The organism is Methylobacterium sp. BI1, from assembly GCF_056680125.1.
This window is the reverse complement of record NZ_CM155267.1, coordinates 110,668-166,535: the sequence shown is the minus strand read 5'-3', so window position 1 is coordinate 166,535 and position 55,868 is coordinate 110,668. Positions and strand designations below refer to the sequence as shown.

Here is a 55,868-nt window from a genome sequence, read left to right as displayed (position 1 = left end):
ATAGTGTGGGGCTGGTGAAGCCAAGCGCCGAGTGACGGCGTCGGGGATTGTAGAAGCCATCGATGTAACGGGCCAGCGCGTCGATGGCCTCGGCTCGCGTCTGGAACGCGGTGCGCCAGACCCGTTCGCTTTTCAGCGTCTTGAAGAACGTCTCGACCATCGCGTTGTCATAGCAATTTCCCTTGCCGGACATCGAAGTCACGATGCCATGTCTGCGTAGCTCCGCCTGATACTCGTTCGCACAGTACTGACTGCCGCGGTCGGAATGATGCAATAAACCTGGTCCGGGCTGTCGGACGACAAGGGCACGTCGCAGCGCAGTCAATGCCAGTTCCTTGTGAAGACGGTCGCCCGCCGCCCAACCCACGACGCGTCGGGAGTACAGGTCGAGAACCACCGCCAGATACAGCCAGCCCTCCCGCGTCCAGATGTAGGAAATGTCCGCGCCCCACTTCCGATCCGGTCCGGGTGCCGTGAAGTCCTGGTCGAGGTGGTTGGGCGCGATCGGGAAGGCGTGGCCGCTGTCCGTCGTGCGTTGGAAGCGGCGCGGCTGGCGGGCCTTGAGCCCGTTCTCCCGCATCAGCCGGGCCACGCGCCGCCGGCCGGCCGCCAAGCCCTGCTCGCGCAGTTCGTGGGTCATGCGCGGGCTTCCGTAGGTCTCGTGCGAGAGCATGAAGGCGGACCGGACATGGGTGAGCAGCACGAGATCCTCGCGCTGGCGCGTCGAGGCTGGACGACTCTTCCAGGCAAAATAGCCGCTCGGACTGACGTCGAGAATGTTGCACAGGCGCGCGACCGGGAAGTCCCTTTTCGCCGCGTCGACGAGGTGGAACCTCATCGACTTCCCTCCTTGGCGAAAAAAGCCGTGGCCCGCTTCAGGATCTCCCGTTCCTGGCGCAGCACCTCGTTCTCACGGCGCAGGCGCTTGAGCTCAGCGGCCATGTCCTCCTGTCGGTCGGCCGGCGGGTGGTCCATCTCGCGCTCACGTCGGCCGTCGATCCCGTTGCGCAGCGTCGAGAGCCCGACGCCGAGATCGGCGGCGACCTCCCGGCGGGACCGCCCGCTCGTCTGGGCCAGCCGCACCGCCTCGGCACGAAACTCAGGGGTAAAGGTCTGCTTCCCGACTGCCTTGGAAACCCTCCTCCTTCAGGAAAAAGAGCTCTCCACTTTTCCGGAGCAAGTCCAGTCTTGCCAAGGTCAAAGCTCTCCTCCGAACGGCTGCAGCACGGACCGCCGCCAACCTAACCACCGCCAACGAGAACGCGTTCGCCGCCGTCCGACCGGATGAGTGCCGAAACTACCTCGCCGCTGCCGGATACGGGCTCCGGTACGGGGCGACTATGCGGCGCGGCTGAGCACCCGTTGAGTGTTCACGAAATGGCGGTCACGCGCCCGGCCCGTGATCCGCAGCACGCTCGCTACTGTGCGCTGACCCGGACACAGAATGGCGCCGATCAGCAGGGCCTGAGCGTGCCGCCACGAGCGGTGGACAAATAGCGGCGCAAACGACAGGATGATCCCGGCGAAGCGGTCGGGCAGGTGCGGCATGAGGCGTCTCTGGCAAGGGACACCATCAGCCTGTCCATTACGCCCGCTTCGTCACCCCGCACGTTCAAGGGCCTGCCCAATGGCCAAAGTCGAGCTGAGGGCCAAATGACTCGATCCGTGCTCAGAAGTCCTGAGAGGTCGACGGTTCGGATTGGGATGGCCGCTAATTTGCAATAGGAACGCGGTTGATCACATGAGAAATACTGAAATTATCCCAGATGAAATAAGGTTTTATCGGAACAAGAAATTCGATCTATTTCAGCAGCAATAAAAATTATGCTCGCTCCTGTAGGCGTTGCGACAGTCGCGTGATGCGGGTTAATCGCACTGTTGATATCGTGGCTGGTGGAGCGCCTCTAGTAGCCCGGCCGAAGTAATGCTTGGGGTCAATAGAGATTGGATAAGATCCGACAGGTCCCATTGGAGCGGGGGATGGACCTACCAAAAGCATCAAAGCGGTTGGGCATAGCCGTAGTCGGCATTCTGATTGTTCTTGAACCGGTCAAAGCTCAGCCCAACATGCGCAAATTCCTTGAAGGTCGTTGGGAAGGGGACGGGCTCCAGATCCAAGTTGATCAGGACGCCGTTCAGGCCAATGACAATCCAGGGAAGCCCTTCGAGTGGAATCCACTCAACATACACGATGTCACCGGCAATATGATTGTATTTCGGATCGGCTCACGCCAATACATCGCGTTGATTAACGGCCAGAAAATGACCGTTGTGATCGCTGGCTACAGCAAATCGTACGTCCTCACGAAGCATTCGCTCACATCCCAAGGCAATTCCAGCCGCCGCTGATTTATCTGCGGCTGGCTTAAAAATGGTTGATGAACCAGGCTGCTAGTGGTCTGAGTTAGAAGTTCTCTGACAGAAGCGTCCGACGCTTGCGAGGATCGCATCAGCGGGTTTGGTCCAGGCGAAGGGCTTTGGATCGGCATTGGTTTGGTCGATGTAGGCGTGGATCGCAGCTTCGAGATCGGTGATCTGTTGGAAGGCACCACGCTGCAGACGTCGACGGGTCAGAATGACAAACCAGCCCTCGACGAGATTGAGCCACGATGCGGACGTCGGCGTGAAATGAAGGTGCCAACGCGGACGCTTCACACTTGGACGGTATGGCGGGTTTTGCCCCGGCCTCTCGCACCTCTTCGCGGAAGCGGTGGCTGGAGTAGCCCCGATCCGCCACCACCCATCGGGGCACGCCCGGCAAGCGCTTGAGCAGGGGCAGCGCATGAGGCAATTCGTGGGCCTGTCCCAGTGCAATCCGAAAGGCGATCGCGCGGACTGCGCCGTCAGCGATCACGCAAGTTTTCGTCCCATAGTCTCCACGTGATCGGCCAAAAGCTTCACGAGCGTCTCGCTCGGCTGCAGATTACACCTTTTGGCGGCACCTGCCGCTTTCTGGTGCGCGCGCATGTTGGTGCCGTCGAGGAACACTATGCCGCGCTGAATGCCGCGCTCCTGTACGAGGGCGAGAAGATGCTCCCAGACACCGCCGCGCGAACCAGCGTATGAAGATTTGCGCTGCCCGCCACCACGGCCCCAGGTCATGCGGTATGGGGCGCCACTTGGCGCCGTTCTGATGCCGCCACAGGATTGCCGAGAGCGTGCGCCGCAGGTCATGAGGCGGCGTCATCGCCTTCGATCGACAGTTTATATTTTCTGAATGTCGAGTCTGCGACGTAGCTTATAACTAGCTAATGAATTTCGTCCTCCCATCATTTCATTCTTATATCGTAAAGATTTTTTGATCCGTCCACATTACGCATTATCTCTGATAATTGTTGATTTAGCACTTTTCCCCATAATGAAGCCGGCCCAACCGGGTAACTATCCCCATGTATATTTTTTGCGCGGGATTGTATGATCTTATCAAAAACAATATTAGCCGACGGCTTTAATCGCGAAGATACCGTTAGTATCTGAGTTATATTGTCTTTCACCTCAGTTTCAAAAGTCGGAGACTTATCCTTCGCGTCTACTACTGTAATTCCGCTAGGAATTTTCTTAGGTTCCGAACCAACCACGACGTTTCCGGAAACCTCTGAAGAGGAAAGCCCGAGCATTGAAATACCAAGTGCTGAATTAGTTACCACGATGTTGTTCGTGACACGGACATTCTGCCAAAGCCCATCAAAAATCGAAATTCCTTGCATCCAAACGCCAGTATCCTCTTTGCTACGAGAAATAGCTCTTGTACTTCCCTTGTCATCCATGCGAGCTGCCTGATAATTCAAAATTACATTTCCATCAATAACGATTTTTTCTGTCAACGAATTGTGTTCTGTCCATCCCTGAATACCGTCTGGGTGGTGCGGATTGGAAAAGCTATTCCGCCCGCTAAGAATTATATTGTCAAGTATCCATTGATTGCTAACAGAAAAACTGATATTGTCGTTTACAATACTGGCAAATTTGTTTCCGATTATAACTGAATTTTGCCCACCAGAATGAATGCCTCCATGTAAATTTTTGAATTCATTACTAAGCATGGCTAGACATTTTCCTCTGCTTACTAAACCTGATGCAGTTTTCAATGTCCAAGCTGTGTCATCCCACAGGTGTCCCGCCACTGTTTGAAATCGGTTCTTTTCGAAGATAATGGATGATGATGAGGGGGCGATCAAAACGAAGGGCCCGGGCTTTTCGTCACGAGACTCAAATGACAGTCCTGTAACTAATACCCGCTCCGCACCCTCAAATCTAAGTTCTCTTAGAGTTGGTTTTTCATTCCTCGCTGCTTCGATAGTGATGAAATCATCGTTGCCAAGAGCGGAAATTACTGCCTTCCCGTGGTCACCTCCCATCAACAACAGCCGATCACCTGATTTGAGTCTAGACGTTGATTTGCTTTTCATAAATAATTCAAGACTTGGATAAGGCTTCAATACGCTTCCATCACCATCTATACGTCCAGTTGACGGATTTAGATGGTAGCTATTTCCAAGCTTTTCTCGTCCGGGTTGGGGACAGCCTGGGTAAGCCATGAAATTTCGATTCCTACCATTTTCCAAGGTTCTCTCGACAATGTAATTTGTGAAATCAGCAGAATTCATGCGTGCCGACATGCCGTCTTGCTTAGCTATGAGTATATGCTGCGATATAAAATCAGACTTTGAGGGCTGCGCTGAAAGCGCTATCTGATAGGTCGAAATGGTTACCATAGTAACAATTATAATCTTTTTGGCTATATTATGCTTTTTTCTAGTCTTAAAAATTTCTTTCAACCTATCTATCGGCAAATTAGATTGCAAATGATCTAAAATTTCGATTGATACCCACCGATGTTCTGACATTTTTATATGATTTTTCCTTGAATATTTTATTTCATTCACAGCATTAAGGGAGATTTTGTTTAGGCCTAGAGGCTTACGTGAAGCCGTCTGGCGCGAACTGCCTTCCCGGCCCGCTAAGAGCCCACCCGATAAGGTGCGGAGGCAGGGTTGAGTGGCCGGGCTGGCAATGAGTCCAATAGGGTGCTGAAACATGACGTAGATCTGCCATCTGAACCCCAACCACCCGGCGGCAGCATAGCCGTACGGGCCTACGCTATGAAACCGATCTGACGGATGCCACGTGGGCGGTGATCGCGCCCCTTATACCGGAGCCGGCGCCATATGACCGCTCACCAGTGGCTTTTTGGGGGCGGCGCGTTGGCATGATGGCGCATCCCCGCCAGCAGGGCGAGGGCCAGCATTACCAGGCTGACGTGCGGATGCCATCTTTGCCAGGAGCGGGTTTCGTTGTGGGCCAGCCCGAGTTCGGTCTTGGCGGTCTGGAACGCGTCCTTAATACTCCAGCACCGTCCCTCGACCCCGACCAGGGTCGCGTGCGGCGTGCCAACTGGGCACCAAAGTCGTGAAGTAGGCGGGCTCGCCGTTGCTCAGGCTGCCGCGAATCAGCAGCCCCCGAGTCCACAGTGAGAGGCCTGCCAGCGTGCTTGCATACCGCTCGTAATCCTTGACGAGGCGACGGAAGCGGGTCGCCAAGGCGATGGAGCGCTCAACCACCCAGCGCCGCGGCAGCAGGACGAAGCCGCGCTTGGCTTCCGGTAGTTTGACGACCTCGAATTCGATGCCGTGCGTGCGGGCCGCCTTGGCCGGCTTCTCGCCCGTTTAGCCCTGGTCGACATAGACAAGATCGACGCTGTCCCCGGTGGCAGCCTGCACGGCTTGCGCCAAGCGCCCCCGACCCGGGCGCGGTCGTCGGCATCGGCGGAGGTGACGTGTGGACTTGCTCCGGAAAAGTGGAGAGCTCTTTTTCCTGAAGGAGGAGGGTTTCCAAGGCAGTCGGGAAGCAGACCTTTACCCCTGAGTTTCGTGCCGAGGCGGTGCGGCTGGCCCAGACGAGCGGGCGGTCCCGCCGGGAGGTCGCCGCCGATCTCGGCGTCGGGCTCTCGACGCTGCGCAACGGGATCGACGGCCGACGTGAGCGCGAGATGGACCACCCGCCGGCCGACCGACAGGAGGACATGGCCGCTGAGCTCAAGCGCCTGCGCCGTGAGAACGAGGTGCTGCGCCAGGAACGGGAGATCCTGAAGCGGGCCACGGCTTTTTTCGCCAAGGAGGGAAGTCGATGAGGTTCCACCTCGTCGACGCGGCGAAAAGGGACTTCCCGGTCGCGCGCCTGTGCAACATTCTCGACGTCAGTCCGAGCGGCTATTTTGCCTGGAAGAGTCGTCCAGCCTCGACGCGCCAGCGCGAGGATCTCGTGCTGCTCACCCATGTCCGGTCCGCCTTCATGCTCTCGCACGAGACCTACGGAAGCCCGCGCATGACCCACGAACTGCGCGAGCAGGGCTTGGCGGCCGGCCGGCGGCGCGTGGCCCGGCTGATGCGGGAGAACGGGCTCAAGGCCCGCCAGCCGCGCCGCTTCCAACGCACGACGGACAGCGGCCACGCCTTCCCGATCGCGCCCAACCACCTCGACCAGGACTTCACGGCACCCGGACCGGATCGGAAGTGGGGCGCGGACATTTCCTACATCTGGACGCGGGAGGGCTGGCTGTATCTGGCGGTGGTTCTCGACCTGTACTCCCGACGCGTCGTGGGTTGGGCGGCGGGCGACCGTCTTCACAAGGAACTGGCATTGACTGCGCTGCGACGTGCCCTTGTCGTCCGACAGCCCGGACCAGGTTTATTGCATCATTCCGACCGCGGCAGTCAGTACTGTGCGAACGAGTATCAGGCGGAGCTACGCAGACATGGCATCGTGACTTCGATGTCCGGCAAGGGAAATTGCTATGACAACGCGATGGTCGAGACGTTCTTCAAGACGCTGAAAAGCGAACGGGTCTGGCGCACCGCGTTCCAGACGCGAGCCGAGGCCATCGACGCGCTGGCCCGTTACATCGATGGCTTCTACAATCCCCGACGCCGTCACTCGGCGCTTGGCTTCACCAGCCCCACACTATTCGAAAGGGGTATCGCCCACCAAACCGCTCTCCATTAAACCGGTGCAAGTCCAAGCTTCCTGTCGCCGACGCCTAGGCGGCATCGGCCATGCCAGCTGCATAAGCCCGCAAGATGACCTGACTCGCGCTAATGGCTTGGCCGGTCATCCCGACCCGCAAGGATCAGCCGCGTCAGCCCGATTTCGACAAAGCGGCTTACCGAGAGCGCAACAAGGTCGAGCGGTTGATCGGCCGGCTGAAGCAATATCGCCGGATCGCAACCCGCTACGAGAAGCGAGCAACGAATTACCTCGCCATGGTCACACTCGGCATGGCCATGCTCTGGCTCACATGACTTTGCAGAGACGCCCTAGGAGATGGATGAGCGCGGCTCAGTCGTCGTCATCTCTCAGCATCCCAACCGCCGTGAACCCCGGCAGATTGATCGCGATCTTTTCACATGGCGACACCTTGTCGCGAATTTCTTCGGCAAGCTCAAAGAGTTCAAGCGCATCGCTATGCGCTCCGACAAGACCGGCCAGAGTTTCGCCGCCCTGATCTACCTCTGTGCTGCCGTCATCAACTCACAATGAATCTCAACAAGCCCGAGCGGGATCGCTCGACGGACTGTCTTCATAGAGTGAGTGCTGTCTGAAAAATTTGGATCTATAGTAATTATCTGCAGTATAGTGCGCAGTTGTGATATCACATTGTGCTATCAAACCCTTGCTTCCCGTGTTTGCTTCATCGGTTTTCAGTTTAATTCGTTACTGAATAAAGTATGAGTGAGCACGATGTTATAAAAATATTTCGAGTTAAGGTTGATAAGCTCATGATTATCCCAAAATTAATCAATATATGCATTACACTTTTAGGTAATTCCAAGTGGAAGAATCTAGTAATCGCTTGATGCTAGCAATCGCTCGTTACACTTTGCTATACATGAGTTACAACAATGCCACAGCTCTGGGTCACCTACGTCGAGCTCGCCGATCATCTCAATATAGACCCCGGGATTGCTCGGAGTTTGGCTCATGTTCGGAAGTGGGACCGACGGCGTTCGCATGACGGGTTAACTCGGGTGAAGCTCCCAGCTAACGAAGCTATTTCCTACATGACAGATTACTTGAGCCAAGTTGCAGCATCGATTTCGGATGATCTTAGGATTGCCTGTAGAAAAACCTCTTTTGCGTCAGCAGAAAATTTGGAAGCGGCGTGATCGCAGACCGCTGGGGCTTTTTATCGTTGAACCAACCGAGGGTGGCCGCGAGGCTCGGTGCTGGAGCGCGGCGTGCAAATCGGGATGATGTCGCTATATGGCACAGACGTACCGGCTCAACACAAGGCGGCCGGTTCCGCAAAACGTATGGCCCGTCCCGTTGGCAAGTGGGACTGGATGCCTTAGTCTAAGTGACCCGCGTAAACTGCCTGCTCTCTCGTCGGCCGCGAGACGATGGCACGGTGTACGAGTGGCGCTGAGCTGCTCGGTTCTGTTCGCCAGATTCCGACCTCTGGCGCAGTCGGCTGGGAGCCCAACGACGCGTGCGGACGGATGCTATTGTAGTGCCTTCACCATTGCTCGGTGACGACACTGGCCTCCTTGAGGGTATAGAACACCTCGCAGTTGAGAAGTTCGTTGCGCAACGACCTCCGTGACCTCAATGGACTGGATTGCTTGAGAAGCCTTGCTGCCTTGCGAGACGCAAATCTCGACTTGACGCAGCTTGGCAACGAGCTCTGCAGCCGTATGCTTCTTCCGACGCATCTCTACATCCTCCACATGGCGCGAAGCCATATGTGGAACGGTCCTGCGAACAAGAGCGCTCAGCAGCAGATCCTCCACCGAGAATGGTGCGGTCAGATGTGCGGCCTCAGGGCGCGGTCAGCAAACTCTGGCCGCGATGGAGTCTGCGAGGCGAGTGGCATATCATAACTGCGCGCTCAGAAGCGCATTGGCTTTTGAGGCCCGTCTCACTTCGGGTTGACGTCCCTTCACGTCTCATCGCTGTTGTTGCACACCTTGCCCCTGCCCGGCAGCGGTCCGCCGTTAAGGTCTGTTTGGTCTTTGGGATTGCCCCGTTTCTGTGGACGGTTCAGGGGGCTTGGCTGAGCAGGGGCTCAGGCAATGGGTGCAGGAGGGTCTCGTTTTCGTAGGCGGCGGGCGAGCGGTAGCCGAGCGCCGAGTGCCGGCGTAGCGGATTGTAGAAGCTCTCGATGTAGCTGAAGCAGGCCATCCGGGCCTCGGCCTGCGAGCGGAAGCGGCGGCGGGCGAGCAACTCACATTCGAGGGTCGAGAAGAAGCTTTCGGCCATGGCGTTGTCGTAGGCATCGCCGATCGAGCCCATCGAGGGTCGCACGCCCGCCTCCCGGCAGCGATTGCCGAAGGCCAGCGACGTGTATTGCGAGCCCTGATCGGAGTGGTGAATCACGTTGCGGGGCCTGCGCTGGGTGACGGCCATCTCCAGAGCGTCCAAGACCAATTCCGAGCGCAGGTGATTGGTCATCGCCCAACCGACGATCCGGCGGCTGAAGGCGTCGAGCACCACCGCAAGATAAAGGAATCCAGCCGCCGTGGGCACGTAGGTAATGTCGGCCACCCAGAGCCGGTTCGGGGCGGCGGCTGCGAAGTTGCGGTCGACGAGATCGGGGGCCGGTCGCGCCTCTCGATCCCGCTGCGTCGTGGCAGGCCCATTACGCCGATGGCTGGTTCCTACGAGCCCGGCCTCGCGCATCAGCCGGGCAATGCGCTTGCGGGAATGCCGTTCACCCTGGTCGCGTAGATCGGCGTGGACGCGCGGTGCACCATAGGTCTCGTGCGAGCCGAGATGGACGGTGCGGATCCGCTTCAGCAGGGCTGTGTCTGCCAACCGTCGCGCCGAGGGCTGGCGGTCGACCCAGGCATAGTACCCGGCCTTCGACACGCCGAGCATGCGCGCCATGGCGGCGATGGGGAAGTCGGCCTGGTTCGCGTTCATGAACCGGAAGACCCCGACGGGAGAACCCCGGTCTCCCGAGCGAACCAGGCCGTCGCGCGAGAGAGGATATCGCGCTCCAGCTTGAGTTGTCGGTTCTCACGCCGAAGCCGGACGAGCTCGTCGCGCTCGGCGACCGTCAGGCCTGGATCGGCAGGCGGCGGCTTCGCCTCACGCCGGCCTTCGCTACGATCGGCCTCGGCCACCCAGTTGCGGATGGCCTGCGCGGAGGGCTCGAACTCGCGAGCCAGATCATTCGGATCACGGCCGGCGCGGGCCAGCTCGACCATCTGTCGGCGGAACTCGATGGGGTAAGGGGGACGGCTCTTCGGCATTGGACAAACACCTCACGCGAAAGCGTTCTCGGTGTCCACCAAACCGGGGCAATCCCAGTCTTTGACGGCATCTGCCGGTGTACTCCCCGCCGTGGAGCACGGTGCATCGCTAATTCTTACGCTTCTCGCAGATAGGCGTGTTCGAGCGCCTCGCCCATGCCCTCACGATGGCTGACCGTGAGCGGGTCGGACGCGAGGACTTGTTCAGTCCCGAGGAGAGATGGGTCGGATCGTATCTGAAGCGGCTTGGACCGTCTGTCCAGGCTCGGCAGATCGATTGGTATGGGCGTGAGGCCACGTAGGGTCTTGAGCCGCCGGGCGAAGTTGTAGGCGTCCAGGAAGGCGGCGAGGTGTTCCCGCAGCTGATCGTGACGGTCGTAGTGGTAGCGCTTGACCATCGCCTCCTTGAGGATCTGGTTCATGCGCTCGACTTGGCCATTGGTCCACGGATGGTTTGGTTTGGTGAGCCGATGCTCGATGTCCTGCGCCCGGCAGATCTGATCGAAGCATTTGATGCGGTACAAGGCAGTCGGGCCGCGACGATTCTTGGGCAGCTCGACGAACTGGATGCCGTTGTCGGTTAGGATGGTGTGCAGGCGGTAAGGACAGGCCGCGATGAGCGCCTCCAAGAAGCCGCAGGCCACGAGCCGATCAGCGCGTTCGTGCAACTGGGCAAAGGCGTATTTGGACGTCCTGTCAATGGCCACCTAGAGGTACAGCTTGCCTTCGCCGGTGCGAACCTCTGCGATGTCGATGTGGAAGAAGCCAATCGGATAAGCCCTGAAGGCTTGCTTACCGGGCTTGTCGCCGCCGACCTCCGGTAACCGGCTGATCTCGCGGCGCTGTAGACAGCGATGCAGCGACGAGCGGGGCAGGTGCGGGATGGTGGCCTGGAGCGCGTAGAGGCAGTCGTCGAGCGGCAAGAGGGTGTGCCGGCGGAAGGCAACGATGATCGCCTCCTCTTCAGTCGTGAGCACGGTCGAGCGCGGCGTCTTCGGTCCCATCGCTGCGTCATGCACGAAGGCACGCTTGCGCCACTTCGCGACTGTCTTGGGGTTCAGCCCATGCTGTGCCGCAAGATCTTTGAGCGAAGCTTTCGATCGCTGTAGCGCTGCTCTGATCGCGTGCGTGGTCATGGCGCAGCCGTGAAGAACCTGTCCCATAACGCCTCCCGGTATGCAGCGACCTCAGCTGAACTGATGCCATCACACTGCGGGACTGCACAGCTGCCCCGGTCGCCTCGATCTGACGACGGATGGCGTCGCTGTCGTAGCCCTTGTCGGAAAACATGATTCGGCACGTTGGCACGCGCCCCAGGAGTTGTGCGCCTGCCTTGTAGGCTGCCACCTGTCCGCCCGTCAGCAAGAAGGCGAGCGGGCGGCAGAACCGATCGGTGAGGGCATGGATCTTGGTCGTGCGTCCACCCCGCGAGCGGCCAATGGCCTGGCTTTACTCTCCCCTTTTCCACCGGAGGCGCAGCGATGCACCTTCACGGCCGAGGAAGCGATCAGCATCTGGGAGGGCGGCCCACGGGCCCGGGCTAGGGTCCCAAACAGATCACCCTAGACCCCCTTGACCGCCCAGCGCACGAAGCGATTGTAGAGGGTCTATTTCGGGCCGTAGATCTGATGCGGGGCGTCGGTCCAACGCCCGCCGGACTTCATCACATGAATGGTCCCGCTGATCACGCGGCGGTCATCGACGCGCTCCTTGCCCTGGGTGTCTATCGGCAGGTGCGGTGTGATCTCCGCAAACTGCTCGTGGTTCAACCAAAACTCGGCCATCGGCGCCTCCTTTGCCCAAAGGGAATCACAGACGCACCCGCCAAGCCAAACTTATAGCCAGACGATGACCTTTGGGAAGGCAGGTGGTAGCCAAGCGGCGTTTGCGGGCGGACGGTGTTTCCTGCCTCCGCTATTCCTCGATCACGATTCAGGCTTCCGCGAGAGCGTAGAACACATCGCCGTCGAGGAGTTCATCCCGCAGCGACCTCGGTAACCTCCACGGACCGGACCGCTTCAGCAACATTGTGGCTTTACAAAACCAAGACGTCATCCTGACGGAGATTAGCGACAATCCTTTCAGCCGTATCCTTGTTCCGTCACATGATGACATCCTCCGCCTTGCCTAAAGCCGTACCTTTGGGAGAACGACTTTCCAGGTTGAAGGCCAGACATCACGGATGCTTCAAGCTGCGCTCCTGTTTTCATTAGTGTAATAGCTACCAAATTTATCGCCCCTGTAACTCTCTAAACGCTTAAGAACAGCACTGTCCGCTTTATTAAGGATGGCACCAACTAATTTATCTCTGAATCCCTCAACAATTTCGAGAGCCTCTATAACAGCCTCGCGGGAGGTGAACCCCCATTCAACGACCATAACGAAACCGTCAATCAGATAAGCAGAAGCGCGTACATCGACAACAGGAAGAACCGGAGGAAGATCGATAATTACATAATCGTATTGCGCGCGACAGCTGACAAGGAAGTCCGACATCTTTGTTGACGAAACAACCTCAGATGTATGAACAGCACCTTTCTCACAAACCACCGGGAGCATTTCTAGTTTTGTTTGTGGATCGCGAAATACAAGTCCAGAAAGTAAGGAATTGTCGGCCAAAACCTCAAGTAGTCCGGCCTTGGCTTGTGGCGCGAATAATTTAGAAAGGGAAGGACTACGAAGGTCGCCGTCGATCAGCAAAACGGAGCGGCCCGTTTGCGCAACTAACTCCGCGAGATTAGCCGCTATAGTAGTTTTTCCTTCGCCAGGAAGTGCCGATACTATTCCGATCACTTGAAGGCGGCCAGCGCTGTGCGAATGATCAATTGCGACCTTTGCATTGCGGATGACTTCAGCGAACCGAGAGAACGGGGCATCAGAGACATGTCTTACCAAGGCTGAACGAGCCAGCGCGGGTGCGGGAGTATTCTTCGGAACGGTTGCAACTGGAAAGTCGAGCCTCGGTAAAATTCCAATACAACTTACTCCCGTTCGACCTTCGAAATCTTGGGCACTGCGGAAAGCGTTGTTTGACCATTCTCGCACGAACGCTGCTGCCGATCCCAACAATAATCCTAGCAAACTAGCTCCTCCGAGGACAATACTCCCCTTGGGCCAGCTTTTTTTCAGGGGCGGAGTTGCTGCTGTAATTATGCGTGCTTCAGCAATAGGGAGAGTCTGCTGCTGAGTTGCTTCCATAAACCGCTGAAGAAAGTTGTCGTACAAATTCCGGGAACTTTGCGCTGAGCTTTCTAAGTCGCGAAGCTTGACCTGCGCCTGAGACGCAGTGCCCGCACTGTTGATTAGTGAATTCAAACTTTGTTGAACCGACTGCTCTCGACTCTTAGCGATCTCATAATCGCTCCTGTAAGCCTCGGCCATGCGTTGAAGCTCATCATTTATCGAGCTGAGAATTTGACGCATCTGATTGCGCAGGTTTACTGTCGCCATGTGGTTAGGCCCAAAGCGGGCAGAAAAATCAGCCTGACGAGCAGTCAAATCAAGATATTGCGCCCTTAATCGTGTAATAACATCATTTTTAAGTGCTTCTGCTATAGACGCATTAGGTATGTCGCTTCCACTTACCTCAAGTATCCTATCCAAACGGGCCTTCGCCTCTGCAGTACCTGCACGCGCCGTGATTAGCTGACTATTGACATCGCCTAACTGTTGATCCGACAACAATCCTCGTCCGGTTTCGATGATATTGTTCTCCGAGCGAAATTTTTGGACAGCATTCTCATTATCACTTGCTTGCTGCCGAAGCTCCTTGATCCGCTCCTGCAACCAACGACTTGCGCGTTTTGTAGCTTGATAGCGACTTTCAAGCTCGTTGACCATGTACATTTCGGCAAGCGAGTTCGTAATCTGAGCTGCTTTCTCAGGTGTATAAGCGGTATAGCTTGTCTCGATGACGTATGTTGTGCCAACTCGACGGACCTTCAGGTTGCCTGAGAATGCCTGAACTGCCGCTTGCTCTCTCTCCGCCATGCTGCTCTTTTTATCATCAACAACTAGACTAGAAATCAGTCTAGAAATTGGGTTTGGGTTGCCCCAAAATTCTTCATCGTCAAGAAGCTTTAGCTCTCTAATAACCGAAAGAGCTAGACTTTCGGATCTAAGTATCTCCACTTGGCTATCAACTCCTCCTGTGTCGAAAAGTTGATCTCCAACAACTTGTTGCGTTGAAAAAAGCTGGTTTTTACGAGTATCAATCATTATTTCTGCGGTCGCAGTAAACCTAGGCTGCGCGATGGCCATGTAAATCAACCCGCATATAAAGCCAGCAATCCCAATCTTAACAATCAGAGGCCAGCTCTGCTTGGCGGCCTTTACTAAGGAAATAAAATCAGAACCATCTGATGGCATGCAACTACTACTTTCTAATTCCAGCCAAGCTTGAACGTCTTAGGGGGGCTCGCAACTCGTTTGTGGTATGTATGTCATTGGCTACCACAGTTGTAGAATTTGAACTAGGGCCGGAACCCACAAGTTTGGCTTATCAAGCGCGCATGCGAACGCCGTCGGGTAAAGGAGGAGGCGATGGCTGAATTCTGGTTGGTGGGTGCGCAGATTGCGAAAGTCGCTGCGCACCTAACGAAAAAAGTCTAGCGTCCGGACTCATAACCAGTAGCTGACGGTCGCGGCGAGGCAGACGGCGGCGAGGTAGTTGACCGCCGAGCGGTCGTAGCGCGTAGCGATGCGGCGGAAGTCTTTCAGGCGACCGAACATCCGCTCGATGCTGTTGCGGCCCCGATAGAGCACAGGCGAGAAGCACGGCTTCCAGCGCCGGTTGACCTTGGGCGGGATGTTGGGCGCGGCTCCGGCCGCCTCGATTTGTCGGCGGATGGCATCGCCGTCGTAGCCCTTGTCAGCCAGCACGACGCGGCAGGCGAGCAGGCGTTCGAGCAGCAGCGCACCGGCCTTGCAGTCGGCGACCTGCCCGCCAGTCAGCAGGAAGGCGAGCGGGCGGCAGCCGCGGTCGGTGAGAGCGTGGATCTTGGTCGTGCGCCCGCCCCGCGAGCGGCCGATGGCCTGGTTTTGCTCCCCCCTTTACCCCCGGCGGCGCAGCGATGGGCTTTCACGGCGGTGGAGTCGATCAGCACCTGTGAGGGCGGCCCGCCGGCCTGGGACAGCGTCTCGAATAACCCGACCCAGACCCCCTTGGCCGCCCAGCGCACGAAGCGGTTGTAGAGCGTCTTCTTCGGCCCGTAGACGTCCCGCGGCGCGTCCGTCCAACGGCCGCCGGACTTGAGCACGTGGACGATACCACTGATCACCCGCCGGTCGTCCACGCGCTCCTTGCCCCGCGTGTCGGTGGGCAGGTGCGGTGCGATCCGCGCAAACTGCTCGTCCGTCAGCCAGAACTGATCCATCGGCCCCTCCCATGGGAGCCGTGAATCACACCTACGCCGTCCGCGCCACCCTTATGGGTCCGGACGCTAGTGGTCTGAGTTAGAAGTTCTGTTGCAGATTTTGAGCTTGCACCTACGTGTGGGGGATGTCCGCACGGAGGTGACCGATGGCCCGTGGTCCAAAACCTGCTCCTCTCCATTTGACTGAGGACGAGCGCACGCGCCTAGCGGGGCTCATCCGCCGTCGCAATGTCGGCCAAGCCTTGGCTCAGCGCGCGCGGATCGTGCTGGCCTGCGCCGAGCCGGGATCGACCAACAGTGGCGTTGCCCGTGATCTCGGCGTCAGCCGGATGAGCGTCACGACGTGGCGCGCCCGTTTCCTCGCTCATCGCCTCGACGGCCTCGTCGACCTGCCCCGCTCCGGTGCGCCACGTGCCGTCACGGACACGGCCATCGAAGGGATGGTCACCCTCACGCTGGAGAGCCAGCCAGAGAACGCCACCCACTGGTCGACCCGCGCCATGGCCCGGCGGGTCGGCATGAGCCAGAGCATGGTCTCGCGAGTCTGGCGTGCCTTCGGGCTGCAGCCGCACAAGACCGACACCTTCAAGCTCTCGACCGATCCCGCCTTCGTCGACAAGGTCCGGGACGTGGTCGGCCTCTACATGGCTCCGCCGCATCGTGCCGTGGTGCTGTGCGTCGACGAGAAGCCGCAGATCCAAGCGCTGACGGGCACGGCCCCCGTGCTGCCGATGCGGCCCGGCCAGCCGGAGCGCCGAACTCACGATTATCGTCGCCAGGGTACGACCGACCTGTTCGCCGCCCTCGACGTCCAGGCCGGGACGGTGATCGGCCACTGCACAGGCCGGCACCGTTCGGTCGAGTTCCGCGACTTCCTCGATCAGATCGAAGCGGCCGTCCCAAGCGATCTCGACGTGCACCTCGTGCTCGACAACGCGGCCACCCACAAAACCAAGCTGATCCACGACTGGCTCGTGAAGCGTCCGCGTTGGCACCTTCATTTCACGCCGACGTCCGCATCATGGCTCAATCTCGTCGAGGGTTGGTTTGCCCTGCTCACCCGTCGACGTCTGCAGCGTGGTGCCTTCCAACAGACCAGCGATCTCGAAGCTGCGATCCACGCCTACATCGCTCAGACCAACACCGATCCAAAGCCCTTCGTCTGGACCAAACCCGCTGATGCGATCCTCGCAAGCGTCGGACGCTTCTGTCAGAGAACTTCTAACTCAGACCACTAGTACTATTGGGTCATAAAGCGATGCCAGCAGCAGGGGCATTGTTGCTGGGTTTGCGTGAGTGCCCGTGCCAGCCTCGAGTGCAAGGTTGCGATTGAGTCAGGCACGAGTCGCTCGGGCCGGATTGGGAGCACCGCGGGGTCTGTAACCGAGGGGTAGGGCAAGCGCTTGCCGTTCGGTGATCTCCGGTTTTGAGGGGGGAAAGCGGCCCCGCTCGGAGACCAGGAATCCGTAGGCGGCGATGCATAGGCTGGCATGATGATGGAAGCCGCGCCAGCTTCGCCCCTCGTAGTGGCCGAGCCCAATCTCCTGTTTGAGCTCCTGGTAATCCCGCTCAATGCGCCAGCGCAGTTTCGGCTGTCCGACCAACTCAGCCATGGGCGTCTCTGGCGGCAGGGTCGAGAGCCAGTACTTGGTTGGCACATCCTGGCCCTCCGGCCACTCAATCAGGAACCACTCCTCGGGACGTGGCTCGTGTCGCAGCTCATCTCGATGGGCCGGACGGGCCCGCACGGCCGCAAAGCGCGAGGTCAGCACACCGTTCGTGCCAACGCGCCATGTGATGCGCTGCCAGGCGGTCTCCGGCAGAGACCGAGCCAGCTTCTCTGCCGAGAGTGGCTTTTGCTCAGGGCTTCGTCGTACCCGGGTGGGTGGGCGCCCGCGTCCGCTCCAAGGTTTGGGCGGCAGCGGTACGGATCCTGGGGCCCACAGGCTCGTCGAGGACTGAACACCCAAACTGTAGCACAAGCCCAAAGCCGTCAGCGCCGTACGGAAGGCCGTGTCGATCCCGTATCCGGCATCTGCCAGAACGAGGCCGGGCACCACTCCATCGGCCAAGGCTGCTCGGATCTGATCCAGCGCGATCTCTGGCTTGGTCTGGAAGCCGACATCCTCGGGCACGTCGGCCTTGCTGCGCCGCTCGGCATCCTAGGTCCAGGCTTCCGGCACGTAGAGGCGATACGCCACCGGCAGACTGGCCTGGGTGTTGGCCACCGAGAGGGTCACGGCAACCTGACAGTTGTCCTGCTTGCCGATCTGACCGCAGTCTTGCCGTCCCACCCCGACCGAGTGACGGCCTTTCTTGGGAAAGCCGGTGTCATCGACGATCCAGGCCTGGATCGAAGCCTGACACTCGATCACCGGCAGGACCTCGCTGCGTACCCGGGCCAGCAAAGCGTCGTCCGACCATTCGCCCTTGGCCACGAAATGATGCCGCGCCTGATGTGTAGCTTGGACCCGCGCCGGCGCGATCCGGACCGCCATCGGCTCGATGCTCTTACGAGTACCCGGCAGGAGGAGACCCGTGCAGTAGGCCTTCAGCGGTGCGATCCGATCAGCATGACCCAGGACGCCTGACAAAGCCTCCAGATAGCTCGCAAAACGCAACTGGTCGGCACCCAGCGGAGAGTTCATGCGATCCATGCCTCACTCCATTGCCAGATCGAATAGCAAGTCCTACATCCAAATTTTGTGACACAGTAGTGCTAGGGGGATCAGCACCCATGTATCAATCGAGTGCAAGCATGGGCTTGTTCGCCGCTTCACCTGACCCTGACCCAGCAAACTGGTCCGCGCTGAGCGCAAGTTTTTCGGGCATCCTGAACCCTGAAGGAGGGTGGATGCCATGCCTCGCAAACGCTTCACGAATGAACAGATCGCCTTCGCCCTGCGGCAGGCGGAGAACGGCGCGACGGTGGACGAAGTTTGCCGGAAGATGGGCGTATCTGAGCCGACCTTCTACCGCTGGAAGAAGCAGTTCGTCGGCATGGGCGTGCCTGAGATCCGACGGCTCAAGCAGCTGGATTGGGATTGCCCCGGTTTGGTGGACACCGAGAACGCTTTCGCGTGAGGTGTTTGTCCAATGCCGAAGAGCCGTCCCCCTTACCCCATCGAGTTCCGCCGACAGATGGTCGAGCTGGCCCGCGCCGGCCGTGATCCGAATGATCTGGCTCGCGAGTTCGAGCCCTCCGCGCAGGCCATCCGCAACTGGGTGGCCGAGGCCGATCGTAGCGAAGGCCGGCGTGAGGCGAAGCCGCCGCCTGCCGATCCAGGCCTGACGGTCGCCGAGCGCGACGAGCTCGTCCGGCTTCGGCGTGAGAACCGACAACTCAAGCTGGAGCGCGATATCCTCTCTCGCGCGACGGCCTGGTTCGCTCGGGAGACCGGGGTTCTCCCGTCGGGGTCTTCCGGTTCATGAACGCGAACCAGGCCGACTTCCCCATCGCCGCCATGGCGCGCATGCTCGGCGTGTCGAAGGCCGGGTACTATGCCTGGGTCGACCGCCAGCCCTCGGCGCGACGGTTGGCAGACACAGCCCTGCTGAAGCGGATCCGCACCGTCCATCTCGGCTCGCACGAGACCTATGGTGCACCGCGCGTCCACGCCGATCTACGCGACCAGGGTGAACGGCATTCCCGCAAGCGCATTGCCCGGCTGATGCGCGAGGCCGGGCTCGTAGGAACCAGCCATCGGCGTAATGGGCCTGCCACGACGCAGCGGGATCGAGAGGCGCGACCGGCCCCCGATCTCGTCGACCGCAACTTCGCAGCCGCCGCCCCGAACCGGCTCTGGGTGGCCGACATTACCTACGTGCCCACGGCGGCTGGATTCCTTTATCTTGCGGTGGTGCTCGACGCCTTCAGCCGCCGGATCGTCGGTTGGGCGATGACCAATCACCTGCGCTCGGAATTGGTCTTGGACGCTCTGGAGATGGCCGTCACCCAGCGCAGGCCCCGCAACGTGATTCACCACTCCGATCAGGGCTCGCAATACACGTCGCTGGCCTTCGGCAATCGCTGCCGGGAGGCGGGCGTGCGACCCTCGATGGGCTCGATCGGCGATGCCTACGACAACGCCATGGCCGAAAGCTTCTTCTCGACCCTCGAATGTGAGTTGCTCGCCCGCCGCCGCTTCCGCTCGCAGGCCGAGGCCCGGATGGCCTGCTTCAGCTACATCGAGAGCTTCTACAATCCGCTACGCCGGCACTCGGCGCTCGGCTACCGCTCGCCCGCCGCCTACGAAAACGAGACCCTCCTGCACCCATTGCCTGAGCCCCTGCTCAGCCAAGCCCCCTGAACCGTCCACAGAAACGGGGCAATCCCAATCCCAGATAGCCGACCAGCTTCGTCGGATCGCCGAAGCGCCGAACGTCGCCGATGGCAGCAGCGACGCCCGATGCGACGGCCATGTCGACGCCGGGCAGCGTCATCAATCGCCGGATGACCGGATCGGACATGGTGGCCCGTGCGATGTCGGCTTCCACGTCTCTGAGCGATCCTTCGATGAGGTCGATCTGCGCGAGGTGACGATCGATGGCAGCGCGTTCATCATCGGGCAGACGCTGGGCGACGATCCACTTGCGCCCACTGATCCCGGTCAGGTTCCCGTGCGGGCACGGCGGGATGAGGTGCGCGTGTAGGATCGCCTGGATGTGGTTCTTCAGCCGCACCCTTTGGCGGATCAGCTGGGTGCGCCGTGCGATCTGCCGCCGGAGGGCGAGGGTCGCCTCGTCCGGAACCCACACCTCTGGCAGGAAGCCGGTCGCGTAGAACTTGGCCAGCACCGCCGCATCAATCGCGTCGGTCTTGATCTTCGCATGCGCGATCAGCCTCACCTGTTTGGGATTGGCGATGACCACGCGGTCGACGTAAGGCGCAAGCACCTCGACGACGGCTGCAGCGTTGCCGGTCGCCTCGACGACGACATGATCGTCGTACGTGAGCTCCGTCCTGGCAAACGCCTCGAGGCGTTCGCGTAGCATGGGAATGCGGCCGAGCTTCACCAACTTTCTATCGAGAAGCGCCACAACCTCGGCCGATACCCGATGAATGTCCATGCCGATGATCCGCATAGCCTCCTCCTTAGTCCAACAAGGTTGAGGGAGCTGGGGGGCAACACGACAATTACGGATCCGCGCTCGCAGCGCATCCGGGCTCGTTGCAGGGGCGGCCAGATAACGACCTCGAGCTCGCAGCTCATGTCAGTGCGACGGCCTGCCCGCACTCTCCGTGCTCCCGGTGCCTCATAGTCCGGATCAGCAGAAGCTAGCGGCTTCAACTAATCTCAGGAACGGTGCACCGCCACGCATCATGCCGGATAACGCCTACGTCGAGTCGTTCAACGGCCGTCTACGGGCGGAGTGCTTGATCGCCTCTTGGTTCCTGTCGCTAGCTGATGCCCGTGAGCGCATCGAGGACTGGATGTGCCACGACAACAGTGACAGACCTCATACGGCCCTGGGCGGCTTGACGCCCCGAGCCTTTGCCAACCAAGCTGTCACAGCCCAAGATCTTGCGTAGGTCGCGGACCACAAATTAGGTCAAATCTAAGATCGACGATGCACTAACTTCGAACCTGGGCCACAGGACAGGGGCAGGCCACACCGTTACAAGCGCGGCCTCTCACGACGGAGCCAACAGGCCAACGTCCTCGACGTGACCAACACGGCAAGCAACGTCTCTCGCCGATACCGCCTACCGTTCGAAGACCAACGAAGCCCATCTGGCCAAACACGGCCGACGCTCGAAGATCCACTTCCGGCGGCAGCTGGGCCGCGGCTTGACGCCGTCGCTGCGCAAGGCCAAACGCGCCCGCTCCAAGGTCCCCTCGGCCGTCGAGACGGTGTTCGCCGGCATTAGGATTACCTCCGAGCCCGCTCACGACCGCCGCCAGATTGCCAGAACCCCAGTCCAATCACGCCAAAGCTGCGAACTGCGTCAAATAGACGGCGAAAACCCCGCAACTGCATCGTTCTTCGAGGAGTCCTAATGGCTCAACGCCGCTTGTACGCCCCGCCATCGTCACGAGACCGATAATGTACTAACTTCGAACCCGGGCCACTGAATGGTGGCAGGCAAGGCGCCGGGCGGTGACGATGCCGAGGACGGCGATCACGACGGCGCAGAGGCTGAGGGCGGTGAGTTGCCCGAGGCCCTGGAGGGCGCCGCCGAGGATCGCGACGCCGAGGGCCTGTCCGCAGAAGAACGAGAAGGCGTGGAGCGCCACCGCCGAGGCGCGGGCAGTCGGCGCCACCTCGGTCACCTGAACCTGGAAGGTGTTGTGGAGCATGTAGAAGCCGAGCCCCATGGCCACCAGGGCGGCGCAGTCGAGCTGCCAGGTGCCGGCGAGGCCGATGGTGACGAGGGCCCCGGCGCAGATCAGGCCCCCGCCGATCAGCATCCGCGACATTCCAAGGAAGCGCAGGAGCAGGCCGACCGAGAACGAGTAGAGCAGCCCGCCGGCGGCGAAGCCGGCCAGCGCCAGGCCGGCCTCGCGGGCCCCGCCCTCGCCGCGGGCCTCGATCAGCGGGGCGAGGTGGGGAAAGATCCCGAACACCGCGATCGCCTCGACGAACACGGCCCCGAACAGGATGCGGGCGCGCGGATTGCCCACGATGGTGCGGTAGCGCGCCACCGCCGTGCGAAATTCCGGCCGCCGGGCCGGGGCCGCCGCGCGGCGGTCGAACCCCAGGAGCGCCGCGCCGCAACCGAGGGCGGCCACCGCCGCCGTGATGGCGAAGACGCCGGCCCAGCCGATCGCCCCCTCGATCAGGCCCGCGAAGGTCGAGCCGGAGAGCTGCCCGAGGATCACCGCCACGAGGAAGCGGCCGATGGCGACCTGCCGGCGCTCGATCGGGATGCGGTCGCCCATCAGCGCGAGCGCCAGGGGCACGACGCCGCCGGCGCTGCCCCCGGCGATCATTCGCAGGACGAACAGGGTGTCCAGGCTGGTGGTCAGCGCGCAGCAGGCCAGCGCCAGGGTCAGGATACCGAGGCAGATCGCGATGATCCGCTCCTTGCCCAGGGCATCGCCGACGGGGCCGAGGATCGGCTGGATCAGCGCGTAGGGCAGGGCGAAGGCGGTGGAGAGCAGCGCCACCGTGTGCGGATCGCTGCGCAGGTCGCGCGCCAGCACGCCGACCAGCGGCTCGATGGAGCGGCCCGCGAAGGTGCTGGCGAAACCGGCGAAGGCCAGGATCACGATCAGGCGCGTGGTCGAAAACTCGGCCTTCAGGTCCGTGATCCTTGCTGGCGACAGGCGAGGGGATGGGGGGCGGTGCGAGGCTCCCGCGCGGGCCCCGCCATACGCGGCCGGGACCGGCCCGTCGATCCCGGTCCTCTGCGGTCAGGCCTGGACGCCGGCCCGCGCCACGTCGCCGGCATTGGGCAGCTCGGCGATGTGCCAGCACAGGTCCATGACCCGGCGCACCTGGGCCTCGGGCAGGATCCCGTCCGCGAGGTCGGTGAACTTGGTCTCCAGGGCCGCGTCCGACATCGGCCGCTCGACGCTGCCGATGGCGTGCTCGATGCGTCCGGGCAGGCTGCGGCCGTCCTTCAGCACCACCGTGAGCGCGACCTGCTCGGGCCGGATCGCCGGGTCGACCACCGGCTTCACCCGGGCCCGCAGGGCCGCGATCGCAGGGTCGTTCACCGCCCGGTCGCTGAACTGTTTCTCGCCGCCGGCCCCCTCCACCAGCGCCACCGCGACGGCGTGGTAGATGCTGAACTTGCCCTCCAATCCGGTGCGCGGCGCGGTCTTGCCGGTGAGTTCGAGCACCAGGGGATGGACCCTCATGTCGACCCGCTCGATCGCGTCGGCGGTGAGATGGTTCTCGTTGCGCAGCTGCACCGCCGCGTCGATGGCCGGATGCATGACGATGCCGCAGGCGAAGGGCTTGTAGGTGTTCAGGGCCGCCTCGTAGCGGGTGCCGAGCCCCTCCGTGATCTCGCAGTAATCCTGCTTCGTCGAGATGGTGTTGGCCCAGCCGCGCTTGGCCTCGATCATCCCGTCCGAGCTCGTGTAGTTCTTCGCGGCGAGGATCGCGGCGAACAGGCCGTTCGCGGCGGCCCGGCCCGGATTGAAGCTCTTGTTCATGGAGCCGAAGGATTCGCGCAGGCCCACGGGCTGCGAGGCGGCGAGCCCGAGCGCCCAGACCATCTGTTGCTCGGACAGGCCCATCAGCTTGCCCGTCGCGGCGGCCGCCCCGAACACCCCGGCGGTGCCGGTGATGTGCCAGCCGACATCGTAGTGGTTCGGATAGACCGCGTTGCCGATCCGGCACTCCGTCTCGACGCCGAGCACCAGGGCGTTGAGGAAGTCCGCTCCCGAGACCGGGTTCATCTCGGCGTAGGCGAGGATCGCCGAGGCGACCGGGCCGGCCGGGTGGATCACGGTCTTCAGGTGGGTGTCGTCGTAGTCGAAGATGTGGCTGGCGACGCCGTTGAGGAAGGCGGCGTTCATGATGTCGAAGCGCTCGGGGCGCCCGAACAGCCCGGCCTGCGGCGGGCCGGAGAACGGCTTGAGAGCCGAGACCGCGACGTCCAGGGTCTCGTGATGCGATCCGCCGATGGCGACGCCGACCCAATTCAGCAGGGTGCGGGTGCCCTCGCGGCGAACGGCCTCGGGCAGGTCGGCGTAGCGCGCGCCGACCACGTAGCGGGCGAGGATCCGGGTGACCTCCGGCGGCACCGGCTTCGGTTCCGCCCTGGCCTCTGTCCTGACCTCCGCCTTCGGCTCGGGGGCTGCCTGCGCCGGACGGACGGCGCTTCCGGTTCCCACCAGCGCGAGGCTCGCGGAGCCGAGCAGGGCACGGCGGTCGATCGTGGGCACGGGCATGGGTCTCTCCCTCTGGCGTCTTGCGGCCGGCGCCCGCAGGGGCGCAGCCGTGCCGGGTGCGCCGGGGCCGAAGCCGCCGGCTGGACCGGAACCGAGGAATAACCCGACCGTCGCGGCAGGGCTCCCGCTTTGTGCGGACAGCCCAGGCGTTTTGCGCACGCGTTACGTGTCAGAAACAAAATAACCGGCGAGACGCACAGTATCCGAGCCACGGGGCATGCGCGGGGTTCGCTGTAGGCGTGTCATGCCCTTGGTGTGCAATCGTAGAGATGCGGTCGAGTCTGTCTCGAGACCAAATCTCTGTTTCGAAACCAAACCTCTGTTTCGAAACCAAGTCGTCACCCATCCCGCCCACGCGAGCGGAGGCGGGGTTGCTGTCCCATCCGTTTCAGGGCTTGGATGCCGTCGCCGTCAGGTCGATGTCGACGCCGACCTCCAGGGCGACCCATTGGCCCGAGGCCCAGGGCCCCTGTCCGACGCCGAACTGCGTGCGCACGAGGTCGAGGTGGCCGACGGCCCGGGCCGTCGCTCCCGCGCGCGTCAGGCGAAAGGGTAGGACCGCGTCGCGGCGGATGCCGCGGATCGTCAGGCTGCCGATCGCCTCGTAGGCGTCGCCGCCCTTGGCGACGAACCGCGTCGCTTCGAACCGGGCCTGCAGCGTGGCCTTGACGTCGAACCATTCCGTCTGGGGCAGGGCGGTGTCGCGCTGGGCATCGCCGGTCTGGGCGCTCGCGAGGTCGATGTCGACCACGGCGTGCCCGGTTTCCGGGACGGTCGGGTCGAAATCGATCTGCGCGGTGAAGCGCGTGAAGCGACCCTGGAAGGGCGCGCCGACCTGGACGCCGGAGAATCCGATCCGGCTCTTGGCCGCATCGACGGTCCAGGCCGCGGCCTCGGCGCAGGCGGGCAGGGCCAGGGGCGCCGCCGCGAGGGCGGCCGCGAAGGCGAGACGAACGGCGATCATGGCTGGGATCCGGACTTGAGCGGGCCGCGGGGCAGCATCCGCCGGAGGGTGTCGTCGCGCAGCACGAGGTGGTGGCGCAGGGCTGCGCCGACATGCAGCAGCAGGAGACCGATCAGGAACCAGGCTCCCCAGGCATGGACCTGCTTCAGCACCGCCTCCACGGCGGCCTTGTTCGCCAGCTCCGGGAGCACCGGTAGGTGCGGCCAGGGCAGGACTCCGTAGAGCACGGTCGGCAGGTTGAAGGGCGAGGCCGAGACCACGGCCCAGCCGATGAGCGGCAGGCCGAGGAGCAGCCCGTAGAGCAGGGCATGGGCCGCGTGCGCCCCGGCCCGTTCCCGGGCCGGCAGCGTCGCGGGCAGGGGGGGCGGCCGGTGGGCCAGGCGTCAGGCGAGGCGGAGCAGCGTCAGGGCCAGCACCGTGAGGCCCACCGACTTGTGCCACTGGTAGAGCTGGAACCGGCGCATCGGCGCCAGCTCCCCGTGCGTCATGGCGAGGCCGATCGCGATCAGCCCCAGCACCGCCAGCGCGCTGAGCCAGTGCAGCGCGATGGCGACGCGGGTGTAGCGCGGTCGGGGCGCGACGCGGGCGGTCTCGATCATGACGCGCTCCCTACGGCGGGGTGGACGACGAGGCCTATTCCTTGCGCTCGAAGGCGCCCGCGATGGTGAGGTGCAGCTCATCGCCGATCAGCGGCACGTAGGTCTTCACGCCGAACTCGGAACGCTTGAGCGTGCCGGTGGCCTTGAAGCCCACGGTGACCTTCTTGTTCAGCGGGTTCACGCCGGCGCCCACCAGCGTGACGGTCAGCGTCACCGGCTTCGTCACGCCGTGCAGGGTCAGGTCGCCGGTGACCTTCGCCTTGTCCTTGCCCTCGGGCGTCACCTTCGTGGAGACGAAGGTCATCTCGGGAAACTTGCCCGCGTCGAGCCACTGGTCGCCCTTGAGCTCGCCGGTCAGCTTCTCGCTGGTCGTCATCACCGAGGCCACCGGGATCTTGATGGACAGCTTCGAGGCGGCGGGGGTCTTGGGCTGCAGCTCCAGGGTGCCGGACACGTCCGAGAAGCCGCCGGAATAGTTCGAGAAGCCCATATGGGAGACGGTGAAGCCGACCTGGGTGTGGCCGGGATCGACCGCGTAGGTGCCGGCCTGGATCTGGGCCGGATCGCGGGTCGGCGGGGTCTGGGCGAGGGCCGGCGCGGCGAACGCGAGGGCGAGGGACACGGTCTGGGCGACGAGGGACGGGGAGAGACGGATCACGGGGTTCGCTCCGAGGATGGGGGCGCCAGGGGCACCGGGTCGGTGGAGCTCCAATAGGCCGCTTCCCGCGGGTGCGATAGCGCGCTAATCGGGGACACATGGTTGCGCATCTGGAAACCTTCGCTGGAAATCTCGACGATGTCCGGGCCTTCTGCGCGGTGGTCGACCTCGGCAGCATGACCCAGGCCGGCGCCTTCCTGCGGGAAACCAAGGGCAGCGTCAGCCGGCGCGTCGCTCGCCTCGAGGCGGTGCTGAAGGTGACCCTGCTCGCCCGCACGCCGCGGGCGGTCTCGCCCACCGCCGAGGGGCTCGCCTTCCACGCCCGGGCCCTGGAGAGCCTCGCCCTCCTGGACGAGGCCCTGCAGACGGCCCGCGGCGCCCGCACCCTGCCGCGGGGCCACCTGCGGGTGACGGCCTCGATCGATTTCGGGGTCGAGGTGCTGCCGGACCTCGTGGCGAGCTTCCGGGCCCGGCACCCGCAGATCACCCTGGAGCTCCTCATCACCGACAGCCGCCTCGACCTCGCCGCCAACCGGGTCGACCTCGCCCTGCGCCTCGGCGGCGGCGACCATCCCGACAGCGGCTACACGGCCCCGATCCTGGCCGACCTGACGATCGGCCTCTACGCGGCGCCGGCCTACCTGGCCCAGCGCCCGGCCCCGGCCGACATCGCGGAGCTGGCGACGCACGACGTGGTGCTGGCCCGGGAGCGCCTCGGCGCCACCCAGATCCTGGTCTCGGACGGGGAGGGGCGCGAGGCCGGCATCACCCTGCGGCCGGCCGTGCGGGCCACGGATTTCGCCACGGTGCTGCGCCTGACCCTGGCCGGGGCCGGGATCGGCCACATCCCGAGCCTCGTCGCGGCCAAGTCCCTGGCCCGGGGCGACCTCGTGCGCGTCCTGCCCGACTGGGCGAGCCGGGGCGGGACCCTGCGCGCCGTCACCCTCGCGGGCCGCGAACTCCCGGCGCGGGTGCGCCTGTTCCGGGAGCACGTCCGCAGCGAGATGGCCCGGCGGGCCGCGATCTGTCCCCTGTCGGGGTGCGATCGTCCCACGCCCGTGACGGCATCGGTGGCGACCTCGGACGCGAGTTCGGGCAGAGTGTGATTCCGGCGACGTGCGGTCCGGCAGGGTGTCGGCATGGTGCGAGACGAAGATGAGGGTCAGGACTGGCGCTCGGTCAGCACCCGCGCCCTGAACCCGGAGGAACTGGCGGAGGCGCGCCAGCGCGCGCACGAGCCCGGGCGGGGCCGGCGCGCGACCGATCCCGTCGACATCCCCAGGGCCGGCTGGCGGGACATCCTGTGGCGGGTGTTCTGGGCCATGCCGCAGGACCGGGTGCTCACCACGGCGGGCGGCGTCGCGTTCTTCGCCCTGCTGGCGGTGTTCCCTGGCCTCGTCGCGGTGGTGTCGATCTACGGGCTGTTCTCGGACCCCCACGTCATCAGCCAGCATGTCAGCCTGCTGACGGACATCCTGCCGCCCGGTGCCCTCGAGCTGGTCTCCGACCAACTGGTGCGGATCGCGCAGCGCAGCACCGGCTCCCTGAGCACCACGTCCGGCATCAGCCTGCTGATCGCCCTGTGGAGCGCCAATTCCGGGGTGAGCGCGCTCTTCGACGCCCTCAACGTGATCTACAAGGAGCGCGAGAAGCGCAGCCTAGTCCGCTTCTACGCCACCACCTTCCTGTTCACGATCACCAGCGTGGTGTTCTTCCTCGTCTCCACCAGTGCGGTGGTGCTGCTTCCGGCGATCCTCGACCGCCTCGGCTTCATCACCGCCACCGACACCGTCCTGCAGATCGTGCGCTGGCCGGCCCTGCTCGGCGTCGTCACCCTCAGCCTGTCGCTGATCTATCGCTACGGCCCGAGCCGGAACCGGGCGAAGTGGCGCTGGGTGACCTGGGGTAGCAGCCTCGCGGCGCTGTTCTGGGTCGGCGCCTCGGGGGTGTTCTCGTGGTACGTGGCGAGCTTCGACAGCTACAACCGCATCTACGGGTCGCTCGGGGCCGGCATCGGCTTCATGACCTGGATGTGGCTGTCCATCGTGATCGTCCTCGTGGGCGCCGAGATCAACTCGGAGATGGAGCGCCAGACCGGCTGCGACAGCACCGAGGGCCGGCCGAAGCCCCTGGGGGTCCGCCAGGCCTTCGCCGCCGACAGCGTCGGGCCGAGCCAGGACTAGCGGCACCAGCGGCGCGGTCGCCGCCCCGCGAGGCCGGGAACAGCGCCGACGCCCGACGGGTTTCCCGACGGCGGAGCGTCGGGAGGGGCAGATGGCCGGACCACAACACGCAGGACCACCCTGGCGGACCGGAGCCGGGGCCGCCGTGACGGTGCGCCCGTGGTGAGCGCCGCGCCGGCCCTCGCGCAACGGGACCTCGACCGGCTGATCGCCCTCGGCCGGCAGAAGGGCGAGCTCGCCCCGGCCGACCTCCAGGCCGCCCTGCCGATCCACGGCATGAGCGCCGAGGCGATCGCGCAGGTGGTCCTGGACCTCAAGGCCGCCGGCATCCCGGTGGAGCTGGAGGACCTGCTCACGGGGCGGGCCCATCCCGATGGGATCGCGCCGGTGCCCCTCGCGCCGGCGCCCGGACTGCCGTCCCTCGACGCCGCCCCGGCCGCGCCGCGCCCGGATGCGCCGGCGTCCCGGCCAGCCGCACCGGTTGCAGCCGGCGCGGAACCGGGTTCCGCGACCCCGTCGGCCGAGGGGCGCCGGGTCCGGAAGGCCGTGCTGGTGGCGGGCCTGATCGTGCTGGTGCTGATGGGGGCGGTCCTGATCGCCCTCGGGCGCTGAACCGCGGCACGGGGGGAGACCGGCATGGACATCCGGCCAGACATCGCGGAAGCCCTCATCGCCGGGCCGAAGCGGCAGGCCGCGGTGAGCGCGCAGGGCCTCACGGTCGAGTCCGGCGAACCGGGTTGCCTGACGCTGGACGGTCGGATCAATCGCGACGAACGCATCATGGTGATCGAGGGCGCCCTGGCGGGCGGCCCCTGACGACCACCCGCACGACAGGCCCGTGCCCACGGGCCAGCCGAAACGCGCCCTCCCGGGGCCGGAAGGACGACCAATGAAAGCCGAGATCCTCAGCCTGCGGACCCTGCACGAGGGCTGGAGCCGCTTCTCGCTTGCGCGGGTCCGCCTCGCCGACGGCAGCGAGGCCGAGCGCGAGATCGAGGACCACGGCAATTCCGTGGGCGTGCTGCCCTACGATCCGGTGCGCCGGGTCGCGACCCTGGTGCGGGAGCTGCGGGTGCCCGCCCTCTACGTCGCCGGCGAGCAGAGCCAGCTCGAGGCCCCCGCCGGCCTGATCGACGACGGCACCCCGGAGGACAATGCCCGGCGGGAGGTGCTGGAGGAGGCGGGCCTGCGTCTCGGCGACCTCGACTTCGTCGGCGCCACCTATTCCTGCGGCGGCATCTCGACGGAGCGCATCCACCTGTTCCTGGGCGCCTACGCGGCGACCGACCGGGTGGACGGGGGCGGGGGCGCGGAGGGCGAGCACGAGAACATCCGGGTCGTCGAGATGCCCCTGGCCGAGCTCGCCCGGAGGGCCGATCACGGCGAGCTGACCGACCTCAAGACCCTGACCCTGGTCCTCGCCCTGCGCGCCCGCCGGCCCACTCTGTTCGTGGGTTGATCCTAGACCGCGTCCCCGATGACGCCGGCCTCGTCCTGGGCCTGCAGCACGTCGGGGCGGGGCATCGAGATGATGTTGTAGCCGGAATCGACGAAGTGGATCTCGCCGGTGACGCCCCCCGAGAGGTCGGAGAGCAGGTACATCGCCGAGCCGCCGACCTCCTCCTGCGTCACCGTCCGGCGCAGGGGGGCGTGCGCCTTCTGGTGGTTGAACATCAGGCGGGCATCGGCGATGCCGGCTCCCGCCAGGGTCCGCATGGGCCCGGCCGAGAGGGCGTTGACCCGGATGCCGTCCGGGCCGAGGTCGCCGGCGAGGTAGCGCACGGAGGCCTCGAGGGCCGCCTTGGCGACGCCCATGACGTTGTAGTTCGGCATGATCCGGGTGGAGCCGCCATAGGTCAGCGTCAGGAGCGAGCCGCCGCGGGGCATCCGCTTGGCCGCCCGCTGGGCGATCTCCGTGAAGGAGAAGCACGAGATCGCCATCGTCCGCGAAAAGTTCTCGCGGGTGGTCACGTCGACGTAGCGGCCCTTGAGCTGTCCCTTGTCGGAGAAGCCGATGGCGTGGACGACGAAGTCGAGGCCCTCGGGGAAACGCGCGTCCAGGGCAGTGAACAGCGCGTCGACGCTGGCGATGTCCTCGACATCGCAGGGCAGCACGATGTCCGAGCCGACGGAGGCCGCCAGCGGCGTCACCCGGCGCCCCAGCGCGTCGCCCTGGTAGGTGAAGGCCAGCTCGGCCCCGTGGCGGTGCAGGACCTTGGCGATGCCCCAGGCGATCGAGTGATCGTTGGCGACCCCCATGATGAGGCCGCGCTTTCCCGCCATCAAACCCGTCATGCACGTCCCCCGGTCGCGGATCCTCGGGTCCCTCGGACCCGTCATCGTTGCTGGGAGGCTTAGCGCGGGGCTCGTGGCCCTGTCCAATCCGATGGGCGCCGAAGGGACATCACGAAACCCAAAGGCCCCGTCCAGGCGGGAGCCGGGACGGGGCCTTTGGGTGCGGCCGAGGCGGCGCGGAGGCTAGAAGTAGCCGTCCGTGTCGCAATTGGCGCGGTCGATGATGACCTGCTTGATGTAGACGGCCGTTGATCCGGCTAGGGCGAGGCCGCCGACGGTTCCCAGGGTGAACCACAACATGGCTGTGCCTTCCAGCAATCCATAGAAACAATGAACCGCGGAAAGCCTCTCCAGTTCCTTAACGGGCCGGGTCCGGGCTCAAGCCTGGCTCAGAACCGTCACCCTCAGGCGTCGACGTGCTTGAGAACCAGCGTCGCGTTGGTGCCGCCGAACCCGAAGGAATTCGACAGGACGTGCCCGAGCTTGGCCCCGTCGCGGCGCTGGCGCAGGATCGGCATGTCGGCGAAGGCCGGGTCGATCTCATCGATATGGGCGCTCTCGCAGATGAAGTCGTTGTTCATCATCAAGAGGGCGTAGATCGCCTCCTGCACGCCCGTGGCCCCGAGGGAGTGCCCGGTGAGGGACTTGGTGGCGGCGATCGGCGGGCAGGCGTCGCCGCGCCCGAAGACCTCGCGAATCGCCTCGATCTCCTTGTCGTCGCCGACCGGCGTCGAGGTGGCGTGCGGGTTGATGTAGTCGATCCTGGCGCCCTTCAGGCCCTCGATCGCCTGGCGCATGCAGCGGACCGCGCCCTCGCCAGAGGGGGCGACCATGTCGTGCCCGTCCGAAGTGGCGCCGTAACCGGCGATCTCGCCGTAGATCGTCGCGCCGCGGGCCTTGGCGTGCTCATATTCCTCGAGCACCAGGACGCCGGCGCCGCCCGCGATGACGAAGCCGTCGCGGTTGGCGTCGTAGGCACGGGACGCCCGGGCCGGGGTGTCGTTGTACTTCGAGGACATGGCGCCCATGGCGTCGAACAGCACCGAGAGGGTCCAGTCGAGGTCCTCGCAGCCGCCCGCGAAGATGATGTCCTGGCGTCCGCCCTGGATGACCTCGGCGGCGTTGCCGATGCAGTGGTTCGACGTCGCGCAGGCCGAGGAGATCGAGTAGTTCACGCCCTTGATCTTGAACCAGGTCGCGAGGGTCGCCGAGGCCGTGGAGGACATCGCCTTGGGCACGGCGAAGGGGCCGACGCGCTTCGGACCCTTGTCCACCGCGATGGCCGCGGATTCGACGATGACCTTCGTGGACGGCCCGCCCGAGCCCATGATGATGCCGGTGCGGTCGTTGGAGACGTCGCCCGCCTCCAGGCCCGCATTCCGGATCGCCTGGTCCATGGCGACGTGGTTCCAGGCGGTGCCGCCGCCGTGGAAGCGCATGGCGCGCCGGTCGACGACGCCCTCCGGGTCGAGGGTGGGACGGCCCTCGACCTGGCTGCGGAAGCCGTGCTCCGCGTAGGAGGCCGAACGCCCGATGCCGGACTTGGCCTCGCGCAGGGAAGCGAGGACTTCCTCGGTGTTGTTGCCGATGGATGAGACGATGCCCATCCCGGTGATCACGACACGCCGCATGGACACGATGCTCTCCGCCGCCGGGGCTTGTTCTTCGCGGTGCTTGTTCTCGAGACGGCACCTTCGCGTGGATTCAGGTAGGACGCGGATGTCCCGATCTCAACCGCGCCGGGCTCAGCCGCCCGCCGCCTGAGCCTGGAAGAGCGCGACGCGCAGGTCCTTGGCCTCGTAGATCCGGGTGCCGTCGGCCTCCAGCCAGCCGTCGGCGATGCCGAGCACCAGCTTGCCGAGGCGCACCCGCTTGATGTCGATGCCGTAGACGACCTTGGTCACCGTCGGCAGGACCTGGTCCGTGAACTTGACCTCGCCGACGCCGAGCGCCCGGCCGCGGCCGGGGGCGCCGAGCCAGCCGAGATGGAATCCGACGAGCTGCCAGAGGGCGTCGAGGCCGAGGCAGCCGGGCATCACCGGGTCGTTCTTGAAGTGACAGCCGAAGAACCAGAGGTCCGGCCGGATGTCGAACTCGGCGAGCACATGGCCCTTGCCGTGGGCACCGCCCTCGGCGCCGATTGAGACGATGCGGTCGAACATCAGCATCGGCGGCAGCGGCAGCTGAGCGTTTCCGGCACCGAACAGCTCGCCACGGCCGCAGGCGAGCAGTTCCTCGTAGGAATAGTGCGAGGCCCGCTGGGGCGCGGCGGTCGCCGGGGCGGTGCCCGACGGAGCGTTCGGATCGGAAGCAGAAGACATGATGAGCGGATCGGTCCTCAAGGATGGGTCCGGGGCGCGCATGGCCCCCTCGGCGTGAAATCGGCGCTTCGTTAACACAGGGCTTGTGCGCCTCAAAGCTGCCCGCCCGTTCCGAGCGTCCCAATCCGCGGCCGCCGTTCCCGTGCGCGATGGCCCGGTCCCGTCCGCCGCGTGGATGCGCGGGCGGGGGGAGCCGGCCGCGCGCGCAACTCGGGTTGCGATGCGACGGCGGGTTCCGTATACCTATCGCTCAAACTTCAGTTTTCCGCGTGGGATGTTTGTACGCCCGATGTCGAACCTTCTGCCCTTGCAGGCCGTGCTGAACGCCCGGGCCTCCGTTACTGGCGGCGACACGGCCGCCGGCCGTCGCGGTTGCCCGCTGTCGGATCTGCGCGACCGCCTGCGCCGGGCGGGCCTGCGCCCGACCCGCCAGCGCCTGTCCCTGGGCTGGCTGCTGTTCGGCCGCGGCGACCGTCACCTCACGGCGGAAATGCTCTACGACGAGGCGATGCGCGCCAAGGTGCCGGTGTCCCTGGCCACCGTCTACAACACCCTGCATCAGTTCACCGAGGCTGGTCTCCTGCGCCAGCTCGCCCTCGACGGGTCGAAGGCCTACTTCGACACCAACCCGAGCGAGCACCACCACTTCTTCCTCGAGGACGAGGGCCAGGTGCTGGACATGCCCGATTGTGGGATCACCGTGGATTCCCTGCCCGATGCCCCCGAGGGCATGGAGATCGCCGGCGTCGAGGTGATTGTCCGCCTGCGCCGCCGCGGCCCGGTGGCCCGCAAGGCCTGACCGTCCGGCAAGTCCGCAAGCGTCCGGCAGGTCCGCACGCAGCGTCATCGAGGCCCGGGCAACCGGGCCTTTTTCGTTGGCGCGGTGCCCTGACGCGCCGCGCAACGATGGGCCGCCTCGCGGGGTTATCGCCGGCACGCCGTTCTTCCTTCCCATCGAAACCGGACCCGTATGGCCCCCACCCGCATCGTCTGCGTCCGCCATGGCGAATCGACCTTCAACGCTGCCCACCGTCTGACCGGCAAGGACCCCGGCCACGTCGACGCCCGCCTGACCGAGCGCGGCCAGGGACAGGTCCGTGCGGCCCGAGCGGCCCTGCACGACATCCCCTTCGACCTCGTGGTGACCTCGCCCCTGACCCGGGCGATCCAGACCACCAAGGGCATCTTCGGCGACCATCCGAGCCGCCCGCGCATCCTCGTCGAGGTCCTGCACCGGGAGTGCCAGGAGAGCAGCTGCGATGTCGGCCGGGCCGCCTCGGTGCTGGCCGCCGAGTTCCCGGACGTCGCCGTCGACCATCTGCCGGAAATCTGGTGGCACGCCGAGGGCGAGCCCGACGCCCGCGGCGTCCATATCGAGCCGCGCACCCTCTTCGACGCCCGCGTTCTCGGCTTCCGCGACTGGCTCGCGGCCCGGCCCGAGCCCAGCATCGCGGTGGTCGGCCACGGCACCTTCTTCTATCACCTGACGGGCGTCTGGCTGGACAACTGCCAGACCGTGACCTTCGACCCGATGGCGGCGCCCGTCCCGGTCTGAGCCGGGCTCTACGCCGATCCCGACCGCGCGGCGTCCAGGCGCCGCTGCACCATGGCCAGCTCCAGGGGCGCCGCCCGGCGGCCGATCTCCAGGGCCTCGTCGAGGATCGCCACGGCGCTCGCCCAGGCCTCCGGCACGAAGGGTGCGGCACCCTCCGCCACCTCGGCCGCGCAGCGCGCATCCGCGAAGGCCTTCCCGGCGGCCGTGGCGGCCCGGGCGACCGCCGCGGCGCGTGCGCCCTGTGCCCAGGCCCCGCGCTGGGAAGCCTCCTGCGCCCGCGCGCCGCCCTGCCAAGCGGCCGCCCGGGCGACCGACTGCGCCCGCTCCGCATCCGCGGCCCCGTCGCAGGCGGCCGCGAGGGTGGGCAGGCCCGCCCGGTCGAGCAGGGGCGGCAGGATGCGCCGGACGCTCGCCAGGGCGAGGAAGGCGACCCGCTCCGCCTCCACGGCCGGGGCGTCGGCCGAGCCGGAGAGCCGCAGCACGAAGGCCATCAGGCGCGGCCGCTCGGCATCGGGCATGCCGTCGTTCAGGCCGAGGGCGTAGGCGGCCAGGGGCGGCGAGAAGCAGGGCGGGCAGTCGGCCGAGGCGCGGATCGCCCGGTAGGGCAGGCCGGCGGCCACGATCGCCGCCTCGTTGATGCAGGTGCCGCCGTCCGGGCCGGGGAAGTCGTGCGAGCCGGCCAGCAGCCGCCAGTTCAGGATGTGCTCGAAGCCCGCCGCCATGCCCGCGCTCTCTCCGTGGTCCGCGGACGAGAGTGCCACGGCCTCGCGGGGTTGGCGAGGGAAGGTCTGCGCAGGGCCTCAGCCGCCGAGATCGGCCGCGAGCCCGGCCAGCATGGCGAGGCCGAGCACCAGCACGAAGGCGCCGGCGAGCAGTTCCAGGCCGCCGACCGCGCGCGCCCCGGCCTGGCCGCGTCCGCCCGCGAGGCGCAGGGCGAAGGCCTTGGCGAAGACCGCCACGCTGGCGAGCGTCCCCGTGGTCAGCGCCGTGCCGAGGGCCATGGCGAGGGTCGCGGCGATGCCGGCGGCCAGCAGGCCCTGCGAGGCGGAGAAGACCAGGATCAGCACCGCCCCGGCGCAGGGGCGCGTGCCCGCGGCCAGCACGACGCCGGCCCGCTCGCGCCAGGAATCGAGCCGCGCCAGGGCCGCGGCGTCGTTCAGGTGGACGTGGCCGCAGCCGGGGGCGCAGGCCGGATCGGTGCGGCCGGCCAGGCGGCCGGCCTTGCGCCAGGTGACGCTGAGGCCGAGGAGCGCCACCAGGGCGAAGCTCACCGTCTCGATCACCGTGCCGGCGCGGGTCATGCCGGCGGCGGTGGCGCCGAGCACCAGAGTTCCGACGCCCACCAGGGCGATGGCGACCAGGGCCTGGAGCAGGGCGGCGGCAAAGCTGAGGCTGAAGCCGCGGGTGAGCGCCCGCTCCCCGGCGACGATGTAGCCGGCGATCACTGCCTTGCCGTGGCCCGGCCCGGCGGCGTGGAAGACGCCGTAGGCGAAGCCGAGGAGCATCATCGGCCCCCAGGCGCCCCCCGCCTTCAGGGACTGCACCGCGCCCTGGAGGCTGCGGGAGAAGCTTGCCTGCAGGGCGAGGATCTGGCCCCCGAGGCCGCCGGTGGACGGGGTGGCCTCGCGGAACCCGATGCCGAAGGGCGAGCGCGGCGGCGGCGCGGTGACGCTGGGGCTCACCAGCCAGGCCAGGCCGGCGACGATCAGGGTCGCGAGGGCGACGGCCGTCAGGACGAGGAGGACCTGCCGGGCGAGGCGGGACCGCCCGTCCGGGCGGGCGGCGTCGAGGGCGGTGCCTACGGACACGCGACGATGATCCGGTTGGCGAACTGGAGGCCGTAGTTCGAGGCCGAGGTCAGCGCCTCGAAGAACGCCTCCGACATGCCGGGCTTGGCATCGGCGGTCTTGGCGTCCGGAGTCTCGGTCTTGGGGCGGGTGAGGGTGGCGGCGCAGCCCGCCGGCGCCCCGGCGAGGCGGGCGGCATCCGCGCCCTCCGCGAGGCTGAAGGCGACGAAGAAGGTCGGGTCGTAGACCTCCAGGGCCGTGACCCCGCGCCCCTGCGCCACCGGCGTCTTCAGGGGCAGGAGGAAGCTCAGGGTCAGCTTGTCGCCCTCCATCGCCATGCGGGGCTCGACGGGATCGGCGAAGGCCTGCTCCTTGCCGCCGACCTTCATCTTGGTGAAGTAGGCGAATTCGGCGAGGTTGGCGGTGTTCTCGGCGGCGAGGCCCGCGAGCTCGTCCGGCGTCAGCTTGCCGTCCTTGTTCGTGTCCAGCCCCTGGGTGACGAAGGCCGAGTACGAGGCATCGAAGGTCCAGGCGTGGCGGACGCCGGTGACGCGGCCGCCCTCGCCGTAGGCGATCTCGGCCTTGGTGGTCACCCAGACGTGGGGATGCGCCTGTGCGGGGAGCGCGGACAGGGCGGCCACGAGGGCGGCTCCGGCCAGGGCGGCGATGCGGAAAAGCGAGGCGGTCGGCATGGCACGGGACGCTCGCGAGTCAGGGTAAAGACTTCGTTAAGCTGCGCCGGCCGCGGGATCCGTCGCTGCGGACCGGTCTCCCGCTTCACTGGGGCGAAAGCGAGGCATCGGCACGCGCACGGCCCTCCGCCGGAGGGGTCAGTCCCGCCGGGTCAGGGCGGCGATCTCGGCGCGCTCCTCGGCGCTGAGCCCCGCGGCGGCCGCGGCGGGGCGGCGGCGGGCCAGGCGCCAGAGCCCGAACAGGCCCAGGCCGATCACCGCGACCGGGGTCAGCCACAGGAGCAGGGTGTGCAGGGCGAAGACCGGGCGCAGGAGCACGTACTCGCCGTAGCGCCCGACCACGTAGGCCTGGACCTGCCGGTCGTCGTCCCCGGCGGTCAGGCGCTCGCGCACGATGAGGCGCAGGTCCCGGGCGAGGGGAGCGTCGGAATCGTCGATCGACTGGTTCTGGCAGACGAGGCAGCGCAGGCCCGACGAGATGTCGCGCGCCCGCGCCTCCAGGGCCGGGTCCTTCAGCACCTCGTCCGGCTGAACCGCCAGGGCGCTGCCGGCGGAGGCCAGCGTCAGGCCGAGCGCCAGGGCAAGGCGCGAGAGGCGCGCGACCCGGCTCATTCGGCGGGGGCCATGCCGGGAGGGACGGCCTTCGTCCGGGCCCGTGCCGGGGCGCCGACGCGCATGCGCCGGTCGGTGAGGGAGATCGCGCCGCCCAGTGCCATCACCACGGCGCCGAGCCAGATCAGCAGCACGAGGGGCTTGTAGTAGAGTCGCAGGCCGATGGCGCCCTCCGGCAGGACCTCGCCGAGGCTGGCATAGACCTGGCTCGCGCCGATGGTGAGCAGGCCGGATTCCGTCACCGTCATCTTGCGGCTCGGATAGAACCGCTTGCCGGTCTCCACCGTGCCGACGAAGTCGCCGCCGGCGTTGCGGATGGTCAGGAAGGCGGTGGTCTCGGCGTAGTTCTCGCCGGTGCGCGGGCCGACCCGGTCGAGGGTCGCCACGTAGGGGCCGGAGGCGAGGGACTCGCCGGGCTTCAGGGTCTTCAACCCCTCCGTCGCCCAGCCCTGCGCGGCGATGCCCAGGACGACGACGCCGACGCCCGCATGGGCCATCGCGGTGCCCCAGGCCGAGCGCGGCAGGCCGGCGGCCCGGCGCCAGATCGCGGCGCCCTGGGCGCGGTTGCTGCCGTAGCCGCGGGCGCGGGACACGATCTCCATCGCCGAGCCGATGACGAGGTAGGCGCCGAGGCCGATGCCGATCGGGGCCATCATCGGGCCGCCCCAGGTCAGGGCCGTCACGGCGAGGCCGATCACCAGCGCGGCGGACAGGGCCGCGAACAGGCGCTGCGTCGCCGCGTGCACGTCACCGCGCTTCCAGGCCAGGGTCTGGCCGAAGGGCACGATGAGCAGCAGCGGGATCGCCAGGGGTACGAAGGTGTAGTTGAAGAAGGGCGGTCCGACCGAGATCTTCTCGGCGGTCAGCATCTCCAGCAGCAGCGGGTAGAGGGTGCCCACGAAGACCGTGGCGCAGCCGGCGGCCAGGAACAGGTTGTTCATCACCAGCGCGCCCTCGCGGGAGATCGGCGCGAAGATGCCGCCCTGGCGCAGCATCGGCGCCCGCCAGGCGAACAGGGTGAGCGAGCCGCCGATGAACAGGATCAGGATCGCCAGGATGAAGACGCCGCGGGTCGGGTCCGTGGCGAAGGTATGGACCGAGGTCAGCACGCCCGAGCGGACGATGAAGGTGCCGAGGAGCGAGAGCGAGAAGGTGAGGATGGCGAGCAGCACCGTCCAGACCTTCAGTGCGTCGCGCTTCTCCATCACCACGGTGGAGTGCAGGAGGGCGGTGCCGGCGAGCCAGGGCATCAGCGAGGCGTTCTCGACCGGGTCCCAGAACCACCAGCCGCCCCAGCCGAGCTCGTAATAGGCCCAGTACGAGCCCATCGCGATGCCGAGCGTCAGGAAGCTCCAGGCCATCAGGGTCCAGGGCCGCACGGCCCGGGCCCAGACCGCGTCGATGCGCCCGTCGATCAGCGCCGCGATGGCGAAGGCGAAGGTGATCGAGAAGCCGACATAGCCGATGTAGAGGAGCGGCGGATGCACCGCGAGGCCGAAATCCTGGAGCAGCGGGTTGAGGTCGTTGCCCTCCACCGGGGCCGGGCTCACCCGGGTGAACGGGTTCGAGGTCGTGATGATGAACAGCACGAACACGAAGGTGATCAGGCCCTGCACCGCCAGGGTGTTCGCCCGAAGGGTCGGCGGCACGGATTCGCGCGACACCGCCACCAGGGCTCCGAACAGGGCGAGGATGAGGACCCAGAGCAGCATCGAGCCCTCGTGGTTCCCCCAGACGCCGGAGATCTTGTAGAGGAAGGGCTTCGCCGTGTGGGAGTTCTCGATCACGTTGAGGACCGAGAAGTCCGACGTGACGTGGGCGTAGGTCAGCGCCCCGAAGCTGAACAGGATGCAGGCGAAGGCCCCGAGGGCGGCGGGCGTCGCCACGGCCCGCAGGGCCTGGTCGCCCGAGCGGGCGGCCCAGACCGGCATCACCGCCTGGACCAGGGAGAGGGCGAGCGCCAGGGCGAGCGCGAAATGGCCGACCTCGATCAGCAAGGCGGGGTGTCCTTCCAAGGGAGGATGTGCCGCGGGACGCGGGGCCGACGGGAACCGGACCGGGAGGCGCGGGGCATCATCGCTCGCTGCGCTGGCGGAGGGTCTTGTCGCCGGCGGCCGTCTTGGTGTCCGGGGCGGTCGTGGCTTGGGGGGAGGCCGCGGCAGGCTTGTCGACCATGCTCTTATCAACCATGCCCTTGCCCTCCTGCCACCGGCCCTGCGCCTTGAGGGCATCGGCGACCTCACGCGGCATGTAGGATTCGTCGTGCTTGGCCAGGACCGTGTCGGCCCGGAAGATGCCGCCCGGCAGCAGGGTGCCCTCGGCGACCACGCCCTGGCCCTCGCGGAACAGGTCGGGCAGCAGGCCGCGGTACTGGACCGCGATGGTGGCGTTGGTGTCGGTCACCGCGAAGTCCACGGTCTGGTCCGGGCCGCGCTGGAGCGAGCCGTCCTTCACCAGGCCGCCGAGGCGGAAGCGCGTGCCGGGGGCCACGGTCTGCGCGGCCACCTCGGTGGGCGAGCGGAAGAACACGATCGACCCGCTCATGGCCGACAGGATCAGGCCGAGCGCCAGCGCCAGCACGGCGCCGCAGGCGGCGATCAGGATCAGGCGGCGGCTCTTGCGGGTCACGTGGGCAGGGTCCCGGTTGATGGCTGACGAGGGGCGGGGCGCGTCCCGCGCCGGACTGCCCGGCGGGGTCTCTTGCAGCTTCTGGTGTCGGCCGGGGCGCCACCCGGGTCAAGGGCCGGGGCCGGGACCGATTGTCAGGGGCTCAGGGTTTGGCCGCCGCATTGCCCGGCTTCACGCCGGGCTGGAGGCTGAGTTCGCGCGACAATTCGCCGAGCCGCTCCATGGCCGCCGCGTCGGGGCTCAGGGCCATGCGGGCGCGATCCAGGGCCTGCAGGGCGCGCTCGCGCTCGCCGAGCACGCTGTAGGAGCGGATGAGGCGCAGCCAATCGTCGACGCTGCCGCCCTTGGCCGCCAGGCGGCGGTCGAGACCCGCCACCATGCCCCGGATGGCGGCGTCGCGCTCGGCCGCCGGCATGGCCTTGACGGCCGCGACGGCGGCCTCCGTGCCGGCCTGTGCGGCCGCGTCGGACGATGCGCCGGTCTGTGCGGGCGGGGCGGACGGCGCGGGCGTGGCCGCCTCCGTCGGCGCCGCGGCCAGGCCCGCCTCGGCGGCGATCGCGTCGAGGCGGGTCTTCGCCTCGGGATCGTCGCCCAGGGCCTTGCGAGCCCGCTCCAGGGCGTCCTTCGCCTTGTCGCGCTCCTGGAGCACGCCGTAGGAACGCACGAGGCGCAGCCAGTCCTCCAGGGTTCCGCCCCGGTCGGCCAGGCGCTTGTCGAGGCTGTCGACCATAGCCCGGATGGCGCCGTCGCGGCTCGCCGGGGGCAGGGCCTGGAGGGCGGCCGCGGCGCCGGCCTCGGGCGTCTTCGCCGGGCCGGGCGCGGCCTCGCCCTTCAGGCGCGCCAGGTTCTCGCGGACCAGGGGGAGCCAGGGCGCATCGGCCGGCGCGGCGTCGGCCATGGCCTGGAGGCGCTGGATCGCCTGGGGGATGTCACCGTCGAGCTCGGCCGCCCGCGCCAGGTAAAATCTCGGCTTGGCGACCTGCCCGTCGAGGTCGACCGCACGCTGGAAGATGGCCTTGGCCTGGGGCGTGACGGCGCCGTTGGCCGCCGCCACCAGGGCTTCGCCCCAGTCGGACAGGCGCGGCGCGGTCTCGCCGAGGAGGCGGGTGGCGGCCTCGTAGGCATGGGCGGCGTCGTCGAAGCGGCCCATGCGCATGTAGACGGGGGCGAGCACGGACCAGCCGCGGCCGTCGGTGGGATCGGCGGCGAGACGCGCCTCGATCTGGCCGATGGCCTTCAGCAGGTCCTGGTCGCCGCTCTGCGCGGACTGGCGCTCCGCCGCGCTCTGGGCCGGCATGTGCGGCGAGCCGTAGAGGCCGTAGGCGATGAGGGCGACGAGGGGGATGGTGGAGAGGGCGAAGGCCGAGGCCGCCCGGCGCTGGCGCAGGGCCGGCTCGGCGATGTCCTGGGCCGCCGGCACGCCGGCGCGGTTGGCGCGCAGGAGGCGCCGGGCCGCCTCGGTCCGCGCGGCCTCCGCCTCGGGGGCCGCGATCAGGCCGCGGGCCTCGTCGCGCTCGATCTCGCGCAGCTGGTCCTCGTAGAAGCCCGTCTCGGTGGCGAGGCCGCCGGCCTCCGGCGGGGCGGCGGGATTGGCCCGGCGCGACATCGGCCAGAGCAGGGCGAACACCGCCGCGCCGGTCATGAACGCCAGTATGAACCAAAGTGCCGTCATCACGCCCCGAACGCTGCCCCGCTTGCATGTAGACGCGGGCCCCCGCCGGCACGATGCAGGCCTCGGGCGACACGGTGTCACGCGCAGCACGTCGGGGGGAGGGCGCAAGCCTAGAGCACGACGGCGGATGGGGGAACCGGGTGCCGTGCGTCCCGCCGGCGATCGGCAGCTCTCACGCCGGCGCGAGACCGTTCGCAAGTCCGTTCGCAAGTCCGTTCGCAAGTCCGTTCGCAAGTCCGTTCGCAAGTCCGTCCGCGAGCCCGTCCGGCGATTCTTGCGCCCGCCCGCCGGCGCGCCCGCGGCTCAGTGCGGGGCGACGCCGGCCGGCGCATCGCCCGGCACCTCGATCACCGCCCGCAGGCCGCCCAGGGTCGCCTCCTCCAGGCGGAAGCGGCCGCGATAGAGGGCCGCGAGGTCGGCCACGATCGAGAGGCCGAGCCCGGAGCCGGGCTTCGTCTCGTCGAGGCGGCGGCCGCGCCCGAGCACCTCCGCCCGGTCCTCCGGGGCGAGGCCCGGCCCGTCGTCCTCGATCGCCACGAGAAGGTGGGGATAATCGTTCTTGCCCACCGCCTCGGCGCGGATCGCCACCCGGCCGTGGGCCCATTTCGAGGCGTTGTCGACGAGGTTGCCGATCATCTCCTCGAAGTCCTGGCGCTCGCCCCGGAAGCGCAGGCCGGCCGGCACGTGGACCTCGTAGGCGATGTCCTTGTCGCGGTAGATCTTGCCGAAGGTGCGCACGAGGCCGGCGAGGGCCGGCTCGACCTCCGTCGAGGTGCCCAGCGTGCCGGCGAGCGCCGCCGCCCGGGCGCGGTCGAGGTGGTAGTTCACCTGGTCGCGCATCACCGCGGCCTGCTCGCGGATCTTGGCGGCGAGCTCCTCGGGCGCGTCGGCGGCGCCGACCTCGTTGACGATGATCGAGAGCGGCGTCTTCAGGGCGTGCGCGAGGTTGCCGACCTGGGTCCGCGCCCGCTCCAGGATCTCCCGGTTGGTCTCGATGAGGAGGTTCACCTCGCCCGCCAGCGGGGCGATGTCGCGCGGATACTCGCCGGTGATGCGGTCCGATTCGCCCCGCCGGATGGCGCCCAGCGCCGTGCGCAGCTTGGCCAGCGGTGCGAGGCCGAAGCGGATCTGCAGCAGGGTCGTCAGGGCGAGCGACAGGCCGAGGAGCCCGAAGGTGACCATCAGCGAGAAGCGGAAGCGGTCGACGTCGTTCTCGATCTCGTCGGCGGGGCCGGCGACCCGCACGGTGTAGCGGCCCTCCTCGCCGAGATCGACGTCGCGCTCGATGATCCGCAGGCGGCGCTCGTCCTGGGCCCGGCCGTAGCCCTGGCGGATCTGGCCGATGCCCGCCTTGGTGTCGGGGGTGCCGGCCGCCTTCAGGGGCACCCCCACCAGCGAGCGCGAGGTGCGCAGGTCGCGGGGCTTCGCGTCGGGCCGGCCGATCTGCCAGTACCAGCCGGACAGGGGCAGGTCGAAGCGCGGATCGCTCAGGGTGAAGGAGCGGCTCTCCGGATCGTTGGGCGAGACGAGGTCGGTGGCGAGGTTGTTGGCATAGACCAGCAGGCGGCTGTCGAAGGCCCGCTCGGTGTTCTCGCGGTACAGGGTCGTGAGGATCCAGGCCGCGATCAGCAGGATCGCCGAACTCGCCAGCAGCGCCGAGGTGGCGAGCCGCACCGCAATCGAGCGTCGGCGCATCGGGAGCCAGGAGGGGGAGGGAATCATGCTGGCCAAGTCTGGGTTGCAGCCGGAAATCAACGCGACAGTCGAGGCTATGCCGCCGCCGATCGCACGGGTTTTGGATTGTTCGCCTGAGACCTGGATCGTCTCCGGCTTGACCGGCACGCCCAGTCTAGCCTGGGCGCTGGCCTGTGTCTCACCTTGGCTCGATCCGCATGATCCGCAGAATACGGATTATGCGGAGCCCGTCCCCGCTTCTCGTCGAGGCTTGGATCGGCATGGACCTGTTCAAACTGACCGATACGGATGCCACCGACTTCGCCAAGCGCGCAGGCTTCTATCAGGACGCGGCGATCCGTAACCCGGTCGTGGTCAGCAAGAACGGGCGACCGAAGACGGTCCTCGTGGCCTATGACGAATTCATCCGCCTGCGCGAACGCGACCGGCGCTCGTTCACGGTCGATGACATCCCGGACGACATCGCGGACGCGATCCTGAGCGCCGAGGTCCCGAAAGGCCTGACGGACACGGATTGGCGCAGGCCTCCGACCCTGATCCCGAGCGAGCCGCCGATCGCCGGAACCGTGATCCGCTACGCGTTCCTCTGGTCGGACGAGCGTCGCGAGGGTTTGGAGTCGGCGCGGAAGGACCGAACCGCCGTCCTGGTCATCGCTCGCAACCCCCGGACGGAAGCTGCATCGTGGTTCCGAGCACGCATCGGGAGCCCGAAGGCCGAACCGTCGGCTTGGAAATTCCCGCCGAGATCTGCAGACGCGTGGGCCTCGACGACCGACGACAGTGGGTCATCGTGTCCGAGGGCAACGCGTTCGTCTGGCCGGGGCCGGACCTGCGGTTCATTCCCGACCTCGACCCGCCGAGCGTAACATACGGAACCGTTCCGCGGCGCGTCTTCGCTCTCGTGCTCGCGCACATGCAGACCCTGATCCGGGCAGACCCTGATCCGGGCGAGGCGGCTCGCGATGAGTCCGCGTCGCTGAGATCACACCCGCGGCGCGGGCTGGTTCGGGTCGACGAGGTAGCCGAGGCCCCGCACGGTCTGGATCAGGTCGACGGCGAGCTTCTTGCGCAGGCGGCCGACGAAGACCTCGATGGTGTTGGAATCGCGGTCGAAATCCTGGTCGTAGAGGTGCTCGGTGAGCTCGGCGCGCGAGACCACCCGGCCGGTATGGTGCATCAGGTAGGACAGCAGGCGGTACTCGTGGCTGGTCAGCTTGACCGGGTTGCCGTCCACGAAGACCCGGCCGGAGCGGGTGTCGAGCACCACCGGGCCGCAGGCGATCTGGCTGGTGGCGTGGCCGGCCGCGCGCCGCAGCAGGGCGCGCACGCGGGCCATCAGCTCCTCCATGTGGAAGGGCTTCGTCACGTAGTCGTCGGCGCCCGCATCGAAGCCGTCGACCTTGTCGGACCAGCGGTCCCGGGCGGTGAGGATGATGACCGGGGTCTTGATGCCGGCCCGGCGCCACTTCTGCAGCACGCTGACGCCGTCGGTCTTGGGCAGGCCCATGTCGAGGATGATGGCGTCGTAGGGCTCGTTCTCGCCGAGATAGCCGCCTTCCTCGCCGTCGAAGGCCTTGTCGGCGACGTAGCCGGCCTCCTCGAGGGCGTTCACCACCTGCCGGTTGATGTCCCGGTCATCCTCCACGACGAGCAACCGCACGGTCCCGAACTCCTACGATGATGGCCCGGACCCGCGGGTCGGCGCGGCGCGCACGTTAGACGTCTCCGCGCCGGCGCGAAACGGCTTCCGGCCGAAAGCCTTTCACGGCCCGCTGACCTGCCCGGTGGTGGCGTCGACGACGACGTGGACGAACTGGCCGTCCCTCCGCAGGGCGGTGAGCAGGTAGACGAGAGTCTCGTCGTTCCGGCACAGGCGCGCCCGCTGGATCTCGGCCCGGGGGATCACCTGGCGGGCGGCGCGGATGGCCGCCACCGGGGCGATCACCCGCTTGTCCGCCACCGCCTCGCGCAGGTCCGCCGGGCTGAGGCAGGTCTCGCTGCGCGGGATGGCGGCCAGCGGAGTCGCGATCGCCCCGGTGCCCGCCGTCGTCTCCTCCGCGAACGTGTCGATGGAGCCCGTCGCGAAGCCCGCGACGGTCAGTCCGATCAACACCAGGGCGAGGAGGATGCGCATGGGACGATGTCTAGGAAGGATGCACTGAATGTGCCCTGAATGCCGAGCCAAGCCCGACCTCGGCCATCCGGTTCCCGCCGCTCGCCCCGGGGGCGGGCCGGTCAGGCCGGCCCGGGGGCCTGACCGGCGAGGCGCGCCAGGGTCGCCCGCAGCGTCGCTCCGACCAGGGCGTGGTCGTCGATATGCGTGCGGGCCGCCCGCCGCAGGGCCAGGGACGAGCGGTCGTAGCCCATCCGGGCGGCGTGCAGGCGCAGGGCCGCCACCCGGCGGCGGTCGCGGCGACGGTGCAGCAGGAGGGCGAGGCGGTCCATGGCAAGGTCCTCAGGGGCGGGGCCGGGTCTCGGCGAGCCGGCGCAGGATGTCGTCCAGCTTCTCCCGCGCGCGCTCGTCGTTGCGCTCGACGCTGCGCGCGAGCTCGGCGATCACACGCGCGAGGTCGTCCAGCACCCGGGTCCGGCTCTCCAGGGCGGCCGCCACGGCGGCATGGCTCTGCGAGGCCCGCTCGAGGGCGGTGGCGGTGGCGCCGGTCTCTCCGAGGCGTGCCGCCTGGGCGCGCAGCGAGTCCCGGTGGAGATGGATGCAGGCGAGGCCGAGGAGGACGGCGACGATCCATCCCGCGCCCTCCTGCGAGACGAGCAGGTGCCCGGCTTCCAGGGCGATCTTCTGCAAGCTCCCCTCCCTCGTGAGATGTCCCCCGCCCGCGGATCCGGCCCGTCAGGCCGGCCGGCGCATCCGTGCCGCCCGGAGGGCGGGCACCAGCGTGTTGGCGACCGTGGCCTCCTCCACCAGGGGCAGGCTGCGGAAGACCTTCTCGCCGAGACCGTCGACGCCGCCCGCGGCCCGGATGAGCCAGGCCGGAGCCGCGTCGAGGCCGCGCTGGACCGCGCCCGCGATCACCACCGATCCCATCGGGACCGTCAGCGTCCGGCCCTGCGCCGCCCCCGCCACCGCGTTGACCGCGTAGGCGCCGACATTGCGGACCAGATGCTCCACCAGGCTGGCGGTGATCAGGACCCGCAGGGGACCGGCGATCCGCGTCAGGGCCGCCATCAGGGCGGTGACGGCGAGGGGCACCACCACGCTCCCGAGGCCCTGGATGGCCGCCGCGAGGGCATCGCCCCAGGGCACGGTGACGACGGCGGTCGCCGGGACGGCCGAAACCGCCGCGACGGCGGCCGTCGGGAGGGCAAGGGCAAGGGCAAGGGCAGGGGCAGGGGCAGGGGCAAGGGCTACGGCGAGGGCAAGGGCTACGGCAAGGGCGAGACCGGCGGCGAGGAGGCGGGCGCGCGCGGGGCCGGGGAGGAAGCGGTTCATCGGAGACTCCAGCGGTGGGGACATCGACGGGACGGCGGGAGGGGGCGACGCTCAGGAGCCGCCGCGCAGGCGGCTGCGGAGGGTCGACCACAGCCGGGCCAGGGCCGCGGGCCGCCCGGGCGCCGGATCGGGCGCCGGGTCCGGCACGCGGCTCGGCAGCGGCGGGATGCGCGGCACCGTCCGGCGCTGCGCGGGCAAGGGCGGATGCGAGGGCGGAGTCGGGGAGCGCGGTGCGGGAACCGGTGCCGGGTCGCTCCGGCGCGCCCGCGGCAGGGCGCGGTCGTAGGGCGTCAGGAACTGGTCGTGCTCGGCGCCCCGCCGCGGGATCAGCGCGGCCGGACGGTTCCAGAGCAGGATCGCCGCGGCGGCGCCGTCGCGGTCGCCGGCTTTCAGGCGCCGGACGACGGTGGAGCGCGCGAAGGCCGACGGACCGATGTTGAAGCAGAGCGAGACCAGGGCGTCGAAGGCGTGGTCGGATAACAGATCGGGCGAGGCGCCTCGGACCGCATCGTCCACGGCCCGGACGTAGCGGGCGACGTCGCGCCGGAACAGGGCGTCGCAGGCCGCCTCGGTCAGGCGCAGGCCCGGCGTCACCACGGGCGGCCCGGCCGCCGCGGTGTGGCCGATCCCGATGGTCCAGATCCCGACGCTGTCGCGATAGGCCGTGAGGCGGCGCCCCTCCCGTGCGATGAGCACGGCTTCGCCGATGGCACTGAGGTTCATGGCCTGGTCTCCGGTTGATGGCTCGGCGGCTAGACTTGAGCGAAAACTGGCGCGATACTTGAAAAGACCACGGGATCGGGAGGCGGACATGCTGCGAAAGCTCATCTCGGCGGCCTTGCGACGCGAAACCGAGACCGAGACCGATGCCATCGCCCGCGAGGCGCCGGCGCAGCCGCCCGATCTGGCCTTCCCACCGATGCGGCCGGTCGAGCCGCCCGCCGCCCAGAACGACAATCCGCTGGCGGACCTGTGCGCGGCGGTCGAGGCCGACCTGCGGGCGGCGGGCTACCTGCGCTGAACGCGGCTGCGGGATCAGGGAGCAACCGGATCAGGGAGCACGCGGATCAGGGGCCGGCGGCGGCCTCCAGGGCGGTGAGCCGCGCCTCGAAGCCGCGGGCGAGGAACAGCAGCAGCTGGTCGGTCCGGAAGCCGTAGCGCTCGCCGGCCGCGCGCCCGGGACAGGCCGCCCCCGCCGGGACGGCCGGGACGGCCTCCTGCGGGGCGACGGCCGGGACGGCCTCTTGCGGGGCGACGGCCGGGACGGCCTCTTGCGGGGCGACGGCCGGGACGGCCTCTTGCGGGGCGACGGCCGGGACGGCCTCTTGCGGGGCGACGGCCGGGACGGCCTCTCGCGGGGCGACGGCCGGGACGGCCTCTCGCGGGGCGACGGCCGGGACGGCCTCTTGTGGTGCGACGGCCGGGACGGCCTCCTGTGGTGCGACCGCCGGCCAGGCATCGCGGCAGACGAAGCCGTAGGCGAAGGGATCGAGGCCCTCGGCCTCCAGGATCGCGATGGCCCGCTGGACGGTGAGGCCGACATGGCGCCGGGCCCCGTCTCCCTTCAGCGCCACGGCGTCCCGGAACCGGAAGGTGCCGATCTCCCGGGCGAGGGTGCGCCCGGCGGCCATCTCGGCCTCCGTCAGGGGGACGACCGGCGTCTTCTCGCGGGCGTCCGAGGTGTTGATCGCCCCGGTGCCCGCATAGAGCACCGAGGCGCGCAGCGCCGGCGTCCCGAGGCTCCAGGTGTTGTCGGCGGCGTGGGCGATGATGCCGGCGACCCCGAGCCGCGTCGTCAGGGGCGCGCTGGTGCCGAGGCCGAGATTGCCCTCCGGCCCGAAGCGCGCCGCCTCGCGCAGGGCGCCGGAGCGGGTCCCGTCCGCCGGCTTGACGAAGACCGCGAGGCCTCCCGGGAAGCCGCCCGAGGCTCCTCCCGTTCCGGCGAGGCCGGCGACGGACCAGGACAGGCCCCCGCTCGCGGCCTGCAGGGTCAGGCCGCCGGCCAGCAGGCTGCCGTCCGCGGCGAGGTCCTGGGTCAGGCGGAGGGCCGGTGCCCCGAGGAGGGGGGCGGCCGGCGGCCCGGCGAGATCGACCCGGCCCGTCGCCCGGTCGATCCGCAGCGCCTCCCGGAATCCCCCTGTGTCGGGCGCGACCTTGATCGCGAAATCGTCGGTGCCGGACAGTCCGATCTCGGCCCGTCCCGTGAAGGCGCTCTGGAACAGCAGGGAGAGGGCGTTGCCGGGTGCCTGCTTGTTGAGGGTGTAGCGCAGGTCGCCGGTTCCCCCCTCGGCGGTCGTCAGGGCGGTCCAGAGGGCGGTGTTCAGCTTGGCCGCGAAGGGGTTGGCGGCGTCGGCCGTGGTGCCGAGGCCGAGGCGCGTCAGGCTCTGGAGCTGTCGGAGGGTGCTGCGGAACCTGACCCAGCCCGCCGCCGTGAAAACGAAGAGCTCGTCCTCGTCGAGGATCCAGGCGCACCAGCCGGGTTTCGGCGCGAGGCCCCGCCAGCGCCCGTCCTGGAACTGGGCGACTTGGCCGGACAGGCCGGCCCAGGCCCCGGTGGGAGCGGGGCTCAGCACGAGGTAGCGGTCGCCCTCGGACGGGCCGGCCGGCGGCGCGACGAGGTCCTTGTCGCGGCAGGCGAGCTGGACGAGGGCGTCGAGCTGGATCAGGGCCTCGTTGTGGGTGACGTGCTTCTGGGCCTGGCCGGCCGCGAGCAGCGGCAGCGCCAGGGTCGGGGTGGTCTCGGGCATGATCCGGCTCCGGGCTTCTCGGGACTGGGGGAATCGCGGGGGTCAGGCGGGCTCCACCGGCACCTGCGTCCGGGTCTCCGGCCCGGGCCCGACCGCCGCGCCGACCTGCGCCACCCCCATGTCGAGGCGGAGCTGGGGCGCGCCGAAATCCGCCGTCTCGTCGGCCGCGGCGTAGAGGAGGTCCGACCGGTCCGCGCTCAGGGTCCGGAGGGGCCGGCCCGCGGCGGCGTAGAGCGTGACCCGGTAGGCCTCGGGCTCCTCAAGGGGGACCTCGGCGGCGTCCCAGGAATCGCCGTCGCGCCGCGTCCGCCGGATCCAGGCGAGGCGCACGCCCCCCGGCTCCCGCCGCGCCCGCAGGTGGACGGGGCGTAAGGGGCGGAGGGCGGCGAGGCCGGCCGTGGCGCGCAGCGCGACGGTGGCCGGATCGGCCGGATCGCGTGCCGCCGGGCCGATGCGGTAGCGGAACGGCCGGCCGGCCTCGTCGAGGCGCTCGACCAGGGGCATCATCGCCCCGTCGAGGCGCACGATCAGGCTGCCGGCCGGGGCCGCGCGCCCGGCCTGCGCCTCGCTGCCGGCCAGCCCCCGCAGGAGCCCGGTCAGCCGGTAGGTGTCCGGTCCCACCAGCGCGGCGCCAGCGGCCGCGATCAGCTCGATCGCCCCGTCCGCCGCGCTGCGCACCGCGAACAGGTTGCCGCCCGCCAGGGCCGCCGCTTCGCCGATGCCATCGAGGTCGCCGGCATGGCGCAGGCGGACCGTGAGGGCGGCGCCCCGGTCGAAGCGCCAGAGCGGGCCGGGGGGCAGCGCCGTCAGGGTCTCGCCGAGACAGGCGGGATGGTCGACGAAGCCCTGCGGCACCAGCGGCGCGGCCTCGCCCTCCGCCCGCCAGATCGCCATCGGCCCCGGCCAGGGCTCGGCCGTCACCGCCAGCACCTGCAGGGAGGTCGGGGTGCCGCGGTCGGCCGGCAGGTCGAGGGCGACCGCGAAGGGCGGCCCGGGCAGGGCCGGCACCGCCCGGCGCGGTCGCGGTCCGGCCGGTTCGCCGGCGCGGGGCGCCCGGCCGAGGCGCGGGACGGCCCGCGTCTCGATCGCGCGCCCGCGCGGGCTGTCGGCGATGCGCAGGATCCGGTGCGGCAGGCGCTCCCCCGGCAGGGCCAGGAGGTCGCCCGGCGCGAGGTCGATCCGGCGCGGGCTCAGGGTGAAGCGCGCGGTGTCGCGGGCCGCGAGGGCGGCGTCGAGGGCGGCTTCGGCCAGGGCCTCGGCAGAGGCGCGCCGGGTCACCACGGCGGCCTCCAGCCGGATCTCGCGCCGGCGCCGGCCGGTCGGCCGGGTCGCGGCGGCGCTCGCCCGGCGGTACTCGGCGGTCTCGCCGTCGGTGAAGCCGATCGTCAGGGAGCGCGGCAGCTCCGCCTCCTCGGCCCGGACCCGGGCCAGAGGCGCCTCCGCGTCGCGCAGGACCACGAGGTCGTCCGCCGCGAGCGGCAGGGGGACTTCCCGGCGCGGCCCGCGCACGATCAGCGTGCCGGCTTCCGCGGAGACGTCGAGGCCGTAGAGCTGCGCCAGGGGCTCCAGGGCCGCCCGGGCCGACATCGGCCGGTCGACGACGTAGCCGTCGAGGGTCGCGTCGGCGGTGATGGCGGCCGGCACGGTGATGCCGAGATCGGCCAGGATCGCGGCGACGAGCCGGTCGAGCTCCAGCCCCTCGATCCGGCCGGTGATCCAGTGGCCCACCGGCCAGTTGCCCGCATCGGCCCAGACGGTGTCGAAGTCGGGGAAGGCCGGGTAGGGCCGGGCGTCCCAGCACCAGACGAAGATCCCGTCCGCCGGCACCATCGGCCCGCCATAGACCGGCGAGACCGGGTTGTGGTCGGGCTCGAAGCCGGGCAGGCCGGTGTCGAACCGCCCCAGGATCGCCGCGAGGCCGCGGGCCTGGATCAGGTCGTCGCGGGTGCCGCGTGAGGCGGGCGGGCTGGCGTTCTCGGCGGATTTCGGGTCCGGGAAGACGTTGGGGCCGTTGGTGCCCTTGTCCACCGCCGGCACCCCGACCTCGGTGAGCCAGATCGGCTTCCCCCCGCGGCACCCACGCCGTCGCCCGCGTCTCGAGGCCGCCGTCCCGCTCGACATGCGGGTTCGCCCACCAGCCCACGAGGTCCTTGGCCCGGAAGATCCAGGGCTTGGCGGAGCGCCCGTCGGTGATCGGCGTGCGGACCTGCGCCGCCCGGTCGGCCGCGCCGGCATAGAACCAGTCGAAGGCCTCGCCGGCGCCGAGCCGGCCCTTGAGATAGGCCGGGTCGTAGATCGAATCGGCCAGCGCCAGGTCGGCATGGGCGTCCCCGTCGCGCCAGTCGGTGAGGGGCGGGTAGTAGTCGATCCCCACCGCGTCGATGGCCGGGTCGGCGAACAGGGCGTCCAGGGGGAAGCGGACCGTGGCGCCCCCGTCGCGCACGTCGGCGCCGTACTCGGTCCAGTCGGCGGCGTAGACGAGCGCGATGCTCGGGCCGAGGCGCTGGCGCAGGGCCGTCGCCAAGCTGCGGAAGCCCTCCACGGCGGGGTAGCGCCCCGCCTCCGCCCGCACCCGGGTGAGGCCGACGAACTCGCTGCCGAGGATGAAGCCGGCGAGCGGAATCCCCGCGGCGGTCCAGGCGGCCGCCAGCGTCGCGTAGTGCAGCACGAACGGGCGGTACTGCGCGAAGAAGGCCGCCACCTGGGTGCCGGCTGCGGCGCTGCCGTCCGGGCTCGCCGCCCGCCCGGGGGCGGGATCGCAGGTGATGCGCCCGCGCCAGGGATAGGCCGGCTGCCCGGCGGCGGAGGGGTCGCGCGGGTCCGGCAGGCGGTTGCCGGCCGGCACGTCCATCATCACGAAGGGGTAGAGCACCACCGCGAGGCCGCGCCGGTGCAGGTCGGCCACGAGGCGGGTCAGGCCCGCATCCGAGGGCGTGCCGCCATAGGCCGGGCCGCTCCCGGGGGCGGTCGAGACGGGCGCCACCTGGTCGCGGCGCAGGCCCGCCACCGACCAGACGTCGCCGCTCGTCACCTTGGCGGCGTTGTCGACCCGGGGGCCGAGGGTGCAGCGCCCGGCGCGCAGGTCGTCTCCGAACCAGCTCGCCACCACGGAGACGCGGGCCAGCCGCGGGCAGAGCGCCTGGAGCGCGTCGAGGGAGGCGGTGACGTCGGTGCCCGCCTGCAGCTGGAACCGGTTGGCCGGCCGGGTCGTGCCGTAGCCCGCCTCCTCGGTGACGCGCAGCGGGTCGAGGCCGAACTCGGTGGAGCCGGGGATGAGGCAGACCGCCCGGATCATCCCGGCGAGGCCCGCCACGGGACGCAGCACCTCGAAGGCGAATTGCGGGATGCGGTTGCCGAACTCGGCCAGGGCCAGGCGCTCGAACACCACGTAGGCGAGGCCGCGATAGGCCGGCGCGTTCGCCGCCCCCTCCTTGGCGACGATGAGCGGGTCGGGCGCCTGGTCTCCATCGCCGACGTGCAGGCGCAGGGTGACCGTGGTCAGGTCGAGTTCGCGCCCGTCCGCCCAGACCCGCCGGAGGCCCGCCACCGGGCCCTCGCACAGGCCGATGGCGAGGTCGACGAAGTAGGCGTAGGCCGTCCGCTTGACCTTGCCGCCGCCGAGGCCCTTGCCTCCGGCCGCGCTGGCGGCGGCGGGGCTCGCCACCTCCAGGGGCCGGGTCGCCCAGATCAGGGTGCCGCCGATGCGGGCCCGGCCGTAGACCCGCGGGATGGGATCGCCCTCGCCGGAGCTGAGCCCCGCCACGTCAGAGAGGCGCGGTCCCTCGACCGTGCGTCCGCCGGCGAGCCCCCCGAGCAGGGCGGCGTCGATGCCCGACCCCGCCGCCGCCCCGAGGGCGCTGCCGATGATCCCGCCGATCGGACCGCCCAGCGCCGTGCCGGCCGCCGCCCCGGCGGTTTGCAGGATCAGCGTGGCCATGGCGGACTCCGATAGCGGGCGGCGAGGGCTGAGATTTTGGGGCGACGTCGCTCTTGTGGCTTTATAGCGATATGCTATGAATTGCCGGTGAAAAAGATCGCTTACAGCAAGGCTGCCTTGAAGACGCTGAGCCGGATGCCGGCCAACGTCTCGGCGGTGATCCGCTCCAAGATCGCCCTTCTGGCGGAGGATCCGGCCGCTCAGGCCAACAACGTGAAGGCCCTCAAGGGCGAACCCGGGATCTTCCGCCTGCCCGTCGGCGACTGGCGCGTCCTCGACACGGACCAGGGCGAGATCTTAGCCGTGATCCGGGTCGCCTCCCGCGGGAGCGCCTACGATTGAGCCTGACGGACCCGACGAAACGGACGTTGCCGGAACGGATCTCCACCCTTGACGGATTGTCGCCCATGAACGCCCAGACCATCGTCACCCCGGCCGGCGAGCGCCTCGTCGTCCTGTCGGAGGCCGATTTCCGCGCCCTGAGCGAGGCGGCCGAGGACAATGCCGACCGCCTCGCGATCCAGGAATTCCGCCGCCGACTCGCCGCCGGCGAGGAGGAGTTGCTGCCCTCCGGGATGGTGGACCGCATCCTCGGCGGGGAGAACCGCATCCGCGTCTGGCGCGAGCACCGCGGCCTCACCGCCCGCGCCCTGGCGGAGGCCGCCGGGATCGCCCAGCCGTTCCTGTCGCAGATCGAGACCGGCAAGCGCGAAGGGACCGTGGATACCCTGCTCCGAATCGCCGAGGTCCTGTCCGTCACGATCGACGACCTCGTCGGTTAGGCTCCGCCGCCCACGCCCGGGAAGCGGAAGACCCGGGCGAGGTGGCGCCGCCACCAGGACGTCAGGGCGACCTCCGTGACGGCGGCGCCGTCATGGGCGTGGATCATCGTGCCGGCGCCGGTGGCGAGGGCGCAGTGCCGGGCCGGCAGGTGGGCCCGGAAGCGGAACAGCAGGACGTCGCCGGCCCGGGGCGGACCCACGACGGGGACGAGGTGGCGCGCGGCCGCCTCCGCCAGGGGATCGCGTCCGGGCGGCGCGGATTCGGCCCAGGAGGCGGCGTAGGGCGGGGCCGCCTCGGGCTCCGGGCCGAGGGCCTCGCGCCAGACCCCGCGCAGCAGCCCGAGGCAGTCGCAGCCGACCCCCTTCAGGGAGGCCTGGTGGCGATAGGGGGTGCCGATCCAAGCCCGCGCCAGGGTGACGATCGTCTCGGGTGTCGTCGTCCTGGGCGTCGTCGTCCCGGGTTTCGTCGTCCCGGGTTTCGTCGTCTTGGACGTCATCGTCTCGGACATCAGGGCGGCCTCACCGGAACAGGCTGCCGCCGTCGAGGCCCGGGCCGGAGCCGGGGGCGGGGCGGAGTACGAAGTCGTTGCCCGGCAGGTGCGGGAAGCCCTGGAAGTTCGGCACGTTGGCGAATTTTTCGCGGCAGGTGGCGAGGCGCTTGTCGCAGCCTGTTATCAGGCGGAAGCGGTCGCCCGGCGCCACCGGGCGGGGCGGCGCCTGCCAGAGGTCGAGGCGGATCGTTCCCGACGCGCCGGTCTGGTCGCGGATCTCGGCCTCCTGTCCGGCCTGGCCGTCGCCGATCCAGGCGAGGCGCCTCCC

The 55,868-nt window shown here is 67.7% G+C and carries 46 protein-coding genes and 16 pseudogenes (2 of these 62 only partly in view); 21 read left to right on the top strand and 41 right to left on the bottom strand.

The features are described 5' to 3' along the window. Positions 1–1,083, bottom strand: a protein-coding gene (locus AC1MGR_RS00820; RefSeq protein ID WP_480233358.1) for an IS3 family transposase whose coding sequence is annotated in 2 segments (ribosomal slippage) — positions 1–864 and positions 864–1,083 — 1,122 coding nt in all; it reaches 38 nt to the left of the window's first position. Because the reading frame shifts where the segments join, the coding sequence is not laid out codon by codon here. Positions 1,084–1,338: 255 nt separating this feature from the next. Then, a complete protein-coding gene (locus tag AC1MGR_RS00815) occupies positions 1,339–1,548 on the bottom strand; it encodes a hypothetical protein (RefSeq protein WP_480233361.1) in 210 nt (69 codons plus the stop codon). 432 nt (positions 1,549–1,980) lie between these two features. Here AC1MGR_RS00815 and AC1MGR_RS00810 point away from each other — a divergent pair, with 432 nt between their 5' ends. Then, positions 1,981–2,349: a hypothetical protein gene (locus AC1MGR_RS00810; protein WP_480233360.1), complete on the top strand. Its 369-nt coding sequence runs from the start codon at positions 1,981–1,983 to the stop codon at positions 2,347–2,349. A 42-nt stretch (positions 2,350–2,391) separates the two neighbouring features. Here the strand turns inward: AC1MGR_RS00810 and AC1MGR_RS00805 are convergent. The 3 genes and pseudogenes from AC1MGR_RS00805 to AC1MGR_RS00795 form a co-directional block, all read right to left on the bottom strand. Next, positions 2,392–2,655 (bottom strand): annotated as a pseudogene (locus AC1MGR_RS00805) (IS630 family transposase); the annotation flags it as partial. Next, positions 2,627–3,208, bottom strand: a pseudogene (locus AC1MGR_RS00800) (IS5 family transposase); the annotation flags it as partial. The pseudogenes AC1MGR_RS00800 and AC1MGR_RS00805, both read right to left, overlap by 29 nt. 61 nt (positions 3,209–3,269) lie before the next feature. After that, the gene (locus tag AC1MGR_RS00795; RefSeq protein ID WP_480233359.1) at positions 3,270–5,039 is read right to left on the bottom strand and encodes a right-handed parallel beta-helix repeat-containing protein; all 1,770 of its coding nucleotides are present in this window, start codon (positions 5,037–5,039) and stop codon (positions 3,270–3,272) included. 20 nt (positions 5,040–5,059) lie between these two features. On the opposite strand from AC1MGR_RS00795, the pseudogene AC1MGR_RS00790 reads away from it, so the two are divergent. Further along, positions 5,060–5,185: pseudogene (locus tag AC1MGR_RS00790) on the top strand (transposase); the annotation flags it as partial. Here AC1MGR_RS00790 and AC1MGR_RS00785 read toward each other — a convergent pair. Both AC1MGR_RS00785 and AC1MGR_RS00780 read right to left on the bottom strand, forming a co-directional pair. After that, positions 5,177–5,498, bottom strand: a pseudogene (locus AC1MGR_RS00785) (IS701 family transposase); the annotation flags it as partial. The pseudogenes AC1MGR_RS00790 and AC1MGR_RS00785 overlap by 9 nt on opposite strands. 3 nt (positions 5,499–5,501) lie before the next feature. Beyond that, positions 5,502–5,618 (bottom strand): annotated as a pseudogene (locus AC1MGR_RS00780) (IS5/IS1182 family transposase); the annotation flags it as partial. A gap of 263 nt (positions 5,619–5,881) precedes the next feature. Between AC1MGR_RS00780 and AC1MGR_RS00775 the strand changes: the two are divergent. From AC1MGR_RS00775 to AC1MGR_RS00765, 3 genes and pseudogenes are all read left to right on the top strand, one after another. Beyond that, a protein-coding gene (locus AC1MGR_RS00775) for an IS3 family transposase (RefSeq protein WP_480233358.1) occupies positions 5,882–7,002 on the top strand; the annotation gives its coding sequence in 2 pieces (ribosomal slippage) (positions 5,882–6,101 and positions 6,101–7,002; 1,122 coding nt in all). A gap of 101 nt (positions 7,003–7,103) precedes the next feature. Then, a pseudogene (locus AC1MGR_RS00770) lies at positions 7,104–7,298 on the top strand (transposase); the annotation flags it as partial. A gap of 22 nt (positions 7,299–7,320) precedes the next feature. Then, a complete protein-coding gene (locus tag AC1MGR_RS00765; protein ID WP_480233357.1) occupies positions 7,321–7,536 on the top strand; it encodes a hypothetical protein in 216 nt (71 codons plus the stop codon). 1,040 nt (positions 7,537–8,576) lie between these two features. Here AC1MGR_RS00765 and AC1MGR_RS00760 read toward each other — a convergent pair. Both AC1MGR_RS00760 and AC1MGR_RS00755 read right to left on the bottom strand, forming a co-directional pair. Then, positions 8,577–8,708: pseudogene (locus AC1MGR_RS00760) on the bottom strand (IS3 family transposase); the annotation flags it as partial. 328 nt (positions 8,709–9,036) lie between these two features. Beyond that, positions 9,037–10,250, bottom strand: a protein-coding gene (locus AC1MGR_RS00755; protein ID WP_480233354.1) for an IS3 family transposase whose coding sequence is annotated in 2 segments (ribosomal slippage) — positions 9,037–9,971 and positions 9,971–10,250 — 1,215 coding nt in all. Because the reading frame shifts where the segments join, the coding sequence is not laid out codon by codon here. A gap of 65 nt (positions 10,251–10,315) precedes the next feature. Here AC1MGR_RS00755 and AC1MGR_RS00750 point away from each other — a divergent pair. After that, positions 10,316–10,447, top strand: a pseudogene (locus AC1MGR_RS00750) (transposase); the annotation flags it as partial. A 5-nt stretch (positions 10,448–10,452) separates the two neighbouring features. On the opposite strand, the pseudogene AC1MGR_RS00745 reads toward AC1MGR_RS00750, so the two are convergent. The 4 genes and pseudogenes from AC1MGR_RS00745 to AC1MGR_RS00730 all read right to left on the bottom strand — a co-directional run. Beyond that, a pseudogene (locus tag AC1MGR_RS00745) lies at positions 10,453–11,413 on the bottom strand (IS481 family transposase); the annotation flags it as partial. A 61-nt stretch (positions 11,414–11,474) separates the two neighbouring features. Beyond that, positions 11,475–12,034: pseudogene (locus AC1MGR_RS00740) on the bottom strand (IS5 family transposase); the annotation flags it as partial. A 403-nt stretch (positions 12,035–12,437) separates the two neighbouring features. Further along, the gene (locus AC1MGR_RS00735; RefSeq protein ID WP_480233356.1) at positions 12,438–14,618 is read right to left on the bottom strand and encodes an AAA family ATPase; all 2,181 of its coding nucleotides are present in this window, start codon (positions 14,616–14,618) and stop codon (positions 12,438–12,440) included. A gap of 252 nt (positions 14,619–14,870) precedes the next feature. Then, positions 14,871–15,625 (bottom strand): IS5 family transposase gene (locus AC1MGR_RS00730; protein WP_480233355.1). Its coding sequence is split into 2 segments (ribosomal slippage): positions 14,871–15,295 and positions 15,295–15,625, totalling 756 coding nucleotides; the frame shifts between segments, so codons are not numbered across the junction. 146 nt (positions 15,626–15,771) lie between these two features. Here AC1MGR_RS00730 and AC1MGR_RS00725 point away from each other — a divergent pair. Beyond that, positions 15,772–16,863 (top strand): IS630 family transposase, encoded by a 1,092-nt coding sequence (locus tag AC1MGR_RS00725; RefSeq protein ID WP_480232078.1) that lies wholly within the window; start codon positions 15,772–15,774, stop codon positions 16,861–16,863. Between the two features lie 96 nt (positions 16,864–16,959). Here the strand turns inward: AC1MGR_RS00725 and AC1MGR_RS00720 are convergent. Beyond that, positions 16,960–18,273: pseudogene (locus AC1MGR_RS00720) on the bottom strand (IS701 family transposase). Positions 18,274–18,484: 211 nt separating this feature from the next. Between AC1MGR_RS00720 and AC1MGR_RS00715 the strand changes: the two are divergent. Beyond that, positions 18,485–18,664 (top strand): annotated as a pseudogene (locus AC1MGR_RS00715) (transposase); the annotation flags it as partial. 57 nt (positions 18,665–18,721) lie between these two features. Further along, a protein-coding gene (locus AC1MGR_RS00710; RefSeq protein WP_480233354.1) for an IS3 family transposase occupies positions 18,722–19,935 on the top strand; the annotation gives its coding sequence in 2 pieces (ribosomal slippage) (positions 18,722–19,001 and positions 19,001–19,935; 1,215 coding nt in all). A 25-nt stretch (positions 19,936–19,960) separates the two neighbouring features. On the opposite strand, the pseudogene AC1MGR_RS00705 reads toward AC1MGR_RS00710, so the two are convergent. Continuing rightward, positions 19,961–20,710, bottom strand: a pseudogene (locus tag AC1MGR_RS00705) (IS110 family RNA-guided transposase); the annotation flags it as partial. Positions 20,711–20,954: 244 nt separating this feature from the next. Between AC1MGR_RS00705 and AC1MGR_RS00700 the strand changes: the two are divergent. Continuing rightward, positions 20,955–21,158, top strand: a pseudogene (locus AC1MGR_RS00700) (integrase core domain-containing protein); the annotation flags it as partial. Positions 21,159–21,678: 520 nt separating this feature from the next. Here AC1MGR_RS00700 and AC1MGR_RS00695 read toward each other — a convergent pair. From AC1MGR_RS00695 to AC1MGR_RS00675, 5 genes and pseudogenes are all read right to left on the bottom strand, one after another. Then, positions 21,679–22,881, bottom strand: a complete 1,203-nt coding sequence (locus AC1MGR_RS00695) for an MFS transporter (protein ID WP_480234894.1) — start codon at positions 22,879–22,881, stop codon at positions 21,679–21,681. A gap of 102 nt (positions 22,882–22,983) precedes the next feature. Continuing rightward, a complete protein-coding gene (locus tag AC1MGR_RS00690) occupies positions 22,984–24,474 on the bottom strand; it encodes an MmgE/PrpD family protein (protein WP_480233353.1) in 1,491 nt (496 codons plus the stop codon). Positions 24,475–24,862: 388 nt separating this feature from the next. Then, positions 24,863–25,438 carry a YceI family protein gene (locus tag AC1MGR_RS00685; RefSeq protein WP_480233352.1) on the bottom strand — a complete coding sequence of 192 codons (576 nt, stop codon included), beginning with the start codon at positions 25,436–25,438 and terminating at the stop codon, positions 24,863–24,865. Beyond that, positions 25,435–26,037 (bottom strand): annotated as a pseudogene (locus AC1MGR_RS00680) (cytochrome b). The gene AC1MGR_RS00685 and the pseudogene AC1MGR_RS00680 overlap by 4 nt, the downstream one beginning before the upstream one ends. Positions 26,038–26,071: 34 nt before the next feature. Then, positions 26,072–26,692 carry a YceI family protein gene (locus AC1MGR_RS00675; protein WP_480234893.1) on the bottom strand — a complete coding sequence of 207 codons (621 nt, stop codon included), beginning with the start codon at positions 26,690–26,692 and terminating at the stop codon, positions 26,072–26,074. A 101-nt stretch (positions 26,693–26,793) separates the two neighbouring features. On the opposite strand from AC1MGR_RS00675, the gene AC1MGR_RS00670 reads away from it, so the two are divergent. The 5 genes from AC1MGR_RS00670 to AC1MGR_RS00650 all read left to right on the top strand — a co-directional run bounded on the left by AC1MGR_RS00670 (position 26,794) and on the right by AC1MGR_RS00650 (position 30,337). After that, positions 26,794–27,801 carry a LysR family transcriptional regulator gene (locus AC1MGR_RS00670; RefSeq protein WP_480233351.1) on the top strand — a complete coding sequence of 336 codons (1,008 nt, stop codon included), beginning with the start codon at positions 26,794–26,796 and terminating at the stop codon, positions 27,799–27,801. Positions 27,802–27,834: 33 nt separating this feature from the next. Next, positions 27,835–28,878 carry a YihY/virulence factor BrkB family protein gene (locus AC1MGR_RS00665; protein WP_108037509.1) on the top strand — a complete coding sequence of 348 codons (1,044 nt, stop codon included), beginning with the start codon at positions 27,835–27,837 and terminating at the stop codon, positions 28,876–28,878. 162 nt (positions 28,879–29,040) lie between these two features. Beyond that, positions 29,041–29,490: an RNA polymerase sigma factor region1.1 domain-containing protein gene (locus AC1MGR_RS00660; protein WP_480233350.1), complete on the top strand. Its 450-nt coding sequence runs from the start codon at positions 29,041–29,043 to the stop codon at positions 29,488–29,490. Between the two features lie 24 nt (positions 29,491–29,514). Next, on the top strand, positions 29,515–29,694 hold the full coding sequence (locus tag AC1MGR_RS00655) for a hypothetical protein (RefSeq protein ID WP_108037511.1): 180 nt from the start codon (positions 29,515–29,517) through the stop codon (positions 29,692–29,694). A 73-nt stretch (positions 29,695–29,767) separates the two neighbouring features. Next, a complete protein-coding gene (locus tag AC1MGR_RS00650) occupies positions 29,768–30,337 on the top strand; it encodes an NUDIX hydrolase (protein ID WP_108037513.1) in 570 nt (189 codons plus the stop codon). Positions 30,338–30,339: 2 nt separating this feature from the next. Here the strand turns inward: AC1MGR_RS00650 and fabI are convergent, their stop codons facing one another. The 3 genes from fabI to fabA form a co-directional block, all read right to left on the bottom strand. After that, the gene (gene fabI, locus AC1MGR_RS00645) at positions 30,340–31,173 is read right to left on the bottom strand and encodes an enoyl-ACP reductase FabI (RefSeq protein WP_480233349.1); all 834 of its coding nucleotides are present in this window, start codon (positions 31,171–31,173) and stop codon (positions 30,340–30,342) included. 404 nt (positions 31,174–31,577) lie between these two features. Then, positions 31,578–32,804, bottom strand: a complete 1,227-nt coding sequence (gene fabB / locus AC1MGR_RS00640) for a beta-ketoacyl-ACP synthase I (protein WP_480233348.1) — start codon at positions 32,802–32,804, stop codon at positions 31,578–31,580. Between the two features lie 114 nt (positions 32,805–32,918). Beyond that, entirely contained in the window at positions 32,919–33,494 is a 576-nt protein-coding gene (gene fabA, locus AC1MGR_RS00635; RefSeq protein ID WP_108037518.1) for a 3-hydroxyacyl-[acyl-carrier-protein] dehydratase FabA, read from the bottom strand. Between the two features lie 289 nt (positions 33,495–33,783). On the opposite strand from fabA, the gene irr reads away from it, so the two are divergent. After that, the gene (irr, locus tag AC1MGR_RS00630; protein ID WP_108037520.1) at positions 33,784–34,293 is read left to right on the top strand and encodes a Fur family transcriptional regulator Irr; all 510 of its coding nucleotides are present in this window, start codon (positions 33,784–33,786) and stop codon (positions 34,291–34,293) included. Positions 34,294–34,464: 171 nt separating this feature from the next. Next, the gene (locus AC1MGR_RS00625; RefSeq protein ID WP_108037522.1) at positions 34,465–35,049 is read left to right on the top strand and encodes a histidine phosphatase family protein; all 585 of its coding nucleotides are present in this window, start codon (positions 34,465–34,467) and stop codon (positions 35,047–35,049) included. An 8-nt stretch (positions 35,050–35,057) separates the two neighbouring features. Here the strand turns inward: AC1MGR_RS00625 and AC1MGR_RS00620 are convergent, their stop codons facing one another. From AC1MGR_RS00620 to AC1MGR_RS00585, 8 genes are all read right to left on the bottom strand, one after another. Beyond that, positions 35,058–35,771, bottom strand: a complete 714-nt coding sequence (locus AC1MGR_RS00620; RefSeq protein ID WP_480233347.1) for a hypothetical protein — start codon at positions 35,769–35,771, stop codon at positions 35,058–35,060. A gap of 78 nt (positions 35,772–35,849) precedes the next feature. Continuing rightward, complete coding sequence (locus AC1MGR_RS00615) at positions 35,850–36,857, bottom strand: nickel/cobalt transporter (protein ID WP_480233346.1); 1,008 nt, start codon at positions 36,855–36,857, stop codon at positions 35,850–35,852. After that, complete coding sequence (locus AC1MGR_RS00610) at positions 36,848–37,528, bottom strand: DUF1007 family protein (protein WP_108037528.1); 681 nt, start codon at positions 37,526–37,528, stop codon at positions 36,848–36,850. Before AC1MGR_RS00610 ends, AC1MGR_RS00615 begins: the two co-directional genes overlap by 10 nt. A gap of 138 nt (positions 37,529–37,666) precedes the next feature. Beyond that, positions 37,667–38,140, bottom strand: coding sequence for a cytochrome c-type biogenesis protein (locus AC1MGR_RS00605; RefSeq protein WP_480233345.1), 474 nt, complete (start codon positions 38,138–38,140; stop codon positions 37,667–37,669). After that, positions 38,137–40,137: a heme lyase CcmF/NrfE family subunit gene (locus AC1MGR_RS00600; protein ID WP_480233344.1), complete on the bottom strand. Its 2,001-nt coding sequence runs from the start codon at positions 40,135–40,137 to the stop codon at positions 38,137–38,139. Before AC1MGR_RS00600 ends, AC1MGR_RS00605 begins: the two co-directional genes overlap by 4 nt. A 76-nt stretch (positions 40,138–40,213) precedes the next feature. Then, positions 40,214–40,768, bottom strand: a complete 555-nt coding sequence (gene ccmE / locus AC1MGR_RS00595; RefSeq protein WP_480233343.1) for a cytochrome c maturation protein CcmE — start codon at positions 40,766–40,768, stop codon at positions 40,214–40,216. Positions 40,769–40,910: 142 nt separating this feature from the next. Further along, complete coding sequence (gene ccmI, locus AC1MGR_RS00590) at positions 40,911–42,440, bottom strand: c-type cytochrome biogenesis protein CcmI (RefSeq protein ID WP_108037535.1); 1,530 nt, start codon at positions 42,438–42,440, stop codon at positions 40,911–40,913. Between the two features lie 303 nt (positions 42,441–42,743). Continuing rightward, the gene (locus AC1MGR_RS00585) at positions 42,744–44,162 is read right to left on the bottom strand and encodes a sensor histidine kinase (RefSeq protein ID WP_108037537.1); all 1,419 of its coding nucleotides are present in this window, start codon (positions 44,160–44,162) and stop codon (positions 42,744–42,746) included. A gap of 233 nt (positions 44,163–44,395) precedes the next feature. Here AC1MGR_RS00585 and AC1MGR_RS00580 point away from each other — a divergent pair, with 233 nt between their 5' ends. Next, on the top strand, positions 44,396–45,001 hold the full coding sequence (locus tag AC1MGR_RS00580) for a type II toxin-antitoxin system prevent-host-death family antitoxin (protein WP_480233342.1): 606 nt from the start codon (positions 44,396–44,398) through the stop codon (positions 44,999–45,001). Positions 45,002–45,117: 116 nt separating this feature from the next. Here the strand turns inward: AC1MGR_RS00580 and AC1MGR_RS00575 are convergent, their stop codons facing one another. From AC1MGR_RS00575 to AC1MGR_RS00550, 6 genes are all read right to left on the bottom strand, one after another. Then, positions 45,118–45,795 carry a response regulator transcription factor gene (locus tag AC1MGR_RS00575; RefSeq protein WP_055946034.1) on the bottom strand — a complete coding sequence of 226 codons (678 nt, stop codon included), beginning with the start codon at positions 45,793–45,795 and terminating at the stop codon, positions 45,118–45,120. A 102-nt stretch (positions 45,796–45,897) separates the two neighbouring features. Further along, positions 45,898–46,269, bottom strand: coding sequence for a PepSY domain-containing protein (locus tag AC1MGR_RS00570; RefSeq protein WP_108037539.1), 372 nt, complete (start codon positions 46,267–46,269; stop codon positions 45,898–45,900). A 101-nt stretch (positions 46,270–46,370) separates the two neighbouring features. Continuing rightward, on the bottom strand, positions 46,371–46,580 hold the full coding sequence (locus tag AC1MGR_RS00565) for a hypothetical protein (protein ID WP_480233341.1): 210 nt from the start codon (positions 46,578–46,580) through the stop codon (positions 46,371–46,373). A gap of 10 nt (positions 46,581–46,590) precedes the next feature. Beyond that, on the bottom strand, positions 46,591–46,938 hold the full coding sequence (locus tag AC1MGR_RS00560) for a protein kinase family protein (protein ID WP_108037543.1): 348 nt from the start codon (positions 46,936–46,938) through the stop codon (positions 46,591–46,593). A 45-nt stretch (positions 46,939–46,983) separates the two neighbouring features. Continuing rightward, positions 46,984–47,583, bottom strand: coding sequence for a hypothetical protein (locus tag AC1MGR_RS00555; RefSeq protein WP_480233340.1), 600 nt, complete (start codon positions 47,581–47,583; stop codon positions 46,984–46,986). A gap of 51 nt (positions 47,584–47,634) precedes the next feature. Continuing rightward, a complete protein-coding gene (locus AC1MGR_RS00550) occupies positions 47,635–48,306 on the bottom strand; it encodes a lysozyme (RefSeq protein WP_480233339.1) in 672 nt (223 codons plus the stop codon). Between the two features lie 88 nt (positions 48,307–48,394). On the opposite strand from AC1MGR_RS00550, the gene AC1MGR_RS00545 reads away from it, so the two are divergent. Continuing rightward, positions 48,395–48,604, top strand: a complete 210-nt coding sequence (locus AC1MGR_RS00545; protein ID WP_108037547.1) for a hypothetical protein — start codon at positions 48,395–48,397, stop codon at positions 48,602–48,604. A 46-nt stretch (positions 48,605–48,650) separates the two neighbouring features. Here the strand turns inward: AC1MGR_RS00545 and AC1MGR_RS00540 are convergent, their stop codons facing one another. Continuing rightward, on the bottom strand, positions 48,651–50,330 hold the full coding sequence (locus AC1MGR_RS00540) for a DUF2793 domain-containing protein (RefSeq protein WP_480233338.1): 1,680 nt from the start codon (positions 50,328–50,330) through the stop codon (positions 48,651–48,653). 42 nt (positions 50,331–50,372) lie between these two features. Beyond that, a pseudogene (locus AC1MGR_RS00535) lies at positions 50,373–54,267 on the bottom strand (baseplate multidomain protein megatron). A gap of 87 nt (positions 54,268–54,354) precedes the next feature. Here AC1MGR_RS00535 and AC1MGR_RS00530 point away from each other — a divergent pair. Both AC1MGR_RS00530 and AC1MGR_RS00525 read left to right on the top strand, forming a co-directional pair. Beyond that, entirely contained in the window at positions 54,355–54,609 is a 255-nt protein-coding gene (locus AC1MGR_RS00530; RefSeq protein ID WP_480233337.1) for a type II toxin-antitoxin system RelE family toxin, read from the top strand. A 65-nt stretch (positions 54,610–54,674) separates the two neighbouring features. Continuing rightward, positions 54,675–55,049, top strand: coding sequence for a helix-turn-helix domain-containing protein (locus AC1MGR_RS00525; protein ID WP_480233336.1), 375 nt, complete (start codon positions 54,675–54,677; stop codon positions 55,047–55,049). On the opposite strand, the gene AC1MGR_RS00520 is transcribed toward AC1MGR_RS00525, so the two are convergent. Together AC1MGR_RS00520 and AC1MGR_RS00515 are read right to left on the bottom strand one after the other, a co-directional pair. Further along, the gene (locus AC1MGR_RS00520) at positions 55,046–55,558 is read right to left on the bottom strand and encodes an NlpC/P60 family protein (RefSeq protein ID WP_480233335.1); all 513 of its coding nucleotides are present in this window, start codon (positions 55,556–55,558) and stop codon (positions 55,046–55,048) included. The two genes, AC1MGR_RS00525 and AC1MGR_RS00520, sit on opposite strands and share 4 nt — an antisense overlap. A gap of 10 nt (positions 55,559–55,568) precedes the next feature. Next, on the bottom strand, positions 55,569–55,868 hold the end of the coding sequence (locus tag AC1MGR_RS00515; protein WP_480233334.1) for a DUF2163 domain-containing protein. It continues 594 nt past the right edge of the window; only the last 300 of its 894 coding nucleotides appear in the window; its start codon lies beyond the right edge, outside the window; it ends in the stop codon at positions 55,569–55,571.

Bases quoted from the DNA above. Each gene is read 5' to 3' on its own strand.
- AC1MGR_RS00815 (WP_480233361.1), bottom strand. From the start codon at position 1,548: ATGCCGCACCTGCCCGACCGCTTCGCCGGGATCATCCTGTCGTTTGCG.
- AC1MGR_RS00810 (WP_480233360.1), top strand. From the start codon at position 1,981: ATGGACCTACCAAAAGCATCAAAGCGGTTGGGCATAGCCGTAGTCGGC.
- AC1MGR_RS00795 (WP_480233359.1), bottom strand. From the start codon at position 5,039: ATGTTTCAGCACCCTATTGGACTCATTGCCAGCCCGGCCACTCAACCC.
- AC1MGR_RS00765 (WP_480233357.1), top strand. From the start codon at position 7,321: ATGGATGAGCGCGGCTCAGTCGTCGTCATCTCTCAGCATCCCAACCGC.
- AC1MGR_RS00735 (WP_480233356.1), bottom strand. From the start codon at position 14,618: ATGCCATCAGATGGTTCTGATTTTATTTCCTTAGTAAAGGCCGCCAAG.
- AC1MGR_RS00725 (WP_480232078.1), top strand. From the start codon at position 15,772: ATGGCCCGTGGTCCAAAACCTGCTCCTCTCCATTTGACTGAGGACGAG.
- AC1MGR_RS00690 (WP_480233353.1), bottom strand. From the start codon at position 24,474: ATGCCCGTGCCCACGATCGACCGCCGTGCCCTGCTCGGCTCCGCGAGC.
- AC1MGR_RS00685 (WP_480233352.1), bottom strand. From the start codon at position 25,438: ATGATCGCCGTTCGTCTCGCCTTCGCGGCCGCCCTCGCGGCGGCGCCC.
- AC1MGR_RS00670 (WP_480233351.1), top strand. From the start codon at position 26,794: ATGGTTGCGCATCTGGAAACCTTCGCTGGAAATCTCGACGATGTCCGG.
- AC1MGR_RS00665 (WP_108037509.1), top strand. From the start codon at position 27,835: ATGGTGCGAGACGAAGATGAGGGTCAGGACTGGCGCTCGGTCAGCACC.
- AC1MGR_RS00655 (WP_108037511.1), top strand. From the start codon at position 29,515: ATGGACATCCGGCCAGACATCGCGGAAGCCCTCATCGCCGGGCCGAAG.
- AC1MGR_RS00650 (WP_108037513.1), top strand. From the start codon at position 29,768: ATGAAAGCCGAGATCCTCAGCCTGCGGACCCTGCACGAGGGCTGGAGC.
- fabI (WP_480233349.1), bottom strand. From the start codon at position 31,173: ATGACGGGTTTGATGGCGGGAAAGCGCGGCCTCATCATGGGGGTCGCC.
- fabB (WP_480233348.1), bottom strand. From the start codon at position 32,804: ATGCGGCGTGTCGTGATCACCGGGATGGGCATCGTCTCATCCATCGGC.
- fabA (WP_108037518.1), bottom strand. From the start codon at position 33,494: ATGTCTTCTGCTTCCGATCCGAACGCTCCGTCGGGCACCGCCCCGGCG.
- irr (WP_108037520.1), top strand. From the start codon at position 33,784: ATGTCGAACCTTCTGCCCTTGCAGGCCGTGCTGAACGCCCGGGCCTCC.
- AC1MGR_RS00625 (WP_108037522.1), top strand. From the start codon at position 34,465: ATGGCCCCCACCCGCATCGTCTGCGTCCGCCATGGCGAATCGACCTTC.
- AC1MGR_RS00620 (WP_480233347.1), bottom strand. From the start codon at position 35,771: ATGGCGGCGGGCTTCGAGCACATCCTGAACTGGCGGCTGCTGGCCGGC.
- AC1MGR_RS00610 (WP_108037528.1), bottom strand. From the start codon at position 37,528: ATGCCGACCGCCTCGCTTTTCCGCATCGCCGCCCTGGCCGGAGCCGCC.
- AC1MGR_RS00605 (WP_480233345.1), bottom strand. From the start codon at position 38,140: ATGAGCCGGGTCGCGCGCCTCTCGCGCCTTGCCCTGGCGCTCGGCCTG.
- ccmI (WP_108037535.1), bottom strand. From the start codon at position 42,440: ATGACGGCACTTTGGTTCATACTGGCGTTCATGACCGGCGCGGCGGTG.
- AC1MGR_RS00585 (WP_108037537.1), bottom strand. From the start codon at position 44,162: ATGATTCCCTCCCCCTCCTGGCTCCCGATGCGCCGACGCTCGATTGCG.
- AC1MGR_RS00580 (WP_480233342.1), top strand. From the start codon at position 44,396: ATGGACCTGTTCAAACTGACCGATACGGATGCCACCGACTTCGCCAAG.
- AC1MGR_RS00570 (WP_108037539.1), bottom strand. From the start codon at position 46,269: ATGCGCATCCTCCTCGCCCTGGTGTTGATCGGACTGACCGTCGCGGGC.
- AC1MGR_RS00565 (WP_480233341.1), bottom strand. From the start codon at position 46,580: ATGGACCGCCTCGCCCTCCTGCTGCACCGTCGCCGCGACCGCCGCCGG.
- AC1MGR_RS00555 (WP_480233340.1), bottom strand. From the start codon at position 47,583: ATGAACCGCTTCCTCCCCGGCCCCGCGCGCGCCCGCCTCCTCGCCGCC.
- AC1MGR_RS00550 (WP_480233339.1), bottom strand. From the start codon at position 48,306: ATGAACCTCAGTGCCATCGGCGAAGCCGTGCTCATCGCACGGGAGGGG.
- AC1MGR_RS00545 (WP_108037547.1), top strand. From the start codon at position 48,395: ATGCTGCGAAAGCTCATCTCGGCGGCCTTGCGACGCGAAACCGAGACC.
- AC1MGR_RS00540 (WP_480233338.1), bottom strand. From the start codon at position 50,330: ATGCCCGAGACCACCCCGACCCTGGCGCTGCCGCTGCTCGCGGCCGGC.
- AC1MGR_RS00525 (WP_480233336.1), top strand. From the start codon at position 54,675: ATGAACGCCCAGACCATCGTCACCCCGGCCGGCGAGCGCCTCGTCGTC.
- AC1MGR_RS00520 (WP_480233335.1), bottom strand. From the start codon at position 55,558: ATGTCCGAGACGATGACGTCCAAGACGACGAAACCCGGGACGACGAAA.